We start from the raw sequence: 53,151 nt of genomic DNA, 5'->3' as shown, positions 1-53,151 counted from the left end.
GTTTCCAGAACGGCAGGTTGGCTTCGCGCTCGGCCTGTTCGCGGCTCAGGCCGATGTCTTGCAACTGAGCGTCGTTGAGCCTGAGTAGCGCGCGGCGGGTGGTCAGTCGGCGCATGAAACGCTGCCAGCGATCGGTCAGCGCCGCATGCGCCGGCACACCCGATAGGCGCTGCCCGTTAACGCCTTCCAGCTCGCTGCCTTTCAAGGTCAATCGCACATCGCTCAGCCCGTTCATGTCGCTCTCCTGCGCCTGGTGGGTCATGGGAGATCATGATGGCGGTCCGTGAAAAAGCATGACAGATGCAAAGAAAGGGAATTAAATCCATACAGATCACCCACAAGCCGAACTGAATGGTCGCAACAAAGGCCATCTGTATGGTTCAGCTGAATCCTTGCATACAGGTGCGCGACCATGACCCTCTACACCAACCTGGCTGACCTACTCGGCGATCGCATCGAGCAGGGCCTGTATCGCCCTGGTGATCGCCTGCCATCGGTGCGCGCTCTGAGTCAGGAACATGGGGTCAGCCTGAGTACCGTGCAGCAGGCCTACCGTCATCTGGAAGATCGCGGCCTGGCGCTGCCCAAACCGAAATCCGGCTACTTCGTGCCACAAGGGCGTAACAAGCCGGCGCTGCCTAAGGTCAGCCGCGCACCGCAGCGTCCGGTTGAGGTGTCGCAATGGGATCAGGTGCTCGAGCAGATCGCGCCACTCCCCCGGCCCGACTTCGTGCAGCTGGGGCGCGGCCGCCCGGATATCGACAGCCCGACCCTCAAGCCGCTGCTGCGCTCGCTGTCCCGTTTGAGCCGCAAGCAGGATCTGCAAACGCTCACCTACGGTAGCATCTACGGCGATCAGCGCCTGCGTGAACAGGTCGCGCGCCTGACACTGGACTCCGGCTGCCAGCTGTCCTACGAGGACATCGTCATCACCACCGGCTGCCACGAGGCGCTGTCCGCCGCGATTCGCGCGATCTGCGTGCCGGGCGATATCGTCGCGGTCGACTCGCCGAGCTTTCATGGCGTGATGCAGGCCCTCAAGGGCTTCGGCATGAAGGCCCTGGAATTGCCGACCGACCCGCTCACCGGTATCAGCATCGAGGCGCTGGAACTGGCCCTCGAGCAGTGGCCGATCAAGGCCATTCAGCTCACACCCAACTGCAACAACCCGCTGGGTTACATCATGCCGGAGGCCAACAAGCGCGCCCTGCTCGCCCTGGCTCAGCGTCACGATGTGGCGATCATCGAAGATGACGTGTACGGCGAACTTGCCTTCAACTACCCACGCCCGCGCACCATCAAATCCTACGATGACGACGGTCGCGTGCTGCTCTGCAGCTCGTTTTCCAAGACCCTGGCGCCCGGTTTTCGTGTTGGCTGGATCGCCCCTGGCCGCTACCTCAACCAGGTGCTGCACATGAAATACATGGGTACCGGCGCCACCGCGCAGCTGCCACAACTGGCACTGGCCGAATACATCGAGGGCGGCCATTACGAACCGCACCTGCGGCGTATGCGCGGCCAGTACGCGCGCAACCTGGAGCAGATGACCGACTGGGTGAGCCGTTACTTCCCGCCGTCGGTGCGAGTCAGCCGCCCGCAAGGCAGCTTCATGCTCTGGGTGGAGATGCCCGAAGGGTTCGACAGCCAGCGCCTGAACCGCGAACTGGCCGCCCACAAGATCCAGATCGCGCCGGGCAGTATCTTCTCCGCCGCCGGCAAATACCGTAATTGCCTGCGCATGAACTATGCCTCGCGCCCCAGCCCGACCATCGAAGCCGCAGTGCGCAAAGTGGGGGAAACCGTAGCGGCCATGCTCGACGCGTCGCCACCGCCGAGAGACTGAATTTTTATCAGCGCAGCGGCGTCCTATCAGCACATCCAGACAGCCCATGGAGGCTGCAACAGTGCCCTTGCGCGTGCTCTTTATCGCTCTGCTGATCCTCAGCGGCTGTACCAATCAGGTGCCCATCGTCCCCAGCCAGGCGCTGCCCGCCGCTGACTCCTCATTCGGCGCAGCGCTGCAGAAGCGTGCCGCCGAACATCAGGGCCATTCCGGCTTTCGCCTGCTGCCGGCCAGCAACGAGGCCTTCGCCGCCCGCGCCGAGCTGATCCGTGCGGCGCAACACAGCCTCGACCTGCAGTACTACATCGTGCATGACGGCCTGAGCACCCGCGCGCTGATCAAGGAATTGCTGCAGGCCGCCGACCGCGGCGTGCGCATCCGCATCCTGCTCGACGACACCACCAGCGACGGCGAGGATTACAAGATCGCCCTACTCGCCGCCCACCCGAACATTCAGATTCGTGTGTTCAACCCGCTGCACCTGGGGCGCATCAGCGGGGTGACGCGGGTGATCGGCCGCGGCCTGAATCTGTCGCAGCAACATCGGCGCATGCACAACAAGTTGTGGCTGGCCGACAGCGCCGCAGCCATCGTCGGCGGTCGCAACCTTGGCGACGAGTACTTCGACGCCGAGCCGAACATGAACTTCACCGATATCGACATGCTGTCCATTGGCCCGATCGCCAAGGATCTGGCAGAGAGTTTCGATCAGTACTGGAACAGCCGGCTGAGCAAACCCATCGAGGAATTCGTCTGGCGCGAACCGTCACAGAAGGATTTGGAGAAAGCCCGCAAGGGCCTGCGCGAATACCTGGACACCGCCCGCGTCGAGCAACCGGAGCTGTACGAACGCCTGCTCGCCTATCAGCACGACCCCAAGCTCAAGGTGTGGCTAGACGAGCTGATCTGGGCGCCCGCCGTCGCCTTGTGGGATGCACCGAGCAAGGTGCTGGCCAGCGGCGAGCCCGACCCGCAATTGCTGCTCACCACCCAGCTGGCGCCGCACCTGAAAGCCGCCAAGAGCGATTTGGTGATGGTCTCCGCCTACTTCGTACCTGCGCCTGCCGGCCTGCAATACCTGATTGGCCTGGCCGACAACGGCGTGGACATCCGCCTGTTGACCAACGCCCTGGAAGCCACCGATGTACCCGCGGTACACGGCGGCTACGCGCCCTACCGGCAAGAAATGCTCGAGCACGGCATGCGTCTGTTCGAACTGCGCAGCCAGCCTGGAGCGGATTCGCCACCGGCCTACAGCTTCAGCGGCAGCTCCAACTCCAGCCTGCACAGCAAGGCCATCGTGATCGACAAACAGAAATCCTTCGTCGGTTCGTTCAACGTTGACCCGCGCTCGGTGCTGTGGAATACCGAAGTCGGCGTGCTGGTCGACAGCCCGCAGCTCGCCGCCTACCTGCGCGAACTGGCGCTGCAGGGCATGAAGCCGTCGGTGAGTTACGAGGTGCGCCTGCAGCCCGATGGCAACGGCACGCGCATGGTCTGGGTCGGTGAGGACGACGGCAAAAAATTCGTCCTCACCGAGGAGCCTGGCAATCGCTGGCGGCGCTTCAACGCCTGGTTCGCCCGAGCGATTGGCCTGGAGAAAATGTTATAGCGCGACGCGCTCATCGAAGGCATGGGGTCGCCAGGCCAGCCAGATGAACGCCGCCGCACCGACCGCCATCAGCATCGGCAGCGCATGCCCGCTGACCCACTGGCTGACAGCGCCGGTGGCCAGCGGCCCGATCAGGCAGCCGATGCCCCACAACTGGGCCACATGCGAGTTGGCACGCACCAGTTGATCATCGCGAAAGCGCTCGCCGATTAGAATCAGCGACAAGGTGAACAGACCGCCCGCACTGGCGCCGAACAGCACCAGCACCGGCCAGATCACCGGCGTATGCAGCAGCAAGGGAATGCCCAGGCTGGAGACCAGCAGCACCACACCACACAGGCGGAACAGGGTGACCCGTGAAATGCGGTCGGCGAGCAGGCCGATGGGCAACTGCAGCACGGCATCGCCGACCACCACTACGCTGGCCATGAACAATGCCACTTCCTGGGTGAAGCCCTGGCGCAGGCCGTATATCGGCAGCAAGGTGAGCATCATCGCCTCGAACGCGGCGAACAGCATCACCGCCCAGGCGATCGCAGGCATGCGCTGGCAGAACACCAGCAGGCCGCGCCCGGAGGCGCTGTGCGCATCGACTACCGGCGCGCCGGTGCGGCCTATCAACAGCAGCGAGCCGCCTACCAGCAACGTCACGCCAAACCAGAATCCCAGGTCGGTGTCGGTGCCCAGCACGCTGAGCAGCAGCGGCCCGCACAGCTGGCTGAGCGCATAGCCGGTGCCGTACAGCGCAACCAGGCGGCCGCGCCACATCTCCACCGCCAACTGATTGATCCAGCTTTCACCGAGGATGAACACCACGGTCAGGGTTACGCCGAGCAGCAAACGCAGCACGATCCACACCGGGTAACTCTGCAGCAGCGCCAGGCCAGTGACCGACAGCGCACCGGCGAGCAGGCAGAACTGCATCAGTCTCGGCGTCGGGCAGCGCGATGCCAACCCGCCGGCCAGCGAAGCACCCAGCAGCACGCCGATGGCTGGCGTGGCCGCCATGATGCCGATGGCGAACGAGCCGTAGCCCCAACTCTCCAGCCGCAGCGACACCAACGGCATGGTGGTGCCCATGGCCAGGCCGATACTGATCACCGCCGCACACACGGCGAAGTAGGTTCCCCAACGCATCACTGACTCCCATCGAAACACAGCGGCCGGGCTCTGGGAGCCCGGCCGCTGGTTTGCTCAGGCCCGCCGGCTGGCGCGCCTCATCCTTGCTGGATCAGAGTTTGATCCAGGTAGCCTTCAGTTCGGTGTACTTGTCGAAGGCGTGCAGCGACTTGTCACGACCGTTGCCCGATTGCTTGAAGCCGCCGAACGGCGCGGTCATGTCGCCGCCGTCGTACTGGTTGACCCACACGCTGCCGGCGCGCAGGGCGCGGGCGGTCAGGTGCGCCTTGGAAATGTCCGCCGTCCACACCGCGGCCGCCAGGCCATACACAGTGTCGTTGGCGATCTGCACGGCCTGCTCGGCGCTGTCGAAACCGATCACCGAGAGCACCGGGCCGAAGATTTCCTCGCGGGCGATGGTCATGGCATTGGTCACGCCGTCGAAGATGGTCGGCTCCACATAGGTGCCGCCGCTTTCTTCCAGGGTGCGCTTGCCGCCGATCAGCAGCTTGGCGCCGTCCTTGTGGCCGGCTTCGATGTAGCGCAGCACGGTGTTCATCTGTTGGGTGTCGACCAGCGCACCGACGTTGGTATCCGGATCCAGCGGGTTGCCGGCCTTCCAGCCTTTCAGCGCCTCGACCACCATCGGCAGGAAGCGCTCCTTGATGGAGTTTTCCACCAGCAGGCGCGAGCCGGCGGTGCACACTTCGCCCTGGTTGAAGGCGATGGCGCTGGCAGCAGACTCGGCGGCGGCCTTGAGATCCGGCGCATCGGCGAAGACGATGTTGGGGCTCTTGCCGCCCGCCTCCAGCCAAACGCGCTTCATGTTCGACTCGCCGGCGTAGATCATTAGTTGCTTGGCGATCTTGGTCGACCCGGTGAACACGATGGTGTCGACGTCCATATGCAGCGCCAGAGCCTTGCCAACGGTGTGGCCATGGCCGGGCAGCACGTTGAATACGCCTGCCGGGATGCCCGCTTCGATGGCCAGGGCGGCAACGCGAATGGCGGTCAGCGGCGACTTCTCGGAAGGTTTGAGGATCACCGAGTTGCCGGTGGCAAGGGCCGGGCCGAGCTTCCAGCTCGACATCAGTAGCGGGAAGTTCCACGGCACGATGGCCGCGACCACGCCGACCGGCTCGCGGGTAACCAGGCCGAGCTGGTCATGGGGCGTTGGCGCCACTTCGTCGTAGACCTTGTCGATGGCCTCGGCGCTCCAGCGGATGGCATTGGCCGCAGCGGGAATGTCGATGCCCAGGGAGTCGCTGATCGGCTTGCCCATGTCGAGGGTTTCCAACAGCGCCAGCTCCTCGGCATTGGCCATCAACAACTCGGCGAAGCGAATCATCTTGGCCTTGCGTTTGGCCGGCGCGATGCGCGACCACACGCCGGAGTCGAAGGCGGCGCGCGCCGACTTCACCGCCAGCTCGGCATCCGCCAGGTCGCAACTGGCGACCTGGCCCAGCACCCGGCCATCGACCGGGCTGATGCATTCGAAGGTTTCACCGCTCTGGGCTGGCTGGTATTTACCCTGCACGAACGCGCGGGTCTCGATTTTCAGATCCTTTGCACGCTGCTCCCAGTCGGTACGGGTCAAACGGGTCATCTGATCATCCTCTCAGTCAATGAAGGCGCTAGCGCCTTGGGGCCGCTACAGGCCAGAAACTGCGAAACACACTAAACCAGCGCTCGCAGGATTTTCAATATTCTTGACACTTGGTGGGCAAACGCCTTGCTGCGTTCATTTTTTTAAACATAGACTCGCCGCGTATCGCCACGCGTCATCCCCACACGCCACCTCACGTGGCATGATCGCCAACGCCCTCTGAGTAACCACGGAAGCGAAGATGAATATCCAGCAGATCGTCGATTTCGCCCAAGGCGCAGGCAGCGCCGAAACCTACCGCCCGGCTGCCGAGAAGATTCTCAAGGGCGATCCGGTGCAACAGGTGCGCAACCATTACGCCAGCCCATGCAACCAGTTCAATGCGGGCGTCTGGGAGGGCGAAGTCGGCCAGTGGACGGTGAGCTACACCGAGCATGAATACTGCGAGATTCTGCAGGGCGTGTCGGTGCTGCGTGACAGCGAAGGCAACGCCAAGACCGTACGCGCCGGCGACCGCTTCGTCATCCCGGCGGGCTTCAGCGGCACATGGGAAGTGCTGGAGCCGTGCCGCAAGGTCTATGTGATCTTCGAGCAGGCCTGAGAACCTGTTCAAAGTCTGCTGCGCGTCGGCACTGCGGCGTTGAAAACAGGCTCGGCAAGCCGCTTGCGGCTAACGCGCTTTAGCGCGGCCCGTAGGGCGAGCGAAGCGAGTACTGCTCATTTACAGCTCGTAAAGTCGAGCGCGACTCCGACCGGTCCTCGCCTGTTTTCGTGGGGCCGCCTAGGCCTTGCATTGCTCTAGCTCGCGAGACTTTGAACAGGCTCTGAGGCAAGGCCCCAGGCCTGTCAGCATGACCGGCACGGGGCTAAACCTTAGCTGGCGACTTGCTCGGCCGGCGAGACGATGCTGCTCTTGCCGCGCGAACGACCGGAGCTCAGGTAATCGGCAATCGACTCCTGGGTGACTTCGCCAAGGAAGTCGTTTTCCGCGCTGAGCACCGGCAACCACGAACGATTGAACTCGTACATGCGCGACAGCAGGATGCGCAGGTGTTCGTCGTGGGCGGCAGTAGCGTTGAACGGCTGCACGAACGGCTGCACCGAACCGCCCTGGCCGCGCAGGTCACGGCGGCGAATAAAGCCCAGGGCTTTCTTGTCGGCGTCGGTCACCACCAGGTGGCGGCGATCATGCTCTTCCATCAGTTCCACCGCATCGGCAATCGCGGTTTCCGAAAGCACTGACGGCGCATTGTCGGCAGCGTCTTCGGCACGAATCAGCAGCAGGCGCTTGAGGGTGCTGTCCTGGCCGACGAAGCCACTGACGAAGTCGTCCGCCGGGTGCGCCAGCAGGGTATCCGGATGGTCGAACTGCAGCAGCGTGCCATCTTTGAAGATGGCGATCTTGTCACCCAGCTTGATGGCCTCATCGATGTCGTGGCTGACCATGATCACGGTCTTGTTCAGCGCGCGCTGCATCTGGAAGAACTCGTTCTGAATGGCGTCGCGGTTGACCGGGTCGACGGCGCCGAACGGCTCGTCCATCAGCAATACCGGTGCATCGGCCGCCAGGGCGCGGATCACGCCGATACGCTGCTGCTGGCCACCGGACAGTTCACGCGGGTAGCGCGACAGGTACTGCTTGGGCTCGAGCTGCACCATGCTCATCAGCTCCATCGCGCGCTCGTGGCAACGTTTCTTGTCCCAGCCAAGCAGCTTGGGCACCACGGTGATGTTTTCCTCGATGGTCATGTTGGGAAACAGACCGATCTGCTGGATCACGTAGCCGATATTGCGGCGCAGGGTCACTTCGTCGATGCCGGTGGTGTCTTCACCGTTGATCAGTACACGCCCGGAGGTCGGTTCGATCAGCCGGTTGATCATCTTCAGCGTGGTGCTCTTGCCGCAACCGGACGGGCCGAGGAACACGCAGATCTGGCCTTCGTCGACGGTCAGGCTGACTTCGTTCACCGCGACGACATCTTTGCCTTTCTGCTGGAATTTCTTGGTCAGTTTATCGAGTTGAATCATGTTCGAGTCCTCAGTGGGCGGCTTTCAGGCCACGGGGAGTGAGCGTTTTCTGCAGCCACTGCAAAAACAGGTCGGCGACGATGGCGAGCAGGCTCACCAGCACCGCACCAACGAAAAGGGTGGCCATGTCGCTGCGGCTGATGGCGGTGAGAATCAGCACGCCAAGGCCGCCGGCGCCGATGGTCGCGGCGATGGTCATCACCCCGATGTTCATCACCACGGCGGTGCGCACCCCGGCCAGGATCACCGGCACGGCAATCGGTAGGTCGACCATGCGCAGGCGCTGCCAGAAGCTCATGCCAATGCCCTTGCCGGCTTCGCGAATGCCCGGCTCGACGCTGGTCAGCGCCAGGTAGGTGTTGCGCAGAATCGGCAGCAGCGAATACAGGAACACAGCGGTGACGGCCGGCAGCGGCCCGAGGCCCTGGCCGAACTGCGAATAGAACGGCAGCAGCAGGCCGAACAGCGCAATGGCCGGCAGCGTCAGCACCACAGTGGCCAAGCCCTGCAGCGGCCCGGCGAGCCACGGGAAGCGGGTCATCAGAATGCCCAGCGGCACGCCGATAAGGATCGCCAGGCCGACGGCGATGCCAACGAGGGCGATATGCTCAACGGTCAGGCTGAACACCTGGGCCCAGTCGATGTGCTGGAAAGCAGTCATGAAATCCATATCAGTTGCCCTCCCCGATCAGTTTTTCCTGACGCAGGAAATCGGCAGCTACCGCCGCAGGCGTCTCGCGATCCACATCGACGCGTGCATTCAGGCGACGCATGGTGGCGTCGTCCAGGCGCTCGGCGAGCGGCTTGAGCAGCGCCTCGAGCTCCGGGTGCTGTTTGAGGTAGTCGGCATTGACCACCGGCGCGGCGGTGTAATCCGGGAAGTACTTGCGGTCGTCCTCGAGCAGACGCAGACCGAAGGAGTCCAGGCGGCCATCGGTGGTGTACACCAGGCCGACGAACACCTGACCATTGCGCAGCGCGGTGTAGACCAGGCCCGGATCCATCTGGCGGATCTCGTTGCGGGTGAAGGTCAGGCCGTATTCCTTGACCAGGCCGTCCAGACCGTCGGAGCGGTTGGCGAACTCGATATCCAGGGCCAGCAGGCGATTGCCTTTACCCGGCTTTTTCAGGGCCTCGGCCAGGTCGCTGATGGTGTGGATGTCGGGATTTTCCTCAGCGACCTTTTCCGGCAGAGCCAGCGCATAGGTGTTGTTGAAGCGCGAGGGCGCCAGCCAGATCGCGCCACTCTTGGCGTCGAGCTCCTTGACGCGCTGGTAGGCGGCTTCCTTGTCGAGGCGCTCGGTGACCTTGTTGTAAGCCACCAGCGAGGTGCCGGTGTACTCCCAGGTAATATCCAGCTGGCCGCTCTTCATCGCATTCCAGGCGATGGTACTGCCCAGGTTGCCGACGATGCGCGACTGATAGCCATGGGGCTTGAGGTATTGAGCGGTGAGTTCGGAGAGGATCACCTGTTCGGTAAACACCTTGGCACCAATACGGATTTCCGCAGCCTGGCTGGTCGCTGCCAGCAGCAGGCCGAGGCATAGAACGAGAGACTTCATCATTGTTTCCTTCAACGGGCCACCCCACGCTCGAACCAGAAGCGGCTGGCAGCAGCCACCAGGCCATCGAGTAGCAGCGCCAGCAACGCCGTGGCGGCCGCGCCGAGAATCAGCAGAGGTTGGTCTTCGAGGGCGATGGCGGGGAAGATCAGGCTGCCGAGGCTGTTGGCGCCGATCAGAAACACCAGCGGCGCCGTACCGACGTTCAGCGCCAGCGCAACCCGAATGCCGCCGACGATGATCGGCACGGCATTGGGCAGCTCGACTTTCCAGAGCGCCTGCCGCGGCGTCATGCCGATGCCGGTAGCGGCCTCCTTCAGCGAACCCGGCACATTGCGCAGCCCTTCGTAGGTGTTGCGCACGATGGGCAGCAGCGAGGCGAGAAACAGCGCAAGGATGGCCGGACCGTTGCCAATACCGACGATGGACAGGGCAATCGCCAGCACCGCCAGCGGCGGCACGGTGTTACCCACGTTGAACACCTGCATGAAGCGCTCGGCGCTGTGCTCGCGGCCAGGCCGGCTGAGCAGGATGCCGGCGGGAATGCCGACCGCCAGCGCTGCCAGCATCGACACGAAAACCAAGTACAGGTGCGCCTGCAGGTAATAGATAAGGTCTTCACGGTGCTGTGCGAGCACTGCCGGGGTGATCCAGTGGACCAGCAAGGCGAGTACCGCGACCAGCGCAATAGCGCCCAGCAGCACCTTGCCCAAGCTTTTCAGCATATTACGACTCCAATCAACGACGGCCTGTGGCGCGTCGACCTGGCCGGATGCGTTGCGCATCGACCGTCCAATGTCGGAGGTGGGAACACCGTGCTGCACCGGCACACATGCCACGGCACATGCGCCCTACAGCCCTCCGACCCATGGTTACTCGACCCTGATGCGCCGCTTCGGTTCCCCTTTTTTGCCATCGTTCTGCCATGGGATAGCTGTCACCCGCAGCCACACATCCAGTTACAAGCCAGGTATTATCGGGCCTCCAGGGTGTTCGTCGGGATGGCGAACACCAGCCTTCAAAGGAGACCTCGTGCTCGACCTCGTTGCCGCTTTTATCGTCCTCACCACCCTGCTCACCTACGTCAACTACCGCTTCATTCGCCTGCCGCCGACCATTGGTGTGATGGCCACCGCGCTGATCTTTTCGCTGATAGCTCAGGGCCTGAGCCTGCTCGGCTACCCACTGATCGAGATCGAAGCGCAGGAGATCATCCGTCGCATCGACTTCTCCGACATTCTGATGACCTGGTTCCTGCCGGCCCTGCTGTTCGCCGGCGCCCTGCACGTGGATCTGCATGACCTGCGCAGCTACAAGTGGCCGATCGGCCTGCTGGCCACCTTTGGTGTGCTGATCGCCACCAGCGTGATCGGCACATTGGCGTTCTACATCTTTGCCCTGTTCGGCTGGCACGTGGACTTCATCTACTGCCTGCTGTTCGGCGCACTGATCTCGCCGACCGACCCGATTGCGGTGATGGGGATTCTCAAATCGTCGGGCGCACCGAAGCCGCTGGCGACCACCATCGTCGGCGAATCGCTGTTCAATGACGGCACCGCGGTGGTGGTGTTCACCATCCTGCTCGGCATCCTGCAACTGGGCAGCACGCCGACGCTGGGTGCGGTGAGCTGGCTGTTCGTCCACGAAGCGGTCGGCGGCCTGCTGTTCGGCGCCGCGCTGGGCTATGGCGTGCTGTTGATGCTGCGCAGCATCGATCAGTATCAGGTCGAGGTGATGCTGACCCTGGCGCTGGTGTTCGGCGGTGCGGCACTGGCGGCGCGCCTGCATGTGTCCGGGCCGATCGCCATGGTGGTAGCCGGCCTGATCATCGGCAACCTGGGCCGCAAGCACGCCATGTCGGACGAGTCGCGCCGCTACGTGGATGGTTTCTGGGAGCTGATCGACGAGATTCTCAACGCCCTGCTGTTCGCCCTGATCGGCCTGGAGCTGCTGCTGTTGCCGTTCTCCTGGCTGCACATCATCGCTGCCTTCGTGCTCGGTGGCGCGGTGCTGGTGGCACGCCTGCTAACGGTGGCGCCAGCCATATTCGTGATGCGCCGCCGTGCTGACGGGCGCCGACAGGTTTCTCACGGGGCGATCCGCATCCTCACCTGGGGCGGGTTACGCGGTGGCGTGTCGGTAGCACTGGCGTTGTCACTGCCACTGGGCGATGAGCGCGACTTACTGCTGAGCCTGACCTATATCGTCGTGCTCACTTCGATTCTGCTGCAGGGGCTATCCATCGGCCCGCTGGTCAGCCGGCTGTATCGCAACGAGCCACAAGTCGCCACAGACGATCATCACTGAGAAACACGAAGCCGCTGGCGACAGCTTTATCGCCAGCGGCTCAGAGATGGGATTGCAGCACCAGCAGGTTGTTTTCTACCCGCCAGCCGACACGATTGAGAAAGCTCATGCCCAGCAGCGCTTCAGCTGGTGAGGCGCCTTCAAGCACCACCGCCTCGACACCGAGCACCTGCAACGGCCCGACTGATACCTTATCGAGCGTCACGCGCCAGCCCTTGGCCGTGCCACTGGCGGTATTAACCTGAATCGGCTGGCCACGAGTGCGGTAATCGATACCCAGACGACGGGCGTGGTTCTCGTTGAGGGCTATCGAGGTGGCGCCGGTGTCTACCAGAAACTGCTGGGCGCGGCCATTGATCGCACCTTCGGCCCAGTAATGGCCGCCGTTGCTGCGAGCGATGCTGAGGGTCTGTTTTTGCGGGGCGGCGACGCCTTCGGTGTTGTACTCGCGGCTCAAGCCGTAGCTGCGCTCAACGCCGTCGACGCGCAGCACTGCGCTGCGGCTGTCGACACTGACCACCTGCACACCACTGGGGCCACTCTGGCCGACGCGCACCAGCTTGCGCTGGCCATCGACCGACAGCACGGCCGCACCCGGGAACAGGCCGACCACCTGCACTTGCGGCGCTGCCAGCAGCGGTGTCATCAACAAGCCAGCCATGCCCATCATTATTCGACGCATCCGTGCCGCTCCCGGTTATTCGAAGGGGTAATGCTGGCCCCAATGTTCGAACACCTCGCGCAGCTCGCCCTTTTCGACGAGCTCGGCCATGCGCTGGTCGAACAGTTTGGCCAGTGCGCGCCCGCGCGGGCTGTCGGAAAAGCCGATGTACAGCGGCAGGCGCAGCAGGTCGGTCATCCGGTATTTGGCAGGGTTACTGGCGCCAGCCAGCACCTGTTCGACCTCGGGACGGGCATCAATGTAGTAATCCGCGTGCCCCTGGTCGAGCATCGACAGGATGCCGCTGCGGCGCTGCAATTCGTTGTAATGTTTGAGCCCCGGGATGTAGCGCTGATACTCGTAGCCACGCATCCACACCAGGCGCGAGCGGCGCAGTTCGGCCTGATCCGGTTCGGGTTTGGCAACCACGCTCAGCGAGCTGATCAGATCCGAGTCGTAATGCCAGGTCGGGTACACCACACCTTCGCTGATCTCGTTCTGGTAGGAGGCCACCCAGGCGTCGGCCTCGCCGCGCTGCACCAGGCCGATCGAGCGCGTGTACGGCACGATCTGCATCTCCAGCTTGACGCCGGCGGGCTCGAACACCTTGCGCAGCACGTCCCAGGACAAGCCGGTGCCGTCCGGATTGATGCGATCGATCCATACGTCGCTGGCCATGCGAATGCTGCCAGGCACGTCACTGCTCGCCTGGGCGCAGACGCTGATCGACAACAGCAAAGCCAACCACAAACCGCGAATCATCAGGCCTCCAGAATCAGGCGAAACCGAGAGAGGCTGACAGGCCATTGGCCCAGCCCCAGACGAGCACTTGCATGGACAGCCAGGCGAAAACGCCCGCTAACACGTCGTCGAGCATGATGCCGAAACCACCATGAACGTGGCGGTCGATCCAACGGATCGGCCAGGGCTTGAGAATGTCGAAGAAGCGAAACATCAGAAAACCCACCAGCACCCAGCCCCAACCTTCGGGCACCAGCCAGAGGGTGATCCACATGCCGACCATTTCGTCCCAGACGATGCCTTCGTGGTCGTGTACGCGCAGATCGTCGGCCACCTTGCCGCAAAGCCAAACGCCAAACAGCATGGTCACGCCGAGCAGCAGCCAGTAGCCCCAGTCCGGCAGCATCTGCCACAACGGAATGAACGGCACGGCCGCCAGCGAACCCCAGGTGCCCGGCGCCTTGGGCATTGTGCCGGTGCCGAAGCCAAAGGCGAGGAAATGCCAGGGGTTGCGCCACACGGATGGCGGCACGAACTCGGCGGGGACTTGCTTGGGATGATCAGTCACGGTTCGATCCGAAATGTTGGTAGCCACTGTACCGTGGCTTGATGGCTCGGCCCTCGGCGCCCAGCAGGTGCACGCCCTGTCCGGCCTCGACTCGACCGATCACGTGTACAGGCTGGCCCATCGCAAGCAGCGCGTCCAGTTTCTCGGCAGGCAGGGTAAAGGCAAGCACATAGTCGTCGCCACCTCCAAGTGCCAGCTGGCGTGCCGCTTCGTCGCCCATGCAGGCGAGCAAAGCGTCTGACAGTGGCAGGCGCTGCTGCTCCATGTGCAGCGCCACGGCCGAGGCGCGGGCGATATGCCCGCAGTCGGCGAGCAGACCGTCGGAGATATCCAGCGCCGCGGTGGCAACACCACGTAATACCTGGCCAAGCTGCAGCTGTGGCAGCGGAGACCAGTAGTGCGCCAGCAACTCCGCGCTCCCCGGCTGCTCAGAGCGCTCGCCGAGCACGAACGGCAACGCGCCGGCGCCGTTGCCAAGGGTGCCACCGACACACAGCAGATCACCGGGACGCGCACCGGCGCGGGTCAGCGCCTGGCCGGCGGGCACGCGGCCGAATACGGTAAGGGTCAGGCTCAATGGCCCGCGGGTAGTGTCGCCGCCGACCAGACGCACGCCGCATTGGCGCGCCATGCTTTCCAGCCCGGCCGTGAAATCAGCGAGCCAGTCAGGGGAAACCTCGGGAAGAGTCAGCGCCAGGGTGAACGCCAGCGGCGTTGCGCCCATGGCTGCCAGATCACTGACCGAAACGGCCAGGGCGCGCTGGCCAAGCAAACGACCCGGCGCATCGGCAGGGAAATGCACGCCAGCGACGAGGGTGTCGGTGGACACCGCCAGTTGCTCACCGGCCGGCACTTGCAGCAGGGCGCAGTCATCGCCGATTCCCAGCACCACACCATCGGCCGCCTGTGCACAGGCGGCTGCGGCGAAGTAGTGACGAATCAGCTCGAACTCGCCCAAGACACTCAGCGCTTGCTGTTAAAGTCGCGGACTTCGTCGGCGCGCAGGGTCGGCGCCAGCTTGTCGAGCACGCCGTTGACGAACTTGTGACCGTCGGTGGCGCCGAACACTTTGGCGAGCTCGATGCCTTCGTTGATCACTACGCGATACGGCACGTCGATGCGGTTACGCAGCTCATAAGTGGAAAGACGCAGGATGGACAGCTCGACCGGATCGATCTCTTCCAGTGGACGGTCGAGCAGCGGCTCGAACAGCGCGTCGATTTCGCTCTTCTGGCGCGGCACGCCATGGAGGATCTCGTGGAAGTAGGCGCCGTCGACCGCGCTGAAATCGTTGTCGACGCGAAACTGCGCTTCGATCTCGTTCAGCGCCTGGCCGGCGATGTGCCAGGAGTACAGCGCCTGCATGGCCAGGGTGCGCGCCTCACGGCGAGCCAGTACCTTGGGGCTTGGGCCTTTTTTCACTGGCTTCTTGTCGTTCTGGCTCACTTGGCCTCCAACTGCGCCAGCAGGCTGACCATTTCCAGAGCGGACAGGGCAGCTTCGGCGCCCTTGTTGCCGGCCTTGGTGCCGGAACGCTCGATGGCCTGCTCGATGGAGTCGACAGTCAATACGCCGAAGGCGACCGGCACGCCGAATTCCATGGAAACCTGAGCCAGGCCTTTGGTGCATTCGCCAGCCACGTATTCGAAGTGTGGGGTGCCGCCACGGATCACCGCGCCCAAGGCGATGATCGCGTTGTACTCGCCCTGCTGAGCGACTTTCTGGGCAACCAGCGGGATTTCGAAAGCACCCGGCGCGCGGATGATGGTGATGTCATCTTCGCTGACCCCATGGCGAACCAATGCGTCGACCGCGCCGCTGACCAGGCTTTCGACCACGAAGCTGTTGAAGCGGCCGACCACCAGGGCGAAGCGACCCTTGGGAGCGATGAAAGTACCTTCGATGGTCTTGAGTGTCATAGCGAGTTCTCGAGCTGTCTTTAAAGAGCCAGGGCATGCCATGGCAGGCCCCGAAAATATAGGCGATAGGCGTCAATCGGCCCATCGCGGTCGCCCCCATTATTTAGGGGGCAGGTATTCTACAACTTCCAGGTCGAAACCGGATATCGCGTTGAACTTCATTGGTGCGCTCATCAGGCGCATTTTGCGCACACCAAGGTCACGCAGTATCTGCGAGCCGGCACCAACGGTGCTGTAGGTGCTTGGCATCTTGCTGGTGGCGCCGTCCGCTTCGCGAATATGCGCCAGCACCTCGTCACCGCCCAGCGAATGGCCAAGCAGCAGCACCACGCCGTTACCGGCCTCGGCCACTTCGGTCATCGCAGCGCGCAGGCTCCAACGGCCTGGCTGACGAACCATCAGCAGGTCGCGCATTGGGTCCATGTTATGTACGCGCACCAGTGTCGGTTCTTCGGCGCAGATGGTGCCCATGGTCAGCGCCATGTGCACGTCACCTTCCACCGAATCGCGGTAGGTCACCAGGTTGAACTGGCCGACTTCGCTGTCCAGCGGCTGCTCGGTGATGCGCTGCACGGTGCGCTCGTGGAGCATGCGGTAATGGATCAGGTCGGCGATGGTGCCGATCTTGATACCGTGCTGCGCGGCAAACTCTTCCAGCTCCGGGCGACGGGCCATGGTGCCGTCGTCGTTCATGATCTCGCAGATCACCCCGCTCGGTTCAAAGCCGCCCATGCACGCCAGGTCGCAGGCCGCTTCGGTGTGGCCGGCACGAGCCAGCACGCCGCCGGGCTGGGCCATCAGCGGGAAGATGTGGCCAGGGCTGACGATATCTTCGGCCACCGCATTCTTGGCTGCCGCAGCCTGCACGGTACGCGCACGATCGGCGGCGGAAATGCCGGTGGTCACCCCTTCGGCGGCCTCAATGGACACGGTGAATTTGGTGCCAAAGCCGGAACCGTTGCGCGGCGCCATCAGCGGCAGCTTGAGGGTTTCGCAGCGCTCACGGGTCATCGGCATGCAGATCAGGCCACGGGCGAAACGCGCCATGAAGTTGATGTGCTCAGCGGTGACGCATTCGGAGGCGATGATCAAGTCGCCCTCGTTCTCGCGGTCTTCGTCATCCATGAGGATGACCATCTTGCCGGCGCGGATGTCTTCGACCAGCTCTTCGATACTGTTGAGTGCCATGGTGGCGGTGTCCTTAATTCTTCAGGTAGCCGTGTTCGGCGAGAAATCCTTCGGTCAGCCCCGAGCTGCTCGGCTCGGCGGCCTTGTCACCGAGCAGCAGGCGCTCCAGGTAACGGGCCAGCAGATCGACCTCGAGATTGACCCGACGCCCGACGCGGTAGTCGGCCATGATGGTTTCGGCCAGGGTGTGCGGCACGATGGTCAGCTCGAACTCGGCGCCGTCCACGGCATTCACCGTCAGGCTGGTGCCATCGACGGTAATCGAGCCCTTGTGGGCGATGTACTTGGCCAGCTCGCGCGGCGCGCGCACCTTGAACTGAATGGCGCGGGCGCTCTCTTCACGGGAGACAATCTCGCCAACGCCGTCGACGTGCCCGCTGACCAGGTGGCCACCCAGGCGCGTAGTCGGTGTCAGGGCCTTTTCCAGGTTGACCCGGCTGCCGCTCTTCAGATCGATGAAAGCAGTGCGCGCCAGGGTTTCGCGGCTGACGTCGGCCCAGAAGCCGTCACCTGGCAGCTCGACGGCGGTCAGGCACACGCCGTTGACCGCGATGCTGTCGCCGAGCACGACATCACTGAGGTCGAGCTTGGCGGTTTTGACGTAGACGCGCACGTCACCGCCCTTGGGCGTGATGGCGGCGATGCTGCCGATGGATGCAATGATTCCGGTGAACATAGGTGCTCCTCGTCAGACCGGCAGCTCTTTGAGCTTGCGCAGCGTGTCGGCACAAGTACGCGCCGCTTCGGCGCCCTTGACCACAAAATGCTCGCGGAAGAACGTCTGGTGCTCTTCGCCGGCATGGAAATGATGGGGCGTCAGCACTGCCGAGAACACCGGCACATCGGTGTCGAGCTGCACCTGCATCAGGCCTTCGATCACCGCCTGGGCGACGAACTCGTGACGGTAAATACCACCATCAACCACCAGCCCGGCCGCGACGATGCCAGCATAACGGCCGCTCTTGGCCAGACGCTTGGCGTGCAGAGGAATTTCGAAGGCGCCGCCAACTTCGAAGCAATCGATTTCGCTGGCGGCATAACCCTGGCGCTGCATTTCTTCGATAAAGGCGTGGCGCGACTGGTCGACGATTTCGCGGTGCCAGCAGGCCTGCACGAAGGCAACCCGGCGCACGCTGTTAGAGATGGACATGTTCGACTCCTGTTTATGGTTAAAACAGGGCAGCTTGGATCGATAGGGATGGTACGGACATGCAACAGCCGGAAGGCCGCCTGACCAGGCAATCCCGCTCTCTCTTCATCCGGACTATACCGTCGGCTCCGGAATCACACCGGATCTGCTCGTCCCCGGGCGGCTGGTGCCGTACCGGGCGCTCGCGGGCTAGCTGCGTTGCGCAGCATTACCGCCGGTGGGGAATTACACCCCGCCCTGAGAACGTGTGGCTGCGTGTCGCAGCCGACAGGCGTTTTACCACAGATGCTGCACGGGTGCACGGCGGCCATGCTTGAGCGGCTGTTCACGATTGTCATGACGGGCTTTATCTATTTGACTGCAACGCGGCGGTGGCGGCCTTTCGTAGGGTGTACGACGCTTCATCCGTCCACCGCTCTGCGAGCGCAATGGTGGACAAAAAGAGCGTTGTCCACCCTACGCTGGGAACGTCAGCTTTTGCCTTGTAGCAGCCCTTGCGCATGCCCAGAAAGATCATGAACAGCTCAAAGCGGTGCGTTCAGCTCGCGCGGTCAGGCACGGCGATGATGCGCCAGTCGTCACCAACAGCGCGCATGTCGACGATCTTCAAGGCCGGCGCTTCGGCCATCTTCGCCAGGGGCAGATCCAATAAAGGTCGGGCACTGGAGCCGAGGAACTTGGGGGCGACGAACAGCTGGTACTCATCGACCAGCCCCAGCCGAGCGAAGGCGCCGGCCAGCTTCGGCCCGGCCTCGACCAGCACTTCGTTGGCGCCACGCGAGGCTAGCTCAAGCAGCAGCTTGCGCAGGTCGACATGACCATTGCTGCCCGGCATGGCCAGCAACTCGTGGCCGTCATCGAGGTAGCGGCAACGCGATGTCGCCGCAGCGCAGGTCGCCACCAGCGCCGGGCCAGCCTGGAAAAACGGCGCGCTGAGCGGTACCCGCAGGCGCCCGTCGATCAGCACGCGCAACGGCGGCCGTGCCTGAGCCAAGGCAGTCAGTTCAGCGCCCAGGCCGAGCTCGTCGGGGCGCACGGTCAGGCGTGCACCATCGGCCAGCAGCGTATCGGCGCCGCTGAGCACTACGCTGGAGCGCGCCCGTAGCCGCTGCACCGCGGCACGCGCCGCCGGCCCGGTGATCCACTGGCTTTCGCCACTGGCCATGGCGGTGCGCCCATCGAGACTCATTGCCAGTTTGACGCGCACCAGCGGCAGGCCACTTTCCATACGTTTGATAAAACCGGCGTTCAGCGCACGCGCCTCGGCTTCCAGCAAACCGCCCTGCACGGAGATGCCGGCATTCATCAGGCGCAGCAGGCCGCGGCCGGCTACCTCGGGGTTGGGGTCCTGCATGGCCGCCACCACGCGAGTGATGCCAGCGGCAATCAGTGCATCGGCGCACGGCGGCGTGCGCCCATGATGGCTGCACGGCTCCAGCGTCACGTAGGCGGTAGCACCGCGCGCCTTGTCGCCGGCCTGGCGCAGCGCGTGCACTTCGGCATGGGGCTCGCCAGCCTTGGCATGCCAGCCTTCGCCGACGACCTTGCCGTCGCGCACGATCACGCAGCCGACTCGCGGGTTGGGATGGGTGGAATACAGCCCCTTGCGCGCGAGTTCGAGGGCGCGCGCCATGAAAGCGTGATCGCTACTGCTCATCTCAATCCTGATTCGGCTCGCGGGAAAGACGGTCGATTTCCTCGCGGAATTCGTTGAGGTCCTGGAAGCGCCGGTACACCGAGGCGAAGCGGATATAGGCCACTTCGTCGAGTTTCTGCAGCTCGGTCATCACCAGCTCGCCGAGCACCAGCGACTTGACCTCACGCTCGCCAGTGGCACGCAGCCGATGCTTGATATGGGCGATAGCTGCTTCCAACCGCTCGATACTCACCGGGCGCTTCTCCAGCGCCCGCTGCATGCCGGCACGCAGCTTGTCTTCATCGAAGGGCTGACGGCTGCCGTCCTGCTTGATCAGCCGCGGCATCACCAGCTCGGCGGTTTCGAAGGTGGTGAAGCGCTCACCGCAAGCCAGGCATTCCCGGCGACGGCGTACCTGATCACCCTCGGCGACCAGACGCGAATCGATGACTTTTGTGTCGTTGGCGGAGCAGAAGGGGCAATGCATGGCTGGAAACTGTCGCGGGCGAGAAAGTCCGCATGGTAGCGCATCAGCACCGCCCGGCGCCAAGCGCCCAGGCGGAGGCGCTTTCCTTTGCATTCACCGCACGCTATGGCGAGAATCCAGGCATTGCCCGCTTGCCAGGATCATCCGATGCCATTGCGCCCCCTTGCCCTGCTCTGCTTCACCTCCCTGCTTGCCGCCTGCGCTGGGGAAACACCGCCGCCCGCCGTAACCCCGCCAGCGCCAGTGGTCAAAACCGAAGAGCCGGCGCCAACCCCGGCTCACCTGCGTGAACTCACCGGCACCCTGCTCGATGTGCCGGCCGGCGCCGACGTCGAGCTGGCCTTGCTGACCATCAACGACCGCGGCCTGCCGAACAAGCTGCTCGGCAATATCCAGCTGCGTGGCACCGGCGCGCCACTGCCGTTTCGCCTGCAGTTCAACCCGGAAAACTTTGACCAGGGCATCCGCGTGGAGCTGCGCGGCCGTGTACATCAGTCCGGCAAGCTGATGCTGCATATGCCCAACCAACTGATTCGTGAGCCGCAAAGCCAGGCGCTTGGCGAGGTTCGCGTGACTCCGGCGCTGTGAACCCACCGCAGCACCTGCAGGCCGCTTTGAGCGAACTGCTCGGCGATGCGCGACTGAGCGCTACCGTGCTGCCGGATACAGACCTGCGCCTCTGGCTGATCGACCCGGCGAACATGGACCGCTGCTTCAGCCCGGAAGAAACCCGGCGCATTCTCGAAGAGCCACCGTATTGGTGCTTCTGCTGGGCCAGCGGCCTGGTGCTGGTGGACTGGCTGGCGCGTAACCCGCAATGGGTACGCGGCAAACGGGTGCTGGATCTGGGCAGCGGCTCGGGCGTGGCCGCCATCGCAGCGGCCCGTGCGGGCGCCGCGCAGGTGGTGGCCTGTGATCTGGACCCGCTGGCCCTCGCGGCCTGCCGGGCCAACGCAGAGCTCAATGGCGTACAACTCGATTATTCGAACGACCTGTATGCCGAGCGCTGTGACTACGACCTGGCGATAGTCGCTGACGTGTTATACGACCGCAGCAACCTGCCCCTGCTCGACCGCGTGCTCGAACATGCCAGCGAAGTGCTGGTGGCCGATTCACGCGTGCGCGACTTCAACCACCCGCGCTACCGGCGCATCGCCGGGTTGCAGGGCTGCACCTGGCCAGATCTCGCCGAGCCGGAAACCCTCCGGCACGTCAGCCTGTATCACGCTGCCACGGTGCACTTGTAGCCTTGCCCCGCCGCCCACACTTATAGTCACACCACTTTTCGCCCAGACAGAGACCGACCATGAGCGACACCCCCTACATCTTCGATATCAACGGCGCCGCCCAATTTGATCAGCTGGTGATCGAGAACTCGTTCACCACGCCGGTTCTGGTCGACTTCTGGGCCGAATGGTGTGCGCCCTGTAAAGCACTGATGCCAGTGCTGACGCAGATCACCGAGGGTTATCAGGGCGAACTGATGCTGGCCAAAGTGAACTGCGACGTCGAGCAGGAAATCGTCGCCCGCTTCGGCATCCGTAGTTTGCCGACCGTGGTGCTGTTCAAGGACGGCCAGCCGGTCGATGGCTTCCAGGGCGCCCAGCCGGAATCGGCGATCCGCGCGCTGCTGCAACCCCATGTCGCCGAACCGCAAGCGCCCCAGGCAGACCTGCTTGAGGCCGCCCAAACGGCATTCGCCGACGGACGCATCGGCGAGGCCGAAGCTGCGCTCAAAGAGCTGCTGACCGAAAATAACGAGAACGCCGCTGCGCTGATTCTCTATGCCCGCTGTGTGGCCGAACGTGGCGAACTGAGCGAAGCCGAGCAGGTGCTCGGCGCGGTGAAGGGTGAAGAGCACAAGCAAGCACTCGCCGGCGCCCGCGCGCAGATCACCTTTCTGCGTCAGGCAGCCGATCTGCCGGACGCCGCGACGCTGAAGAGCCGTCTGGCCCAGAATGCCGAAGATGACGAGGCCGCCTACCAACTGGCCATTCAGCAGCTCGCCCGTCAGCAGTACGAGCCGGCTCTGGACGCTTTGCTGAAGCTGTTCGTGCGCAATCGCAATTACGCCGACGGCCTGCCGCACAAGACCCTGCTGCAGGTATTCGACCTGCTCGGCAACGACAACCCGCTTGTCACCACCTACCGCCGCCGGGTGTATCAGGCGCTTTACTAAGAACCTGTTCACGACCTTCAAACAGGGCTTTGTCTATCTTGGCTGCAACGCTGCGGTAGCGGGCATCGGCGCAGTATCTGTGGGAGCGGGCCATGCCCGCGAAAAATCACGGGCATGGCCTAGGCGTCCCCGCCCGTTCCCACGGGTAAAACAACAATGTCTGCTTTCGCCTTGTAGTTGCCCGTACGCATGCCCAGATTGCCCAGGCAGCAGAACTACGCCTCTCCCACCCAACAATAGACCGGCGCATCGGCGCCGGCTTCCATGCGCACCTGCTCGCAGTGGCGCAGGCGCACCAGCAGGCGCTTGCCGGCCACTTCGCCGCCGGCCAGCGCGGCCAATTGCGCCATCAACTGCGGCCCTTCGATACGCCCGGCGCGGCGCAACAGTTCCAGCACCGTTTGCCACTGGCCATCCTGATCCGCCTGAGCCGGGGCTGGGGCGACCGCCGCTGGGCTCTGCGTTGTCACGCTCGGCACGGCTGCTGCCAACTGCGCCCAGTCCTGCGGATCCAGCTCCACCGTCAGGTCTACCGGCCAATCGCCGATCCGCCCGCGAATACGCACCATATCTGTCTCCACCTGATCGATGCGCCATGCTCCCACGGGCCGGCTGGCAAACCAAGCAGCCACTACCACGGCAGTTAAATTTGTTATAACGTATCACTAACTATCCCATGCCGGAGCTTTCCATGCGTCGCCTATTGCTCGCCCTGCCTTTCGCCCTCCTCCCGCTGGCCGTCGCTCATGCTCACGATGATCATGAACACGGCAGCCTCGGCAAACACGAACATGGCGTTGCCACGCTGAACGTGGCGCTGGAAGGCAGCACCCTAGAAATCGAACTGCAGAGCCCGGCAATGAACATCGTCGGCTTCGAGCATGCCGCCACCAGCGATGCCGACAAGAAAACCGTTGCCAGTGCCCGCGCACTGCTGGAAAAACCCCAGACCCTGTTCGGCCTGCCTGCCGCGGCCGGCTGCAGCCTGAGTGAAAACGAAGTGCGCAGCCCGCTGTTCGGCAATGCCGAAGCTGACCATGACCATGACCATGACCATGACCACGACGAGCATGCGGACGGCGACGAGCATCACCACGAGCACAGCGATATCGATGCCGACTACAGCTTCACCTGCAAGCAACCTGGCGAGCTGAAGACCCTCGACCTGTCGGCGTTCTACAAGCAGTTCCCCGCCACCCAGAAGATCAACGTGCAACTGATTGGCCCGAGCGGCCAGCAGGGTGTCGAGTCGACCCCGGCCAATCCGCGCCTGAGCTTCTAAACCGTAAAGCCGATTCACGCTTCAGCTGCAGTGGCAACAAAGTGACGAGAGCCACCCTTCGTAGGGTGGACGACGCTTCACCCGTCCACCGCTCTGCGATCGCAATGGTGGACAAAAAGGGCGTTGTCCACCCTACGCAGGGAGCCTCCGCTTCTGCCTTGTAGCTGCACATTCGCCGGCAAAGCCATTTTTAGCGTGTCGCAACATATCCGGTTCGGTATCCACACCTAGGACTGGCACACTTGCCTCTTTCCCTCCAGCGCCAGCAGTCCCCATGACCACAGCACTGATCGAACTCACCGACCTCGGCTTCGCCTGGCCCGGCCAGGACGAGCTTCTGGACATCCCCCATTTCCATCTGCAACGCGGCGAGACCCTGTTTCTCAAGGGCCCCAGCGGTAGTGGCAAGACCACCCTGCTCGGCTTGCTTGGTGGCGTGCAGAAACCCGGCCGCGGCAGCATTCGCCTGCTCGGCGAAGACCTCGCCTCGCTCTCGGCGGCGCGCAGGGACAGCTTTCGCGTCGACCATACCGGCTACATCTTCCAGCAGTTCAACCTGCTGCCGTTCCTCAGCGTGCGCGACAACGTCGAGCTGCCTTGCCGCTTCTCACGCTTGCGAGCCGAGCGCGCCGCACAGCGTTACGGCAGTGTCGATGGGGCCGCAGCGAAACTGCTGGAGCATCTGGGCCTGCGCCCCGAACTGCTCGAGCGCCGTGCCGACTCGCTGTCCATAGGTCAGCAGCAACGCGTCGCCGCCGCCCGCGCGCTGATCGGCCAGCCGGAGCTGGTGATCGCCGACGAACCGACCTCGGCACTGGACGCCGATGCCCGCCAGGCGTTTCTCGAGCTGCTGTTCAGCGAGTGCCGCGATGTCGGCGCCAGCCTGCTGTTCGTCAGCCACGACCAGAGCCTGGCCGCGCTGTTCGACCGCAGCCTATCGCTCGCCGAACTCAACCGCGCCAGCAAAGCAGAGGAGGTCTGAGGTGTTCCTGTTACGACTCGCCCTGGCCAGCCTGGCCAACCGCCGCTTCACCGCGCTGCTCACGGTATTCGCCATCGCCCTGTCGGTGTGCCTGCTGCTCGCCGTGGAACGGGTACGCACCGAAGCGCGCACCAGCTTCGCCAACACCATCAGCGGCACCGACCTGATCGTCGGTGCCCGTTCCGGTAGCGTCAACCTGCTGCTCTACTCGGTGTTCCGCATCGGCAACGCCACCAACAACATCCGCTGGGACAGCTTCGAGAAGCTCGCCGCGCACCGCCAGGTGGACTGGGCCATTCCGATTTCCCTGGGCGACTCGCACCGCGGCTATCGGGTGATGGGCACCAACGAAGGCTACTTCGACCATTACCACTACGGTCGCGGGCAATCGCTGCAGCTGGCTCAGGGCGAGCGCTTCCACGACTTGTTCGACGTGGTGCTCGGCGCCGAAGTAGCCGAGGCGCTGCACTACAAACTCGGCGACAAGATCGTGCTGTCTCACGGCGTTGCGGCCATCAGCCTGCAGCAGCACGACGACAAACCCTTCGTGGTCAGCGGCATTCTGGCGCGCACCGGCACGCCGGTGGATCGTACCCTGCACATTTCTCTGGAGGGCATGGAGGCGCTGCACGTCGACTGGCAGAACGGCGTGCCGGCTCGCGGCGCCGGCAAGGTGAGTGCCGAGCAGGCGCGCCACATGGACCTGCAACCCAAAGCGATCACCGCGGCGATGCTCGGTCTGAAAAGCAAGATCGCCACCTTCGCCGTGCAGCGTGAGGTCAACGAGTATCGCGGTGAGCCGCTGCTAGCGATTCTTCCCGGCGTTGCTCTGCAGGAGCTGTGGAGCCTTATGGGCACGGCGGAAAAGGCGCTGTTTGTGGTCTCGTTGTTCGTGGTGCTGACCGGACTGATCGGCATGCTGACGGCGATTCTCACCAGCCTCAACGAGCGGCGCCGGGAGATGGCCATCCTCCGTTCGGTCGGCGCGCGGCCCTGGCATGTCGCCAGTCTGCTGATTCTCGAAGCCTTCTCGCTGGCGGTGGCTGGCGTGGTGGCGGGTACGGCACTGCTGTATGCCGGCATCGCCGGCGCCCAGGGCTACGTGCAGGCCAACTACGGCCTGTATTTGCCGCTCAGCGCACCAACGACCTATGAGTGGACGCTGCTCGGCGCTATTCTGGCGGCCGCCCTGCTGATGGGCTGCGTACCGGCCTGGCGCGCGTATCGCCAATCTCTAGCCGATGGGCTCTCCATTCGGCTGTGACTACGCGAAGCCGGGCCTGATCAGCCCGGCTTCGTTTTCAATCAAAAGGTAGTGTCATGCGTCGCGCCCTACTTACCGCTCTGCTCCTTATCCTGGTTTCACCGCTCTGGGCTGCCGAACTGCGCACCCTGAACTGGCAGGAGCTGATCCCCAAGGATGCGCCGCCACAGGTGCCGCAGATGACGCCCATGCACGACATGTCGCAGCTTGGCGACGCGTTGTCCGAGGGCGGCGCCGTGTCGCTGCAGCAGTTTCCGTCTGCGCCGGTGGTCAAGGAAATGGATGGCCAGAACGTCAAGATCCCCGGCTATATCGTGCCGCTGGATGTCACCGAAGAAGGCCGCGTGACCGAGTTTCTGCTGGTGCCCTACTTCGGCGCCTGCATCCACGTGCCGCCGCCACCGTCCAACCAGATCATCCATGTCACGACCGAACTGGGCGTGTTGCTTGACGCGCTGTATCAGCCGTTCTGGATCGAAGGCCCACTCAAGGTCGAACACAGCAGCAGCGAGCTGGCAGAAGTTGGCTATCAGCTTGCAGCGGACAAGATTTACCCCTACGAACTGCCAGCCAACTGAGATCGCGACAAACCGTCGCACCCTTGCTTAGCCAGCTATTGAGCTGAGTCAACGGGCGCTGCGCTCAGCGCCCTACCCTGACGCCATCCGAGATGATTCGAATGACCGTTAGGAGCTCACCATGTACAAGTCGCTGTTCTCTGTCTCGCTGATCGCCCTGGCATTGGCTGCCCCTGCTGCACAGGCGCACCAGGCTGGAGACATTCTCGTGCGCGCCGGCGCCATCACCGTCAACCCGGACGCGGACAGCTCTTCGGTCAAGGTCGACCGCGGCGGTCTGGCCGGCACCGATCTGGGCGGCAAGGCGACCATGAGCAGCGATACCCAGCTGGGCCTGAACTTCGCCTACATGATGACCGACCACCTCGGTATCGAGCTGCTCGCCGCCACGCCGTTCGAGCATGACGTGAAGATCAAGGGCACCGTGCTGGACGCCGCGAACGGCAAGCTCGGCACCCTCAAGCACCTGCCGCCAACCCTGAGCCTGGTGTACTACCCGCTGGATGCCAAGTCGGCCTTCCAGCCCTATGTTGGCGGCGGCATCAACTACACCTGGATCTTCGACGAGCACGTGGGCAGCGGCGCCTCGGCAGCCGGCTTCGACAACTTCCGCGCCAAGAACTCCTGGGGCCTGGCCTGGCAGATAGGTGCCGACTACATGCTCACCGACAACCTGATGATCAACGCCCAGGCCCGCTATATCGACATCGACACCACCGCCTATGTGGACAACACCGCCCTGGGCGTGCGCGCCAAGGTTGACGTGGATGTCGATCCGTTCGTATACATGGTTGGCCTGGGTTACAAGTTCTAAAGGACAGTTAGTAGGAGCGGGCTGACAGCGATCTACTTTTTGTGGGAGCGGGCGGGGACGCCTAGTCCATGCCCGCGATTCGCGCGCACGGCGCGATCCCACAGGTTCAGCGCTAGGCTCACTAACCCCACCCCACAAACGAAAAAGCCGGCATTGCCGGCTTTTTGCTGTCCTGCGATTAGCGCCTCAACTGTTGAGCAATGCCGCCAATCCATCACGCAGCGAGGTCTGCGCCGGCAACCGGTACTCGCGGGCCAGGCGGCCATTGTCGGCAAGGGAATGGCGGATATCGCCGGCTCGCGCATCCAGATGCGTGACCGGCGGCAAGCCGCCGAGCAGCTCGCCGATCTGCGCCAGCAGCTGCTTGAGGCTTACCGACTCATTCCAGCCGACGTTCACCGCACCGGCAGGCGGCTGCCTGGCATCCAGCGCCTGCAATAGCAGCTCGACCAGATCGGCGACGTAGAAGAAATCCCGAGTCTGCTCACCGTCACCGAACACGCTGATCGGCAGGCCCTGCTGAGCACGCTGGGTGAAGATGCTGATCACCCCGGAATACGGCGACGACGGATCCTGGCGCGGGCCGAACACGTTGAAGAAGCGAAAGATCGCCGGCTCCAGCCCATGCTGCCGCGCGTAGAACTCAAGGTAGTGCTCGCTGGCCAGCTTGTCCGACGCGTAAGGCGTCAAGGGCGCCTTGGCGGTGTCTTCATCGATCGCTACACCTTCGCCATTGTTGCCATACACCGCAGCGCTGGACGCGAACACCACACGGCGTAAGCCGTGCTCGCGCATCGCTTCGCAGATGTTCAGGGTGCCGATGAAATTGCTCTGATGGGTACTCACCGGGTCGTCCACCGAGGCTTGTACCGAGGCCACGGCAGCCAGATGCACCACGGCGCTGCAGCCCGCCACCGCACGGCTGACCAGCGCGGCATCAGCCACGTCGCCTTCGATAAAGGTCAGGCGCGCATCGCCAACTGGCAGATTGCTAAGTTTACCCATGGACAGGTTGTCCAACACGCGCACGCTATGGCCGCGTGCCAGCAAAGCGTCGACCAGGTTGGAGCCGATGAAGCCGGCACCGCCGGTCACGAGAACAGGTTGATCAGACATGACGGTAATACTGCTCCAGCAGGCTCGGCAGGCCGGCACGCCAGGCGCGCGGCTTGACGCCGAAGGTGTGAAGGATCTTCTTGCACGCGAGTACGCCGTGCTGCGGCTCTTCCGAGGCATCGCCCCTCGCGGCATGGGCCTGCCCGCAGATTTCCTCTAGCAGGTTCTCACGCACGTGGCGGGCCTCGCTAAGCATCGCCTGGCCCAGCGCCAGCGCCGTGGTCGCCTCGTGCCCGCCGTAGTGGTAGGTACCCCACAACGGCGCGGCGCAGTCGAGCTGCTTGAGCACGGCGAGAATCACCCGCGCGGCATCATCCACCGGCGTCGGGTTGCCGCGCCGGTCATCGGCCAGGAACAGCGCCTTGTCACGCTCGGCACGCACCAGAAAACGCGCCAGCAGACCGTCCGGGCTGTCATCGAGTATCCAGCCGAAGCGCAGCAGCACATGGCGCGGGCACAGGGCGCGTACGCTCTGCTCCATACGCACCAGCACCTGGCCACGCATGCTCAGCGGCTGGGTTTCGTCTTTCTCGTTGTAGGCGGTAGCGCGGGCACCATCGAATACCCGGTAGCTCGACGGCTGCAGCAGGCGAATGTCATGGTGCTGGCAGAGTTCGGCCAGGCGCTCGACAGCGCGCTCCTGGGCAGCAAAACGCTCTTTGCTGACCTTGGAAGCCTGAAACCAGTCGAAATAATAAGCGAGGTTGATCACCGCATCAGGGCGGGTATCGTCGACCAACTGAGTCAGGCTGGCGGCATCCCAACCCTGAGCCGGCGGGCGCGGGGCAAGAAAACCGATATCTTCTTCGGCTCCCAGGCGAATCAACGCCCGACCCAGCGTACTGCCACCACCCAGCAACAACAGGCGCATGCGCATAACGAAACTAGAAGCTCCACAATCAGATTTGAGCCAGCACCCGACACCATGCCTGGGAAGCTAACTCTTGGCAGAGCCCGAACGGTTCAGCCCTATGGCCTGCATTTTGCTGTTTTTACCCCTCGGCGTCACCACCGGGATTCATCTTGACGCACTTGGTGCCCCAGAGGGCACGCAGCCTTGGGCAACCGGGCGCCGCCATGCGAGTCCGAATGCCAAGACGATTGAAACGAAGGAAATTAAACGTGAGAAAACTGCTGTTCCTGGCCTGCTGTGCGGGACTCGCCTACGGGCTATTCCGCCCTGAGCCACCACCGGATCTATTCGAAGAGTCGGACAAACTCCTTCATCTGATCGCCTTTGTCGGCCTGGCGCTGGTCACCCGCATCGCTTTTCCCAGCACGCCCGGCCTCCTGCTGTGGCCACTGCTGTACATCCAGGCACCACTGCTGGAATGGCTGCAACACGTGCTCCAGCCAACCCGCGAGTTCAGCGTGATGGATGTGCTGGCCAACCTCTGCGGCATCAGCATCGCCCTGATGCTGTGGGTCTGCCAGTGCATGCTGCGCAAGCGCTACTGCAGCCCGGCCTGAACCGCACCGGCAGAAACGAAAAGGCCCCGCAATGCGGGGCCTTTCTGTCAGCACTCGATCAGAACGGGATATCGTCGTCGAAGCTGTCGTAGTCCTGAGCGGGCTGCGGCTTCTGCTGTTGCGGTGCGGACTGGCGCGGAGCCTGTTGCTGCGGCTCGCGCTGCGGCGCCGGGCGCGACTGACGCGGGGCGGAATCACCACCACCCGCGCCGTCAGGACGGCCGCCGAGCAGCTGCATGGTGCCCTGCATGTCGACGATGATTTCGGTGGTGTAACGCTTTACACCATCCTTTTCCCACTCGCGAGTCTGCAGTTTGCCTTCGATGTACACCTGGGAGCCCTTGCGCAGGTACTCGCCGGCGATCTCCGCGACCTTGCCGAACAGCGACACACGGTGCCACTCGGTTTTCTCGACGCGCTGACCGGTCTGCTTGTCCGTCCACTGCTCGCTGGTAGCCAGGCTCAGGTTGGTCACGGCATTGCCGCTGGGCAGATAGCGCGTTTCCGGATCCTGTCCGCAGGTACCGACCAGAATGACTTTGTTAACCCCACGGGCCATAACGCTCTCCTACTTTCAGCACGTCACCGGCGCCGCTTCGATCAAGCGCTGCAGCGACGTGCGATCCAATTGTTGGGTATCCACTTTCACATAGATGGCGGCCTCTTCGACCACCACAACGGCATCCGCCACTCCCGGCGCTGCCTGAATTCGCTCCGCCAGACCTGTTTCCTGCAACGCAGCGCTCGAGAGCGGCAACCGCAGGCTGGTCACATACGGCGGTTCGCGCATAGTAACAGCAATGGCCAGCCAGAGAACCGTCAACAGCGCACAGCCGCCAAACACGCCGGCCAGCCCGTAGTGCTGATACAGCCAGCCGCCGAGGATGCCACCCAGGGCCGAGCCGAGGAACTGGCTGGTCGAATAAACCCCCATCGCCGTGCCCTTGCCACCGGCGGGCGCTACCTTGCTGATCAACGATGGTAGCGAGGCTTCCAGCAGGTTGAACGCGGTGAAGAACACCACAATGCCCAGCACCAGATTGCGCAGGCCGTGGCCGAATACCCAGAAGAACAGCTCGCAAGCGAGCAGCACGGCCACCGAGCCGATCAGCACACGGCGCATCTGACGTTTCTTCTCGCCGTAGATGATGAACGGCACCATCAGAAAGAAGCCGCCGAGCAGCGCGGTGAGGTACACCCACCAGTGTTGCTCCTTGGGTAGACCTCCCTGCTCCACCAAGGCAAGCGGCAAGGCGATGAAGCTGGCCATCAGAATGGCGTGCAGGGAGAAGATCGCGAAGTCCAGGCGCAGCAGATCCGGATGCTTGAGCGTCGGCCACAGCGCCTGCTTGGCGACGCCCGACTCACGGTGCTGCAGCGGGCCGGCACTCGACGGCACCAGGCCGGCGACGATGACGATACCCAGCAGCGCCATGGCGCCGGTGGCGAGGAACAGCCCGGACAGGCCGAACGCACGGGTCAGCAGCGGCCCGACCACCATAGCGATGGCGAACGACAGGCCGATGCTCATGCCGATCATCGCCATGGCCTTGGTACGGTGCTGCTCGCGGGTCAAGTCGGAGAGCAGCGCCATCACCGCAGCCGAGATCGCCCCAGCGCCCTGCAGCACGCGGCCAGCAATCACCCCCCAGATGGAATCGGCATTGGCGGCCAGCAAACTGCCGGCCGCGAAGATCAACAGGCCGAAGTAGATCACCGGTCGCCGGCCGATGCGGTCGGATATCACACCAAAGGGAATCTGCAGAAAAGCCTGGGTCAGGCCATAGGCGCCGATCGCCAGACCGATCAGGGCCGGGGTTGAACCGGCGAGCTCCTGCCCATAGGTAGCCAATATCGGCAACACCATGAACATGCCCAGCATGCGGAATGCGAACACCAGCGCCAGCCCACCGGCTGCCCGAGTTTCCGCGCCACTCATGCGTTCGCTGTGCGAATCGCCCATCGTCGATAACCTGTTGAAACAAGCCGGCGATTCTACCAGTCGAAACCCTACTGGCACAGCAGCGGCGCTTTGCCGCACGGCTGTTGCCCCCCATATACTCGGCGGTTTATCCGCCCGCCACGCGAGGCTGTTTTGGACAAGATCCTGATCCGGGGTGCCCGCACCCACAATCTCAAAAACATCGACCTGACCCTGCCACGCGACAAGCTGATCGTGATCACCGGCCTGTCCGGCTCGGGTAAGTCGTCCCTAGCCTTCGACACGCTGTATGCCGAAGGCCAGCGTCGTTACGTGGAGTCGTTGTCGGCCTATGCCCGGCAGTTCCTGTCGATGATGGAAAAGCCCGATGTCGACACCATCGAAGGTCTGTCGCCGGCCATCTCCATCGAGCAGAAGTCCACCTCGCACAACCCGCGCTCGACGGTCGGCACCATTACCGAGATCTACGACTACCTGCGCCTGCTCTACGCCCGCGCCGGTACGCCGCGCTGCCCGGATCACGACCTGCCGCTGGAAGCTCAGACCGTTAGCCAGATGGTCGACCAGGTACTGGCACTGCCCGAAGGCAGCAAGCTGATGCTGCTGGCCCCAGTGATCCGCGAGCGCAAGGGCGAGCACTTGGCGGTGTTCGACGAGCTGCGCGCCCAGGGTTTCGTGCGTGTGCGGGTCAACGGCAAACTTTACGAGCTCGATGAACTGCCCAAGCTCGACAAGCAGAAGAAGCACAGCATCGATGCCGTGGTCGACCGCTTCAAGGCGCGTGGCGATCTACAGCAGCGCCTGGCCGAATCCTTCGAGACCGCGCTCAAGCTGGCTGACGGTCTCGCATTGATCGCTCCGATGGAAGGGGAAGAAGGCGAAGAAATCATCTTCTCCGCACGTTTCGCCTGCCCGGTATGCGGCCACTCGATCAGCGAGTTGGAGCCCAAGCTGTTCTCCTTCAACAACCCGGCTGGCGCCTGCCCGACCTGCGACGGCCTGGGCGTGAAACAGTTCTTCGACACCAAGCGGCTGGTCAACGCCGAGCTGACTCTGGCCGAGGGCGCGATCCGCGGCTGGGACAGGCGCAACGTCTACTACTTCCAGATGCTCGGCTCGCTGGCCTCGCACTACGGCTTCAGCCTGGACAAACCTTTTGGCGAGCTCGACAGCGAGCACCAGAAAGTCATTCTTGGCGGCAGCGGCTCGCAGAACGTCGACTTCAAGTACCTCAACGACCGCGGTGATATCGTCAAGCGCTCGCACCCGTTCGAAGGCATCGTGCCGAACCTCGAGCGTCGCTACCGGGAAACCGAGTCGACCAGCGTGCGCGAAGAACTGGCCAAGTTCCTCAGCACCCAGCCCTGCCCGGATTGCCGTGGCACGCGCCTGCGCCGCGAGGCGCGTCACGTGTGGGTCGGTGAGAAAACCTTGCCGGCCGTTACCGGCATGCCGATCGGCTCGGCGAGCGAGTACTTCGGCGGCCTGACCCTGGAAGGTCGACGCGGCGAGATCGCCAGCAAAATTCTCAAGGAAATCTGCGAGCGCCTGCAGTTTCTGGTCAACGTTGGCCTGGATTACCTGACCCTGGACCGCAGCGCCGACACTCTCTCTGGCGGCGAAGCCCAGCGTATCCGTCTGGCCAGCCAGATCGGTGCCGGCCTGGTGGGCGTCATGTACATCCTCGACGAACCTTCCATCGGCCTGCACCAGCGCGATAACGAGCGTCTGCTCGGCACCCTGCGCCACCTGCGTGACATCGGCAACACAGTGATCGTGGTCGAGCACGATGAAGACGCCATCCGCATGGCCGATTACGTGGTCGATATCGGCCCAGGTGCGGGCGTGCATGGCGGGCGGATCGTCGCCGAAGGCACCGCCGAAGAAGTCATGGCGCACCCGGACTCGGTGACCGGCAAGTACCTGTCCGGTCGCACCAAGATCGTCGTGCCGGCCAAGCGCACACCCCGCGACAAGAAGCTGTCACTGAAGATCAAGGGCGCGCGCGGCAACAACCTGCAGAACGTCAATCTGGACATTCCGATTGGCCTGCTGACCTGCGTGACCGGGGTCTCGGGCTCGGGCAAGTCGACGCTGATCAACAACACCCTGTTCCCGCTCAGCGCTACCGCTCTCAATGGCGCCACCACACTGGAAGCTGCCGCCCACGACAGCATCGACGGTCTGCAGCACCTGGACAAAGTGGTGGATATCGACCAAAGCCCGATCGGCCGTACGCCACGTTCCAACCCGGCGACCTACACCGGGCTGTTCACGCCGATCCGCGAGCTGTTCGCCGGCGTACCGGAGTCGCGTTCGCGCGGCTACGGCCCCGGCCGCTTCTCGTTCAACGTCAAGGGCGGACGCTGCGAAGCGTGCCAGGGCGATGGTCTGATCAAGGTCGAGATGCACTTCCTGCCGGACATCTACGTGCCCTGCGACGTGTGCAAGAGCAAGCGCTACAACCGCGAAACGCTGGAGATCAAGTACAAGGGCAAGAGCATCCACGAGGTGCTGGAGATGACCATCGAGGACGCCCGCGCATTCTTCGATGCAGTGCCGGCCCTGGCGCGCAAGCTGCAGACACTGATGGACGTGGGCCTGTCGTACATCAAGCTCGGTCAGTCGGCGACCACCCTGTCCGGCGGTGAGGCGCAGCGGGTCAAGCTGTCGCGCGAGCTGAGCAAGCGCGACACCGGCAAGACCCTGTACATCCTCGATGAGCCGACCACAGGCCTGCACTTCGCGGATATCCAGCAATTGCTCGATGTGCTGCATCGCCTGCGCGACCACGGCAACACCGTGGTGGTGATCGAGCACAACCTGGACGTGATCAAGACAGCCGACTGGCTCGTCGATCTCGGCCCGGAAGGCGGCTCCAAAGGTGGCCAGATCATCGCCGTCGGTACGCCCGAGGAAGTGGCAGAGATGCCGCAGTCCCACACTGGGCACTTTCTCAAGCCGCTGCTGGAACGCGACCGCGCTTAACCCGCGGTCTGAAACGAAAAAGCCCCGCAGATGCGGGGCTTTTTTGTGCTGCGTTTTTACATCTGGCTTTGCAGGTACTTCTCGAGCCCCAGCTTGGCAATCAGCTGCAACTGGATTTCCAGCCAATAGGCGTGGTCTTCCTCGGTGTCCTTGAGCTGCAGCAGCAGAATGTCGCGGCTCTGATAATCCTGGTGACGCTCGCACAGCTCGATGCCTTTGCTCAGCGCAGCACGCACCTGATACTCAAGAGCCAAGTCCAGCTTCAGCGCTTCCGGCACGGTCTGCCCGAAGGTAAAGGCATCCGGCACCATATCCGGCACGCCTTCCAGGAAGATGATGCGCTTGAGCAACGCATCGGCGTGTTGGGTCTCTTCTTCCATTTCGTGGTTGATGCGCTCGTAGAGCTTGGTGAAGCCCCAGTCCTCATACAGCCGCGAGTGGATGAAGTACTGATCGCGCGCTGCAAGCTCGCCCTTGAGCAGATGCTTGAGGTAGTCGACGACTTCGGTATGGCCTTTCATGCCGGTATCCCTAGTTACATGCTTGAACAGAGCGTAATGCTCCGCCCCATAAGGTGTCTGGTCAAGCAAAAGCACAACGCCCCCTTGAAAGAAGGCGTTGTGCTTCAGTGACACAGTGGGTGCTTAACCCGCGGTTCAGGCCAGATCGAAACGGTCCAGGTTCATCACCTTGACCCAGGCGGCGACGAAATCCTTGACCAGTTTCTGCTTGCCATCAGCACTGGCGTAGACCTCAGCATAGGCACGCAATATCGAGTTGGAGCCAAACACAAGATCGCTGCGCGTACCGGTGTACTTCACTTGGCCGTCCTTGCGGTCGCGGCCTTCAAACACTTCGTTACTGCTGTCGATGGCTTTCCAGACGGTGCCCATGTCGAGCAGATTGACGAAGAAGTCGTTGGACAGCACGCCCACCTTGTCGGTGAACACCCCATGCAGGCTACCATCATGGTTGGCACCCAGTACGCGCAGACCACCCACCAATGCAGTCAGCTCCGGCGCGGTCAGGGTCAGCATCTGCGCCTTGTCGATCAGCATCACTTCTGACGGAACGCCCAGGTCGCCCTTGTTGTAGCTACGGAAGCCATCGGCCGCGGGCTCCAGTACGTCGAACGACTCAACATCGGTCTGATCCTGACGAGCATCCACACGGCCTGCCGCGAACGGCACATTAACCGCGATACCTGCCGCGCCGGCCGCCTGCTCGACGCCGACGTTACCGGCCAGAACGATTACATCGGCAAGCGATGCTTTACCAAACGCCTGCTGGATCTCCGCCAGTTTCGGCAGAACATGCATGGCGCGCTGGTTGACCGCCCAATCCTTCTGTGGGGCAAGCGCCAGGCGAGCACCATTGGCGCCACCACGCTTGTCGCCGCCCCGGAAGGTCGACGCCGACGCCCAGGCAACAGATACCAGATCACCCACCGACAGCCCGGCTGCAGCAATCTTGGCCTTCAGCTCAGCGATATCGGCTGCGCTCGGGCTGTGCACCGGCGCCGGCAGTGGATCTTGCCAGATGAGGTCTTCTTTCGGCACTTCAGGGCCGAGATAGCGAGCCTTCGGCCCCATGTCGCGGTGGGTCAGCTTGTACCAGGCGCGGGCAAAGGCATCAGCGAAGGCCTGCGGGTCCTCAAAAAAGCTCTTGGAAATCCTGCCGAACTCAGGGTCGAAGCGCAGAGTCAGGTCGGTGGTGAGCATGGTCGGCTTGTGGAATTTGCCCGGCACGTGCGCATCCGGAATGATTTCAGGTGCGTCCTTGGCCTGCCACTGCTTGGCACCGGCCGGCGAGCGCACTAGCTCCCACTCGAACTTGAACAGGTTCTCGAAGAAGTTGTTGCTCCACAGCGCCGGAGTCTTCGTCCAGGTCACTTCAAGACCGCTCGACACGGTGTCCTTGCCAGAGCCACTACCAAAGCTGCTGGCCCAACCAAGGCCTTGAGCCTCAATGGCCGAACCTTCGGGATCGGCCCCCTTGTGCGATTCCGGCGCAGCACCATGGCATTTGCCAAAGGTATGACCGCCAGCGATCAGTGCGACGATCTCTTCGTCGTTCATGGCCATGCGGTAGAAGGTCGAGCGGATATCCTTGGCTGCCGCCAGGTAATCACCACTGGCATTCGGGCCTTCGGGATTCACATAAATGAGGCCCATGTGGGTAGCACCAAACGGAGCGGTCAATTCACGCTCATCGTTGACCCGCTTAGGGTCCACATCCAGCCAGCCCACCTCTGCGCCCCAGTTGACGTCTTGATCCGGTTCCCAGACATCCTCGCGACCGCCCGCGAAACCGTAGGTGCGAAAGCCCATGGATTCCAGCGCAACGTTGCCGGCAAGAATGTACAGATCCGCCCAGGAAATGGACTGGCCGTATTTCTGCTTGATCGGCCACAGCAGGCGACGCGATTTGTCGATGTTGACGTTATCCGGCCAGGAGTTGAGCGGCGCGAAACGCTGCTGACCACGGCCACCGCCGCCACGACCGTCGGTGGTGCGATAGGTACCAGCGGAGTGCCAGGCCATACGCACGAACTGCGGGCCGTAGTGCCCGAAGTCGGCAGGCCACCAATCCTGGCTATCAGTCATCAGGCGCACGAGGTCAGCCTTCAGGGCCTTGTAGTCGAGCTTCTTGAACGCTTCTGCGTAGTTGAACTGCTCGCCAAGAGGGTTAGAGCGCTCGGAGTGCTGATTCAACAGGTCGACGCGCAGCTGGTTTGGCCACCAATCCTTGTTGGTAGTACCGCCCCCAGCTACGTGATTGAACGGACATTTACCTTGGTTCGACATGGTTCTTCCCCTCTCCTCATCCTGTCGGTTCCAGCGATTGCGGCCGACTATGCAAGCAGACTAACTGGAGTTTAGCGGGCAAACCAATTCATCAAGCGAAACGGCTCGATAGTTATTTTCTTTCGCTGACCACGTTGAGATTTTCCGCCTAAAACTACGACCAGCCGCAGTTGAAGGAAGCACTCTGGCAACCCCTACTGGTAAATCGCAGGCAATAAAAAACCGGGCACTAGGCCCGGTTTTTCGTACAACCTGCAACTTACTCGGCAGCTTCTACCGAACCAGCGACCGGACGGTCAACCAGCTCAACATAAGCCATCGGAGCGTTGTCGCCAGCGCGGAAACCGCACTTGAGGATACGCAGGTAACCGCCCTGACGGGTGGCGTAGCGCTTGCCCAGGTCGTTGAACAGCTTGCCAACGATAGCTTTCGAACGAGTACGGTCGAAAGCCAGACGGCGGTTAGCAACGCTGTCTTCTTTAGCCAGGGTGATCAGCGGCTCGGCAACGCGGCGCAGTTCCTTGGCTTTCGGCAGAGTAGTTTTGATCAGCTCATGCTCGAACAGCGATACCGCCATGTTCTGAAACATGGCCTTGCGGTGAGCGCTGGTGCGGCTGAGGTGACGGCCACTTTTACGATGACGCATGGTTCAATTCCTTACCAAACTATACGTTCGGTGATGATGACGATCAGGCAGTCGCCTTGTCGTCTTTCTTCAGACTTGCCGGCGGCCAGTTGTCGAGGCGCATACCGAGGGACAGACCACGGGAAGCCAGAACGTCCTTGATTTCAGTCAGGGATTTCTTGCCCAGGTTCGGCGTTTTGAGCAGCTCTACTTCAGTGCGCTGAATCAGATCACCGATGTAGTAGATGTTCTCTGCCTTGAGGCAGTTGGCCGAACGAACGGTCAGTTCCAGGTCATCAACCGGACGGAGCAGGATCGGATCGATCTCGTCTTCCTGTTCGATTACCACAGGCTCGCTGTCACCTTTGAGGTCGACGAATGCAGCCAGCTGCTGTTGCAGGATGGTTGCAGCACGACGGATAGCCTCTTCAGGATCCAGGGTACCGTTGGTTTCGAGGTCGATAACCAGTTTGTCCAGGTTGGTACGCTGCTCAACGCGAGCGTTTTCCACCACGTAGGACACGCGACGCACCGGGCTGAAGGAAGAGTCGAGCTGCAAGCGACCAATGCTGCGGCTCTCGTCTTCATCACTCTGGCGCGAATCAGCTGGCTCATAGCCGCGACCACGAGCTACTACGAGCTTCATGTTCAGCGCGCCATTGGAGGCCAGGTTGGCGATTACGTGGTCGCCGTTGACGATTTCAACATCATGATCCAGCTGAATGTCGGCAGCGGTTACGACGCCAGAGCCCTTCTTCGCCAGAGTCAGTGTAACTTCGTCTCGACCGTGCAGTTTGATGGCAAGACCTTTGAGGTTGAGCAGGATTTCAATGACATCCTCCTGAACACCTTCAATGGCGCTGTACTCATGGAGTACACCGTCAATCTCGGCCTCGACTACTGCACAGCCAGGCATGGAGGACAACAGGATGCGACGCAGCGCGTTGCCCAGCGTGTGGCCGAAACCACGCTCGAGAGGCTCGAGAGTGATCTTGGCGCGGGTCTGACTGACCACCTGCACATCGATATGGCGGGGGGTCAGGAACTCATTTACCGAAATCTGCATGGATGCACCTATTTTCTAGCCCTTACTTGGAGTAGAGCTCGACAATCAGGCTCTCGTTGATGTCAGCGGAGAGATCACCACGAACCGGAACGCTTTTGAACACGCCGGATTTCTTCTCGGTGTCTACATCTACCCACTCAACACGGCCACGCTGAGCACACAGCTCAAGAGCCTGAACGATGCGCAGCTGATTCTTCGACTTCTCGCGAACTGCAACAACGTCACCAGCTTTAACCTGATAGGACGGTACGTTGACAGTTTTGCCGTTTACGCTGATCGCTTTGTGCGAAACCAGCTGACGGGATTCGGCACGAGTAGCGCCGAAGCCCATACGATAAACGACGTTATCCAGACGGCACTCGAGCAGTTGCAGCAGGTTCTCACCAGTAGCGCCTTTCTTGCCGGCAGCTTCTTTGTAATAACCGCTGAATTGACGCTCAAGCACACCGTAGATACGACGAACTTTTTGCTTCTCACGCAGCTGGGTGCCGTAGTCGGACTGACGGCCACGGCGCTGACCGTGAATACCTGGGGCTGCTTCGATGTTGCACTTCGATTCCAGAGCGCGAACGCCGCTTTTCAGGAAAAGATCAGTGCCTTCACGACGAGACAGTTTGCATTTGGGACCAATGTAACGAGCCATTTCTCACTGTCTCCTGATTACACGCGACGCTTCTTCGAAGGACGGCACCCGTTATGCGGGATAGGCGTCACATCGGTGATGCTGGCGATCTTGTAACCGCAACCGTTAAGAGCACGGACTGCGGACTCACGACCCGGACCTGGGCCCTTGACGTTTACGTCGAGGTTTTTCAGGCCATATTCCAGCGCAGCTTGACCAGCACGTTCAGCAGCTACCTGAGCAGCGAACGGGGTGGACTTGCGGGAACCGCGGAAACCCGAGCCGCCGGAAGTAGCCCAGGACAGGGCGTTACCTTGACGATCGGTAATGGTCACGATGGTGTTGTTGAAAGAAGCGTGGATGTGGGCGATGCCATCAACCACCGTCTTCTTGACTTTCTTACGAGTACGAGCAGCAGGTTTTGCCATGACTAAATTCCTGTCGATTCGCGAACGCGATTACTTGCGGATCGGCTTACGCGGGCCCTTACGGGTGCGTGCGTTGGTCTTGGTGCGCTGACCGCGAACCGGCAGACCTTTACGATGACGCAGGCCGCGGTAGCAACCCAGATCCATCAAGCGTTTGATTTTCATGTTCACTTCGCGGCGCAGATCACCCTCGGTATTAACCTTGGCGACTTCACCACGCAGCTGCTCGATCTGCTCGTCAGAGAGATCTTTGATCTTCGCTGCCGGATTGACACCGGTAGCAGCACAGATTTTCTGCGCAGTAGTGCGACCAACACCAAAGATGTAGGTCAGCGAGATAACAGTGTGCTTGTTATCCGGAATGTTAACGCCTGCAATACGGGCCATTCAGTGGAACTCCAATTGACAGCTACCTACGCCCCGGGAGCCAAGAAATAGGGCGCGAGATATTATCGCTGTAGAAACAAATAATCAACCCGGCAGCGCACTAGCTGCCGGGCTTATAGCTTCGATCACACTCAGCCTTGGCGCTGTTTGTGACGCGGTTCAGCGCTGCAAATTACCCGTACCACACCTTCACGGCGAATAATTTTGCAGTTACGGCACAGCTTTTTCACCGATGCACGAACTTTCATCACCAACTCCTCGAACCTTATGGACACTTCAGCGGAGCATGCCGCTGCCGTAGCCCTTCAGGTTGGCTTTCTTCATCAGGGATTCGTACTGGTGCGAAACGAGGTGCGATTGTACTTGCGACATAAAGTCCATCACAACCACTACCACGATCAGCAACGAGGTCCCGCCAAGGTAGAACGGTACGTTGGCCGCCACCACCAGGAACTGGGGCAACAAGCATACGGCCGTCATGTACAGAGCACCGAACATGGTCAAGCGAGTCAGAACGCCATCGATATAGCGTGCAGACTGCTCACCGGGACGGATACCCGGAATAAAGGCACCGGACTTCTTCAGGTTTTCCGCTACGTCTTTCGGGTTGAACATCAGCGCTGTGTAGAAGAAGCAGAAGAAAACGATCCCTGCACTAAACAGCAAAATGTTCAACGGCTGACCAGGAGCGATAGCCTGTGAAATATCCTGCAGCCAGCCCATACCTTCGGACTGACCAAACCAGGCACCCAGCGAGGCCGGGAACAACAGAAGGCTGCTGGCGAAAATGGCCGGGATTACGCCCGCCATGTTCACCTTCAACGGCAGGTGGCTGGTCTGCGCAGCAAAAACCTTGCGGCCCTGCTGACGCTTGGCGTAGTGCACCGCGATACGACGCTGGCCACGCTCAATGAACACCACAAAACCGATAATCGCTACTGCCAGCAAACCGATGGCAATAAGAGCGAAGATGTTGATATCGCCCTGACGCGCAGACTCAAAAGACTGCCCGATTGCCGACGGCAGACCGGCTACGATGCCCGCAAAAATCAGCATCGAAATACCGTTGCCAACACCGCGCTCGGTGATTTGCTCGCCTAACCACATCATGAACATCGCACCCGCCACAAACGTGGTGACTGCAACGAAGTGGAAGCCGAAATCGACCGAAAACGCTACGCCCTGACTTGCCAGGCCAACGGACATGCCGATTGCCTGAACAAAAGCCAGAACCAAGGTGCCGTAGCGGGTGTATTGACTGATCTTGCGACGACCAGCCTCACCTTCCTTCTTCAACTGCTCCAGCTGCGGGCTCACGGCGGTCATCAGCTGCATGATGATCGATGCCGAGATGTACGGCATGATCCCCAGTGCAAAGATGCTCATCCGCTCCAGCGCGCCGCCGGAAAACATGTTGAACAAGCTAAGAATGGTCCCCTCATTCTGTCGAAACAGATCGGCCAGACGGTCGGGGTTTATACCGGGAACTGGGATATGCGCGCCGATTCGATAGACGATGATCGCCATGAACAGAAAACGCAGACGAGCCCAGAGTTCGGACAACCCGCCACCAGCCAGAGCAGAGAGAGCACCTTGCTTAGCCATTTATTCCTCGAACTTACCGCCAGCTGCTTCGATAGCCGCACGCGCACCTTTGGTGGCAGCGATACCTTTGAGGGTGACCGCACGAGTAATCTCACCGGACAGCATGACTTTCACACGCTGTACGTTTTGATTAATCAGATTGGCATCCTTCAGCGCTTGCAGAGTAACTACGTCGCCTTCGATCTTGTTCAGCTCGGAAGTACGCACTTCTGCGCGGTCCATAGCTTTCAGAGACACGAAACCGAACTTGGGCAGACGACGGTGCAGAGGCTGCTGGCCGCCTTCGAAACCCGGAGCAATGGTGCCACCGGAGCGGGAGGTCTGACCTTTGTGGCCGCGGCCACCGGTCTTGCCCAAACCACTACCGATACCACGGCCCGGACGGTGCTTCTCGCGACGGGAACCCGGCGCTGGACTCAAATCGTTCAGGTACATGGATCAACCCTCCACACGGAGAAGGTAATAAGCCTTGTTGATCATGCCGCGGTTTTCCGGAGTATCCAGAACTTCGACGGTATGATTGATGCGACGCAGGCCGAGACCTTTGACGCAGGCTTTATGATTGGCCAGACGGCCATTGGTGCTCTTGATCAGAGTCACTTTGACGGTGTTAGCCATGGTTAGAGAATCTCCTCGACACTCTTGCCACGCTTGGCCGCAACCGAATCCGGAGACTGCATAGCCTTCAGACCTTTGAAAGTGGCATGAACCACGTTCACAGGGTTGGTAGAGCCGTAGCACTTGGCCAGAACGTTCTGAACACCAGCGACCTCCAGGACGGCACGCATGGCGCCACCAGCGATGATGCCGGTACCTTCGGAAGCAGGCTGCATATAAACCTTCGAAGCGCCGTGGGCGGACTTCATGGCGTACTGCAGAGTGGTGCCGTTCAGATCAACTTGGATCATGTTGCGACGAGCAGCTTCCATAGCTTTCTGGATAGCAGCCGGCACTTCACGAGATTTGCCACGGCCGAAACCTACACGACCCTTACCATCACCAACCACGGTCAACGCGGTGAAGGTGAAGATACGGCCGCCTTTAACGGTCTTGGCAACGCGGTTCACTTGAACCAGCTTCTCGATATAGCCTTCGTCGCGTTTTTGGTCGTTATTTGCCATAACTTAGAACTCCAGCCCGCCTTCACGAGCAGCATCAGCCAGCGCCTTGACGCGGCCGTGGTACTTGAAGCCAGAACGGTCGAATGCAACCTGAGTCACACCAGCGGCTTTCGCGCGCTCGGCAACCAGCTCACCAACTTTCTTGGCCGCGTCGACGTTGCCAGTGGCGCTGTCACGCAGTGCTTTGTCCAAGGTAGAGGCGCTGGCCAGAACCTTGCTGCCGTCGGCCGAGATGACCTGGGCATAGATGTGCTGCGAAGAGCGGTACACGCACAGACGCACGGCTTCGAGCTCGTGCATTTTCAGGCGTGCTTTGCGAGCGCGACGCAGACGAGTAACTTTTTTGTCGGTCATTTCCTAGCCCCTTACTTCTTCTTGGCTTCTTTACGGCGGACGACTTCGTCAGCGTAACGAACACCTTTGCCCTTGTAAGGCTCAGGACGACGGAAATCACGGATCTCCGCAGCAACCTGACCAACCAGCTGCTTATCGACACCCTTGATCAGGATCTCGGTCTGGTTCGGGGTTTCGGCCACAACGCCTTCCGGCAGTTGATAGTCGATAGGGTGAGAGAAGCCCAACGCCAGGTTAAGCACCTGACCCTTGGCCTGCGCCTTGTAACCAACACCGACCAGCTGGAGCTTGCGCTCGAAGCCTTGGCTTACGCCGATGACCATGTTGTTAACCAGAGCGCGGGTAGTACCGGCCATCGCACGAGTCTGCTGGTCGCCGTTGCGAGCAGCGAAACGCAGCTCACCGGATTCCTGCAGCACTTCAACGGACGAGTGAACATTCAGTTCCAGAGTGCCCTTGGCACCCTTCACCGAAAGCTGCTGACCGGCGAGTTTGATCTCTACACCAGCAGGCAGCTTGACGGGGTTCTTAGCAACGCGAGACATGCTTATCCCCCCTTAGAACACAGTGCAAAGCACTTCGCCGCCGACACCGGCAGCGCGCGCAGCGCGGTCCGTCATCACACCTTTGTTGGTGGAGACGATGGAAACACCGAGACCGCCACGAACTTTCGGCAGATCATCGACGGACTTGTACTGACGAAGGCCAGGACGGCTGACGCGCTTGACTTCCTCGATGACCGGACGGCCTTCGAAGTACTTCAGCTCGATCGACAGCTGTGGCTTTGCTTCACCATTGATTTCATAACCGGCAATGTAACCTTCGTCTTTGAGAACTTTGGCTACAGCCACCTTCAACGTGGAAGACGGCATGCTTACGACGGACTTTTCAGCCATCTGGGCATTACGGATACGAGTTAGCATGTCCGCTAACGGGTCCTGCATACTCATGGGCTAGACGCTCCTGATACAAAAAGAATTAGCCTTTCAGCTAAGAATCACCAGAACTCACGGAAATCCGGGCTCAGGCGAGCCGGGCATTCTAGAGACTGATCAAAAATGAATCAAGCCCCAAAAGGGGCTTGATTCATATTGCTTGTACGCCGGAGCTAACCCCGGCGTTTGCCGCATCGGCTTACCAGCTGGCTTTAACCAGACCTGGTACGTCACCGCGCATGGCTGCTTCACGCAGTTTGATACGCGACAGACCGAACTTGCGGAAGACACCGTGCGGGCGGCCGGTAATACGGCAGCGATTGCGCAGGCGCGAAGCGCTGGCATCACGCGGTTGCTTCTGCAGGGCAACACTGGCTTCCCAGCGTGCTTCTGGAGTTGCGTTCTGATCTACGATGATGGCTTTCAGCTCAGCACGCTTTTTGGCGTACTTAGCAACCGTTTGCTGACGTTTCAGCTCACGGTTTTTCATGCTCGTCTTGGCCATGTTCCTACTCCAATCAGTTACGGAACGGGAATTTGAAAGCACGCAGCAGTGCGCGACCTTCATCATCCGTACGGGCAGTAGTGGTCAGAGTGATGTCCAGACCACGCAGCGCATCGATCTTGTCGTAATCGATTTCCGGGAAGATGATCTGCTCTTTCACGCCCATGCTGTAGTTGCCACGGCCATCGAAGGACTTGGCATTCAGGCCGCGGAAGTCACGTACGCGCGGCAGGGAGATGGACAGCAGACGATCCAGGAACTCGTACATACGCTCGCGACGCAGAGTGACCTTGACGCCGATCGGCCAGCCTTCACGAACCTTGAAACCAGCGATCGACTTACGGGCATAAGTCACGACGACTTTCTGACCGGTAATCTTCTCGAGGTCGGCAACTGCGTGTTCGATGATCTTCTTGTCACCGATCGCTTCGCCCAGGCCCATGTTCAGGGTGATCTTGGTGATGCGCGGAACTTCCATCACGTTACCAAGCTTCAGTTCTTCCTTCAGCTTGGGAGCGATTTCCTTCCGGTAAATCTCTTTCAGTCGTGCCATGGTGTTTTACCTATGATTCTCAAGCGCCAACCGGCTTCTGGGTGGACTTGAAGACACGAATTTTCTTGCCGTCTTCTACTTTGAAACCAACGCGGTCAGCCTTGTTGGTTTCGCCATTGAAGATGGCAACGTTGGAAGCGTGCAGTGGCGCTTCTTTTTCGACGATACCGCCTTGAACGCCCGACATCGGGTTCGGCTTGGTATGACGCTTCACCAGGTTGATCCCACCAACGACCAGACGGTCGTCAGCGAGAACCTTGAGCACCTTACCGCGCTTACCTTTGTCTTTACCGGCGATCACGATGATCTCGTCGTCACGACGAATCTTTTGCATGTCGGATCTCCTTAAAGCACTTCAGGGGCGAGCGAGACGATCTTCATGAACTTCTCAGTACGAAGTTCACGGGTCACTGGCCCGAAGATACGGGTACCGATCGGCTCTTGCTTGTTGTTCAGCAGAACAGCAGCGTTGCCGTCGAAGCGGATGATCGAACCGTCGGCACGGCGAACGCCGTGACGGGTACGAACGACCACTGCGGTCATGACCTGACCTTTCTTCACTTTACCGCGCGGAATTGCTTCTTTGACGGTGACCTTGATGATGTCGCCAATGCCAGCGTAGCGGCGATGCGAGCCACCCAGCACCTTGATGCACATGACGCGGCGTGCACCACTGTTGTCGGCCACATCGAGCATGGATTGAGTCTGAATCATATAATTTCTCCGACCCTTAGCCCTTAGACTTCCACTGCGCGTTCGAGAACTTCAACCAGCGCCCAAGACTTGGTCTTGGCCAGCGGACGCGTTTCGGTAATCGAAACTTTGTCGCCGATTTTGCACTGATTGGTTTCGTCGTGTGCGTGCAGCTTGGTCGAACGCTTGACATATTTACCGTAGATCGGGTGCTTAACGCGACGCTCGATCAGTACGGTGATGGTCTTGTCCATCTTGTCGCTGACAACACGGCCGGTCAGCGTACGGACTGTTTTTTCGGCTTCAGCCATGATCACTTACCTGCCTGCTGGTTGAGCACAGTTTTCACACGAGCGATGTCGCGCTTAACTTGCGAGAGCAGGTGAGACTGCCCCAACTGGCCAGTTGCTTTCTGCATACGCAGATTGAACTGGTCGCGCAGCAGGCCGAGCAGTTGCTCGTTCAGCTGCTGTGCTGATTTTTCACGAAGTTCATTCGCCTTCATCACATCACCGTCCGCTTAACAAAAGTGGTGGCGAGCGGCAGCTTTGCAGCAGCCAGGGCGAAAGCCTCACGCGCCAACTCTTCGGAAACGCCTTCGATCTCGTACAGGACTTTGCCTGGCTGGATCTGGGCTACCCAATATTCAACGCTACCCTTCCCTTTACCCATCCGCACTTCGAGAGGCTTCTTGGTAACAGGCTTGTCAGGGAACACGCGAATCCAGATTTTCCCGCCACGCTTAACGTGACGAGTCAGAGCACGACGAGCGGACTCAATCTGACGGGCGGTGAGACGACCGCGGGCAACAGACTTCAGCGCGAACTCGCCGAAGCTGACTTTGCTACCGCGCTGAGCCAGACCACGGTTGTGGCCGGTCATCTGCTTGCGGAACTTCGTACGCTTTGGTTGCAACATGTGGCGTACCCCTTACTTAGCAGCTTTTTTACGAGGCGCAGGTGCTTGCGGTTTCAGTTCTTCTTTGAGGCCACCGATGACCTCGCCTTTGAAGATCCAAACCTTGACACCGATCACACCGTAAGTGGTGTGCGCTTCGTACGTGGCATAGTCGATATCGGCACGCAGGGTGTGCAACGGCACACGACCTTCGCGATACCATTCGGTACGTGCGATTTCAGCACCACCGAGACGACCGCTCACCTGGATTTTGATGCCTTTGGCACCAATGCGCATGGCGTTCTGTACAGCGCGCTTCATAGCGCGACGGAACATCACACGACGCTCCAGCTGCTGAGCTACGCTTTGCGCAACCAGCATACCGTCGAGCTCCGGCTTGCGGATCTCTTCGATATTGATGTGCACAGGCACACCCATTTGCTTGGTCAGGTCCTGACGCAGCTTCTCAACATCTTCACCTTTCTTGCCGATCACGATGCCGGGACGAGCGGTGTGGATGGTGATGCGTGCGGTTTGGGCCGGGCGAGCGATGTCGACACGGCTTACGGACGCGCTTTTTAGTTTGTCGAGGAGGTATTCACGCACCTTCAGATCAGCGAACAGGTAGTCCGCATAAGTCCGACCGTCTGCGTACCAGACGGAGGTGTGTTCCTTGACGATTCCCAGGCGAATGCCAGTGGGATGTACTTTCTGACCCATCTGATCGACTCCGTTACTTGTCCGCAACCTTGACAGTGATATGGCAAGACCGCTTGACGATGCGATCAGCGCGGCCTTTGGCACGCGGCATGATTCGCTTCAGCGAACGCCCCTCGTTGACGAAAACGGTGCTGACCTTCAGGTCATCAACGTCTGCGCCTTCGTTGTGCTCGGCGTTGGCTACAGCCGACTCCAGCACTTTCTTCATGATTTCCGCGGCTTTCTTACTGCTAAAAGCCAGCAGGTTGAGCGCTTCGCCCACCTTCTTCCCGCGGATCTGGTCGGCGACCAAGCGGGCTTTCTGGGCGGAGATGCGAGCGCCCGACAACTTAGCGGCTACTTCCATTTCCTTACCCCTTAACGCTTGGCTTTCTTGTCAGCCACGTGCCCACGATAAGTGCGGGTACCGGCGAACTCGCCCAGTTTGTGGCCGACCATGTCTTCGTTCACGAGAACGGGGACGTGTTGACGACCGTTATGCACGGCGATGGTCAGACCGACCATCTGCGGCAGAATCATCGAACGGCGCGACCAGGTTTTCACCGGCTTGCGATCATTCTTTTCTGCTGCCACTTCGACCTTCTTCAGTAGGTGAAGATCGATGAAAGGACCTTTTTTCAGAGAACGTGGCACTGTCGTATCCCTCTAGTTACTTGCGACGACGGACGATCATGTTGTCGGTGCGTTTGTTACCACGAGTCTTCGCGCCCTTAGTCGGGAAGCCCCATGGAGACACCGGATGACGACCACCAGAGGTACGACCTTCACCACCACCGTGTGGGTGGTCGACCGGGTTCATGGCAACACCACGAACGGTCGGGCGAACGCCACGCCAGCGTTTGGCACCAGCTTTACCCAGCGAACGCAGGCTGTGCTCGGAGTTCGAGACTTCACCCAGGGTCGCGCGGCATTCGGCCAGCACTTTACGCATTTCACCGCTGCGCAGACGCAGGGTGACGTAGACGCCTTCACGAGCGATCAACTGAGCCGAAGCACCAGCGGAACGAGCGATTTGAGCACCTTTGCCCGGCTTGAGCTCGATACCGTGAACGGTCGAACCAACCGGAATGTTACGCAGCGGCAGGCTGTTACCAGCCTTGATCGGCGCCATCGAACCTGCAACCAGCTGATCGCCGGCGCTCACACCTTTCGGTGCGATGATGTAGCGACGCTCACCGTCTGCATATTTCAGCAGGGCGATGTGCGCAGTACGGTTCGGGTCATATTCAACGCGCTCGACAGTAGCTGGAATGCCATCTTTGTCGTTGCGACGGAAATCGACCAGACGATAATGCTGCTTGTGACCACCACCGATATGACGGGTAGTGATACGGCCGTTGTTGTTACGACCGCCAGTCTTCGACTTCTTCTCGAGCAGCGGAGCATGAGGAGCGCCTTTGTGCAGCTCCTGATTGACCACCTTGACCACAAAACGGCGGCCCGCGGAAGTCGGTTTGCATTTAACGATTGCCATGATGCACCCCTTCCTTACTCAGCACTGCTGGTGGCGAAATCGAGATCCTGGCCTGGCTGAAGCGAGATGATCGCTTTCTTCCAGTCGTTACGCTTGCCCAGACCGCGAGCGGTACGCTTGCTCTTACCCAGAACGTTCTGAGTAGTCACATGCTGAACCTTCACGCTGAACAGGCTTTCGACGGCCTTCTTGATTTCCAGCTTGGTTGCGTCAGTCGCAACTTTGAAAACGAACTGGCTTTTCTTGTCTGCCAGAGTCGTGGCCTTCTCGGAGATGTGCGGGCCAAGCAGCACTTTGAATACGCGTTCCTGGTTCATCCCAGCAGCTCCTCGAATTTCTTCACGGCAGAAACGGTAACCAGTACCTTTTCATACGCGATCAGACTGACCGGATCGGAACCCTGTACGTCACGAACGTCGACGTGCGGCAGGTTACGAGCAGCCAGGTACAGATTTTGGTCAACCGCATCAGACACGATCAGGACATCAGTCAGACCCATGTCATTCAGCTTGCCCAGCAGTTCTTTGGTTTTCGGAGCTTCAACAGCGAAGTCTTCTACCACTACCAGGCGGTCGCTACGGACCAGCTCAGCAAGAATCGAACGGATCGCAGCGCGATACATCTTCTTGTTCAGCTTCTGATCATGGTTTTGAGGACGAGCTGCGAAGGTCACACCACCGCCACGCCAGATCGGACCACGAGTAGTACCAGCACGAGCACGGCCAGTACCTTTCTGACGCCATGGGCGCTTACCGCCACCGGATACGTCGGAACGAGTCTTCTGTTGCTTGCTGCCCTGACGGCCGCCGGCCATGTAGGCCACAACTGCTTGGTGAACCAGGGTCTCGTTGTAATCACCACCGAAAGTCGCATCGGACACTTCGATCGCTTGAGCGCCATTTACATTTAATTGCATGTCAGCTTCCCCTTAACCGCGAGCCTTGGCAGCCGGACGTACAACCAGGTTGCCGCCAGTAGCGCCAGGAACGGCACCCTTGACCAGCAGCAGGTTGCGTTCAGCATCCACGCGCACTACTTCCAGGGACTGCACAGTCACGCGCTCAGCACCCATGTGACCGGACATTTTTTTGCCCTTGAAGACACGACCCGGAGTCTGGCACTGGCCAATCGAACCCGGAACGCGGTGGGACACGGAGTTACCGTGGGTGTTGTCTTGGCCGCGGAAGTTCCAACGCTTGATGGTACCGGCAAAGCCTTTACCTTTGGACTGACCGGTCACATCGACCAGTTGACCAGCTTGGAAGATTTCAGCGTTGATCAGATCGCCAGCCTGGTAGTCGCCTTCTTCAAGACGGAATTCCATGACAGTACGACCAGCCGCGACGTTCGCCTTAGCGAAGTGACCAGCTTGAGCAGCTGTAACACGCGAAGCACGACGCTCACCTACAGTGACTTGCACTGCACGATAGCCATCGGATTCTTCAGTTTTGAACTGGGTGACGCGATTCGGCTCGATCTCAATGACCGTAACCGGAATGGAGACACCTTCTTCGGTGAAAATACGGGTCATGCCCGCTTTTCGACCGACTACACCAATAGTCATGTTGTAACCTCATGAGTGTACGGGGCTTTCACCCGCTATGGCCGCCCATTTCAGAGCGTTACACGACTAAAACCGCCAGGTTTTAGCCGAGGCTGATCTGTACTTCCACGCCAGCCGCAAGATCAAGCTTCATAAGAGCATCAACGGTTTTATCCGTTGGCTGGACGATGTCCAGTACGCGCTTATGAGTGCGGATTTCGAACTGATCACGCGCGTCTTTGTTGACGTGTGGCGAAGTCAGAACAGTAAACCGCTCTTTGCGAGTTGGCAGAGGAATCGGACCACGCACCTGAGCACCAGTACGTTTCGCGGTTTCCACGATTTCCTGGGTTGATTGATCGATCAGGCGATGGTCAAAAGCCTTCAACCGTATACGGATTTGTTGGTTTTGCATTTTGACCTCAGATTCCAAGCTGCGAGTCCCCCTTAACAGGCGCAGTACGCCCGTTAAAAGGAGGCGTGATTCTATAGACGCCCCCACAGGGTGTCAACCCGGTTAGAAAATAACCAACAAAGCAGGCGCCCATAAAAAAGCCCCCGCAGAGCGGGGGCTTTTTCTACATCAGATCATTGATTACTCAACGATCTTGGCAACCACGCCAGCACCAACGGTACGACCACCTTCGCGAATTGCGAAGCGCAGGCCGTCTTCCATGGCGATCGGCTTGATCAGGGTGACAACCATTTTAATGTTGTCGCCCGGCATTACCATCTCAACGCCTTCCGGCAGTTCGCACGAACCGGTTACGTCAGTGGTGCGGAAGTAGAACTGTGGACGGTAGCCTTTGAAGAACGGGGTGTGACGACCACCTTCTTCTTTGGACAGAACGTACACTTCAGCTTCGAACTTGGTGTGCGGCTTGATGGTGCCCGGCTTGGCCAGAACCTGACCACGCTCTACGTCGTCACGCTTGGTGCCGCGCAGCAGAACGCCACAGTTCTCACCAGCACGACCTTCGTCGAGCAGCTTGCGGAACATCTCAACACCGGTACAGGTGGTCTTGGTGGTGTCACGCAGACCAACGATCTCGATTTCTTCCTGGATCTTGACGATACCGCGCTCTACACGACCGGTAACTACAGTACCGCGGCCGGAGATCGAGAATACGTCTTCGATCGGCATCAGGAACGGACGGTCGATCGCACGAACCGGCTCTGGGATGTAGCTGTCCAGAGTTTCAACCAGGGTCTTAACAGCAGTGGTGCCCATGCCGTTGTCGTCCTGGCCGTTCAGAGCCATCAGAGCAGAACCGATGATGATCGGAGTGTCGTCGCCCGGGAAGTCGTAAGTGCTCAGCAGATCGCGCACTTCCATCTCAACCAGTTCCAGCAGCTCAGCGTCGTCAACCATGTCAGCCTTGTTCAGGAAGACAACGATGAACGGAACGCCTACCTGACGGGACAGCAGGATGTGCTCACGAGTTTGCGGCATCGGACCATCAGCGGCCGAGCAAACCAGGATAGCGCCGTCCATCTGAGCAGCACCGGTGATCATGTTTTTTACGTAGTCGGCGTGACCTGGGCAGTCAACGTGCGCGTAGTGACGCACGGCCGAATCGTATTCAACGTGAGCGGTATTGATGGTGATACCACGAGCCTTCTCTTCCGGCGCGCTGTCGATCTTGTCGAAGTCGACCTTGGCCGAACCGAATACTTCGGAGCAGACACGAGTCAGAGCAGCGGTCAGAGTGGTTTTACCATGGTCAACGTGACCAATGGTGCCAACGTTGACGTGCGGTTTGTTACGTTC

Annotated in this window: 68 protein-coding genes and 1 riboswitch (1 of these 69 only partly in view); of the genes, 14 read left to right on the top strand and 54 right to left on the bottom strand. The window is 61.0% G+C overall.

The genetic code is table 11. The features are described 5' to 3' along the window. On the bottom strand, positions 1 to 235 hold the 5' portion of the coding sequence (locus BUC40_RS19460; protein WP_073268104.1) for a DUF1127 domain-containing protein. The gene continues 5 nt to the left of window position 1, outside the view; only the first 235 of its 240 coding nucleotides appear in the window; it begins with the start codon at positions 233 to 235; the stop codon falls past the left edge of the window. A 177-nt stretch (positions 236 to 412) separates the two neighbouring features. Between BUC40_RS19460 and BUC40_RS19455 the strand changes: the two genes are divergently transcribed. Together BUC40_RS19455 and BUC40_RS19450 are read left to right on the top strand one after the other, a co-directional pair. Next, positions 413 to 1,846, top strand: coding sequence for an aminotransferase-like domain-containing protein (locus BUC40_RS19455; RefSeq protein WP_073267926.1), 1,434 nt, complete (start codon positions 413 to 415; stop codon positions 1,844 to 1,846). Positions 1,847 to 1,892: 46 nt separating this feature from the next. Next, complete coding sequence (locus tag BUC40_RS19450) at positions 1,893 to 3,458, top strand: phospholipase D family protein (protein ID WP_073267924.1); 1,566 nt, start codon at positions 1,893 to 1,895, stop codon at positions 3,456 to 3,458. Here BUC40_RS19450 and BUC40_RS19445 read toward each other — a convergent pair. Then, complete coding sequence (locus BUC40_RS19445; protein ID WP_073267922.1) at positions 3,453 to 4,595, bottom strand: MFS transporter; 1,143 nt, start codon at positions 4,593 to 4,595, stop codon at positions 3,453 to 3,455. The two genes, BUC40_RS19450 and BUC40_RS19445, sit on opposite strands and share 6 nt — an antisense overlap. A gap of 94 nt (positions 4,596 to 4,689) precedes the next feature. Beyond that, positions 4,690 to 6,183, bottom strand: coding sequence for an aldehyde dehydrogenase (locus BUC40_RS19440; protein ID WP_073267920.1), 1,494 nt, complete (start codon positions 6,181 to 6,183; stop codon positions 4,690 to 4,692). 241 nt (positions 6,184 to 6,424) lie between these two features. On the opposite strand from BUC40_RS19440, the gene BUC40_RS19435 reads away from it, so the two are divergent. After that, entirely contained in the window at positions 6,425 to 6,784 is a 360-nt protein-coding gene (locus BUC40_RS19435) for a cupin domain-containing protein (protein WP_073267918.1), read from the top strand. 272 nt (positions 6,785 to 7,056) lie between these two features. Here BUC40_RS19435 and BUC40_RS19430 read toward each other — a convergent pair whose 3' ends face one another. From BUC40_RS19430 to BUC40_RS19415, 4 genes are read right to left on the bottom strand one after another with little or no spacing between them, the layout of a single operon-like run. Then, positions 7,057 to 8,211: an ABC transporter ATP-binding protein gene (locus BUC40_RS19430; protein ID WP_073267916.1), complete on the bottom strand. Its 1,155-nt coding sequence runs from the start codon at positions 8,209 to 8,211 to the stop codon at positions 7,057 to 7,059. 10 nt (positions 8,212 to 8,221) lie between these two features. Then, positions 8,222 to 8,881 carry an ABC transporter permease gene (locus BUC40_RS19425; protein WP_073267914.1) on the bottom strand — a complete coding sequence of 220 codons (660 nt, stop codon included), beginning with the start codon at positions 8,879 to 8,881 and terminating at the stop codon, positions 8,222 to 8,224. A gap of 1 nt (position 8,882) precedes the next feature. Next, positions 8,883 to 9,773, bottom strand: coding sequence for a glycine betaine ABC transporter substrate-binding protein (locus BUC40_RS19420; protein ID WP_073267912.1), 891 nt, complete (start codon positions 9,771 to 9,773; stop codon positions 8,883 to 8,885). Positions 9,774 to 9,784: 11 nt separating this feature from the next. Then, complete coding sequence (locus BUC40_RS19415; RefSeq protein ID WP_073267910.1) at positions 9,785 to 10,498, bottom strand: ABC transporter permease; 714 nt, start codon at positions 10,496 to 10,498, stop codon at positions 9,785 to 9,787. Between the two features lie 307 nt (positions 10,499 to 10,805). Here BUC40_RS19415 and BUC40_RS19410 point away from each other — a divergent pair, with 307 nt between their 5' ends. Further along, the gene (locus tag BUC40_RS19410; RefSeq protein ID WP_073267908.1) at positions 10,806 to 12,080 is read left to right on the top strand and encodes a cation:proton antiporter; all 1,275 of its coding nucleotides are present in this window, start codon (positions 10,806 to 10,808) and stop codon (positions 12,078 to 12,080) included. A 40-nt stretch (positions 12,081 to 12,120) separates the two neighbouring features. Here the strand turns inward: BUC40_RS19410 and BUC40_RS19405 are convergent, their stop codons facing one another. From BUC40_RS19405 to nrdR, 11 genes are all read right to left on the bottom strand, one after another. Next, positions 12,121 to 12,762: a retropepsin-like aspartic protease family protein gene (locus tag BUC40_RS19405; RefSeq protein ID WP_073267906.1), complete on the bottom strand. Its 642-nt coding sequence runs from the start codon at positions 12,760 to 12,762 to the stop codon at positions 12,121 to 12,123. 15 nt (positions 12,763 to 12,777) lie between these two features. Further along, on the bottom strand, positions 12,778 to 13,503 hold the full coding sequence (locus BUC40_RS19400; RefSeq protein WP_208605790.1) for a substrate-binding periplasmic protein: 726 nt from the start codon (positions 13,501 to 13,503) through the stop codon (positions 12,778 to 12,780). A gap of 13 nt (positions 13,504 to 13,516) precedes the next feature. Continuing rightward, positions 13,517 to 14,050, bottom strand: a complete 534-nt coding sequence (locus BUC40_RS19395) for a phosphatidylglycerophosphatase A family protein (protein ID WP_073267904.1) — start codon at positions 14,048 to 14,050, stop codon at positions 13,517 to 13,519. Then, entirely contained in the window at positions 14,043 to 15,008 is a 966-nt protein-coding gene (thiL, locus tag BUC40_RS19390) for a thiamine-phosphate kinase (RefSeq protein WP_073267902.1), read from the bottom strand. The genes BUC40_RS19395 and thiL overlap by 8 nt, the downstream gene beginning before the upstream one ends. A gap of 5 nt (positions 15,009 to 15,013) precedes the next feature. Further along, positions 15,014 to 15,496 (bottom strand): transcription antitermination factor NusB, encoded by a 483-nt coding sequence (nusB, locus tag BUC40_RS19385; RefSeq protein WP_073267900.1) that lies wholly within the window; start codon positions 15,494 to 15,496, stop codon positions 15,014 to 15,016. Beyond that, positions 15,493 to 15,969 carry a 6,7-dimethyl-8-ribityllumazine synthase gene (gene ribH / locus BUC40_RS19380; protein ID WP_073267898.1) on the bottom strand — a complete coding sequence of 159 codons (477 nt, stop codon included), beginning with the start codon at positions 15,967 to 15,969 and terminating at the stop codon, positions 15,493 to 15,495. The genes nusB and ribH overlap by 4 nt, the downstream gene beginning before the upstream one ends. 99 nt (positions 15,970 to 16,068) lie before the next feature. Continuing rightward, positions 16,069 to 17,157 carry a bifunctional 3,4-dihydroxy-2-butanone-4-phosphate synthase/GTP cyclohydrolase II gene (gene ribBA / locus BUC40_RS19375; protein WP_073267897.1) on the bottom strand — a complete coding sequence of 363 codons (1,089 nt, stop codon included), beginning with the start codon at positions 17,155 to 17,157 and terminating at the stop codon, positions 16,069 to 16,071. A gap of 13 nt (positions 17,158 to 17,170) precedes the next feature. Beyond that, on the bottom strand, positions 17,171 to 17,833 hold the full coding sequence (locus tag BUC40_RS19370; protein ID WP_073267895.1) for a riboflavin synthase: 663 nt from the start codon (positions 17,831 to 17,833) through the stop codon (positions 17,171 to 17,173). Positions 17,834 to 17,845: 12 nt separating this feature from the next. Then, complete coding sequence (locus BUC40_RS19365) at positions 17,846 to 18,307, bottom strand: 6,7-dimethyl-8-ribityllumazine synthase (RefSeq protein ID WP_073267893.1); 462 nt, start codon at positions 18,305 to 18,307, stop codon at positions 17,846 to 17,848. A gap of 92 nt (positions 18,308 to 18,399) precedes the next feature. Beyond that, positions 18,400 to 18,556, bottom strand: a riboswitch (FMN riboswitch). 289 nt (positions 18,557 to 18,845) lie between these two features. Continuing rightward, on the bottom strand, positions 18,846 to 19,964 hold the full coding sequence (ribD, locus tag BUC40_RS19360) for a bifunctional diaminohydroxyphosphoribosylaminopyrimidine deaminase/5-amino-6-(5-phosphoribosylamino)uracil reductase RibD (RefSeq protein ID WP_073267891.1): 1,119 nt from the start codon (positions 19,962 to 19,964) through the stop codon (positions 18,846 to 18,848). Position 19,965: 1 nt separating this feature from the next. Next, positions 19,966 to 20,430 carry a transcriptional regulator NrdR gene (nrdR, locus tag BUC40_RS19355; protein ID WP_070887146.1) on the bottom strand — a complete coding sequence of 155 codons (465 nt, stop codon included), beginning with the start codon at positions 20,428 to 20,430 and terminating at the stop codon, positions 19,966 to 19,968. A gap of 147 nt (positions 20,431 to 20,577) precedes the next feature. Here nrdR and BUC40_RS19350 point away from each other — a divergent pair, with 147 nt between their 5' ends. The 3 genes from BUC40_RS19350 to trxA are packed head-to-tail and all read left to right on the top strand — an operon-like array spanning position 20,578 to position 22,609. After that, a complete protein-coding gene (locus BUC40_RS19350; protein WP_073267889.1) occupies positions 20,578 to 21,018 on the top strand; it encodes a YbaY family lipoprotein in 441 nt (146 codons plus the stop codon). Then, positions 21,015 to 21,677 (top strand): class I SAM-dependent methyltransferase, encoded by a 663-nt coding sequence (locus BUC40_RS19345; RefSeq protein WP_073267887.1) that lies wholly within the window; start codon positions 21,015 to 21,017, stop codon positions 21,675 to 21,677. Before BUC40_RS19350 ends, BUC40_RS19345 begins: the two co-directional genes overlap by 4 nt. Before the next feature lie 59 nt (positions 21,678 to 21,736). Continuing rightward, complete coding sequence (gene trxA / locus BUC40_RS19340; RefSeq protein WP_073267885.1) at positions 21,737 to 22,609, top strand: thioredoxin; 873 nt, start codon at positions 21,737 to 21,739, stop codon at positions 22,607 to 22,609. A 215-nt stretch (positions 22,610 to 22,824) separates the two neighbouring features. On the opposite strand, the gene BUC40_RS19335 is transcribed toward trxA, so the two are convergent. Next, complete coding sequence (locus BUC40_RS19335; protein WP_073267883.1) at positions 22,825 to 23,178, bottom strand: hypothetical protein; 354 nt, start codon at positions 23,176 to 23,178, stop codon at positions 22,825 to 22,827. A 122-nt stretch (positions 23,179 to 23,300) separates the two neighbouring features. Between BUC40_RS19335 and BUC40_RS19330 the strand changes: the two genes are divergently transcribed. From BUC40_RS19330 to BUC40_RS19310, 5 genes are all read left to right on the top strand, one after another. Beyond that, the gene (locus BUC40_RS19330) at positions 23,301 to 23,891 is read left to right on the top strand and encodes a DUF2796 domain-containing protein (RefSeq protein ID WP_073267881.1); all 591 of its coding nucleotides are present in this window, start codon (positions 23,301 to 23,303) and stop codon (positions 23,889 to 23,891) included. A gap of 274 nt (positions 23,892 to 24,165) precedes the next feature. Then, on the top strand, positions 24,166 to 24,873 hold the full coding sequence (locus BUC40_RS19325) for an ABC transporter ATP-binding protein (RefSeq protein WP_073267879.1): 708 nt from the start codon (positions 24,166 to 24,168) through the stop codon (positions 24,871 to 24,873). A 1-nt stretch (position 24,874) separates the two neighbouring features. Beyond that, on the top strand, positions 24,875 to 26,137 hold the full coding sequence (locus BUC40_RS19320) for an ABC transporter permease (RefSeq protein WP_073267877.1): 1,263 nt from the start codon (positions 24,875 to 24,877) through the stop codon (positions 26,135 to 26,137). A gap of 56 nt (positions 26,138 to 26,193) precedes the next feature. Continuing rightward, positions 26,194 to 26,715: a DUF3299 domain-containing protein gene (locus BUC40_RS19315; protein ID WP_073267875.1), complete on the top strand. Its 522-nt coding sequence runs from the start codon at positions 26,194 to 26,196 to the stop codon at positions 26,713 to 26,715. Between the two features lie 121 nt (positions 26,716 to 26,836). Further along, positions 26,837 to 27,529, top strand: coding sequence for an OmpW/AlkL family protein (locus BUC40_RS19310; RefSeq protein ID WP_073267874.1), 693 nt, complete (start codon positions 26,837 to 26,839; stop codon positions 27,527 to 27,529). Positions 27,530 to 27,715: 186 nt separating this feature from the next. Here the strand turns inward: BUC40_RS19310 and BUC40_RS19305 are convergent, their stop codons facing one another. Together BUC40_RS19305 and BUC40_RS19300 are read right to left on the bottom strand one after the other, a co-directional pair. Then, positions 27,716 to 28,645: an NAD-dependent epimerase/dehydratase family protein gene (locus BUC40_RS19305; RefSeq protein WP_073267873.1), complete on the bottom strand. Its 930-nt coding sequence runs from the start codon at positions 28,643 to 28,645 to the stop codon at positions 27,716 to 27,718. Continuing rightward, the gene (locus tag BUC40_RS19300) at positions 28,638 to 29,522 is read right to left on the bottom strand and encodes a sugar nucleotide-binding protein (protein WP_073267871.1); all 885 of its coding nucleotides are present in this window, start codon (positions 29,520 to 29,522) and stop codon (positions 28,638 to 28,640) included. The genes BUC40_RS19305 and BUC40_RS19300 overlap by 8 nt, the downstream gene beginning before the upstream one ends. Positions 29,523 to 29,767: 245 nt before the next feature. Here BUC40_RS19300 and BUC40_RS19295 point away from each other — a divergent pair, with 245 nt between their 5' ends. Further along, a complete protein-coding gene (locus BUC40_RS19295; protein ID WP_083593637.1) occupies positions 29,768 to 30,115 on the top strand; it encodes a VanZ family protein in 348 nt (115 codons plus the stop codon). A 58-nt stretch (positions 30,116 to 30,173) separates the two neighbouring features. Here BUC40_RS19295 and BUC40_RS19290 read toward each other — a convergent pair whose 3' ends face one another. Together BUC40_RS19290 and BUC40_RS19285 are read right to left on the bottom strand one after the other, a co-directional pair. Then, positions 30,174 to 30,674 (bottom strand): single-stranded DNA-binding protein, encoded by a 501-nt coding sequence (locus tag BUC40_RS19290; protein ID WP_073267867.1) that lies wholly within the window; start codon positions 30,672 to 30,674, stop codon positions 30,174 to 30,176. 15 nt (positions 30,675 to 30,689) lie between these two features. Next, positions 30,690 to 32,078: an MFS transporter gene (locus tag BUC40_RS19285; RefSeq protein ID WP_073267865.1), complete on the bottom strand. Its 1,389-nt coding sequence runs from the start codon at positions 32,076 to 32,078 to the stop codon at positions 30,690 to 30,692. 132 nt (positions 32,079 to 32,210) lie between these two features. Between BUC40_RS19285 and uvrA the strand changes: the two genes are divergently transcribed. Next, complete coding sequence (uvrA, locus tag BUC40_RS19280; protein ID WP_073267863.1) at positions 32,211 to 35,045, top strand: excinuclease ABC subunit UvrA; 2,835 nt, start codon at positions 32,211 to 32,213, stop codon at positions 35,043 to 35,045. 56 nt (positions 35,046 to 35,101) lie between these two features. Here the strand turns inward: uvrA and bfr are convergent, their stop codons facing one another. The 31 genes from bfr to tuf form a co-directional block, all read right to left on the bottom strand. Next, complete coding sequence (gene bfr, locus BUC40_RS19275; protein ID WP_073267861.1) at positions 35,102 to 35,566, bottom strand: bacterioferritin; 465 nt, start codon at positions 35,564 to 35,566, stop codon at positions 35,102 to 35,104. A gap of 135 nt (positions 35,567 to 35,701) precedes the next feature. Further along, a complete protein-coding gene (gene katG, locus BUC40_RS19270; protein WP_073267859.1) occupies positions 35,702 to 37,852 on the bottom strand; it encodes a catalase/peroxidase HPI in 2,151 nt (716 codons plus the stop codon). Between the two features lie 259 nt (positions 37,853 to 38,111). Next, a complete protein-coding gene (rplQ, locus tag BUC40_RS19265; protein ID WP_073267857.1) occupies positions 38,112 to 38,498 on the bottom strand; it encodes a 50S ribosomal protein L17 in 387 nt (128 codons plus the stop codon). Positions 38,499 to 38,541: 43 nt separating this feature from the next. Further along, the gene (locus tag BUC40_RS19260; protein WP_073267855.1) at positions 38,542 to 39,543 is read right to left on the bottom strand and encodes a DNA-directed RNA polymerase subunit alpha; all 1,002 of its coding nucleotides are present in this window, start codon (positions 39,541 to 39,543) and stop codon (positions 38,542 to 38,544) included. A gap of 22 nt (positions 39,544 to 39,565) precedes the next feature. Beyond that, on the bottom strand, positions 39,566 to 40,186 hold the full coding sequence (rpsD, locus tag BUC40_RS19255) for a 30S ribosomal protein S4 (protein WP_073267853.1): 621 nt from the start codon (positions 40,184 to 40,186) through the stop codon (positions 39,566 to 39,568). 17 nt (positions 40,187 to 40,203) lie between these two features. Next, positions 40,204 to 40,593: a 30S ribosomal protein S11 gene (gene rpsK, locus BUC40_RS19250; RefSeq protein WP_013789773.1), complete on the bottom strand. Its 390-nt coding sequence runs from the start codon at positions 40,591 to 40,593 to the stop codon at positions 40,204 to 40,206. 30 nt (positions 40,594 to 40,623) lie between these two features. Further along, entirely contained in the window at positions 40,624 to 40,980 is a 357-nt protein-coding gene (rpsM, locus tag BUC40_RS19245; protein WP_073267851.1) for a 30S ribosomal protein S13, read from the bottom strand. Between the two features lie 131 nt (positions 40,981 to 41,111). Further along, the gene (gene rpmJ / locus BUC40_RS19240; protein ID WP_002555468.1) at positions 41,112 to 41,228 is read right to left on the bottom strand and encodes a 50S ribosomal protein L36; all 117 of its coding nucleotides are present in this window, start codon (positions 41,226 to 41,228) and stop codon (positions 41,112 to 41,114) included. A 28-nt stretch (positions 41,229 to 41,256) separates the two neighbouring features. Further along, a complete protein-coding gene (secY, locus tag BUC40_RS19235; RefSeq protein WP_073267849.1) occupies positions 41,257 to 42,585 on the bottom strand; it encodes a preprotein translocase subunit SecY in 1,329 nt (442 codons plus the stop codon). Next, positions 42,586 to 43,020 (bottom strand): 50S ribosomal protein L15, encoded by a 435-nt coding sequence (gene rplO, locus BUC40_RS19230; protein WP_013789770.1) that lies wholly within the window; start codon positions 43,018 to 43,020, stop codon positions 42,586 to 42,588. A 3-nt stretch (positions 43,021 to 43,023) separates the two neighbouring features. Beyond that, on the bottom strand, positions 43,024 to 43,203 hold the full coding sequence (rpmD, locus tag BUC40_RS19225) for a 50S ribosomal protein L30 (RefSeq protein WP_013789769.1): 180 nt from the start codon (positions 43,201 to 43,203) through the stop codon (positions 43,024 to 43,026). A 2-nt stretch (positions 43,204 to 43,205) separates the two neighbouring features. Continuing rightward, positions 43,206 to 43,706 carry a 30S ribosomal protein S5 gene (gene rpsE, locus BUC40_RS19220; RefSeq protein WP_013789768.1) on the bottom strand — a complete coding sequence of 167 codons (501 nt, stop codon included), beginning with the start codon at positions 43,704 to 43,706 and terminating at the stop codon, positions 43,206 to 43,208. Positions 43,707 to 43,709: 3 nt separating this feature from the next. Continuing rightward, entirely contained in the window at positions 43,710 to 44,060 is a 351-nt protein-coding gene (rplR, locus tag BUC40_RS19215) for a 50S ribosomal protein L18 (RefSeq protein WP_042552934.1), read from the bottom strand. An 11-nt stretch (positions 44,061 to 44,071) separates the two neighbouring features. Next, positions 44,072 to 44,605: a 50S ribosomal protein L6 gene (rplF, locus tag BUC40_RS19210; protein ID WP_042552935.1), complete on the bottom strand. Its 534-nt coding sequence runs from the start codon at positions 44,603 to 44,605 to the stop codon at positions 44,072 to 44,074. Between the two features lie 12 nt (positions 44,606 to 44,617). Beyond that, positions 44,618 to 45,010 (bottom strand): 30S ribosomal protein S8, encoded by a 393-nt coding sequence (rpsH, locus tag BUC40_RS19205; protein WP_073267846.1) that lies wholly within the window; start codon positions 45,008 to 45,010, stop codon positions 44,618 to 44,620. Between the two features lie 184 nt (positions 45,011 to 45,194). Next, positions 45,195 to 45,500 carry a 30S ribosomal protein S14 gene (gene rpsN / locus BUC40_RS19200; protein ID WP_073267844.1) on the bottom strand — a complete coding sequence of 102 codons (306 nt, stop codon included), beginning with the start codon at positions 45,498 to 45,500 and terminating at the stop codon, positions 45,195 to 45,197. Positions 45,501 to 45,513: 13 nt separating this feature from the next. Beyond that, a complete protein-coding gene (gene rplE / locus BUC40_RS19195; RefSeq protein ID WP_073267842.1) occupies positions 45,514 to 46,053 on the bottom strand; it encodes a 50S ribosomal protein L5 in 540 nt (179 codons plus the stop codon). 19 nt (positions 46,054 to 46,072) lie between these two features. Further along, positions 46,073 to 46,387 (bottom strand): 50S ribosomal protein L24, encoded by a 315-nt coding sequence (gene rplX, locus BUC40_RS19190; RefSeq protein ID WP_042552938.1) that lies wholly within the window; start codon positions 46,385 to 46,387, stop codon positions 46,073 to 46,075. Between the two features lie 11 nt (positions 46,388 to 46,398). Further along, on the bottom strand, positions 46,399 to 46,767 hold the full coding sequence (rplN, locus tag BUC40_RS19185; protein WP_002555479.1) for a 50S ribosomal protein L14: 369 nt from the start codon (positions 46,765 to 46,767) through the stop codon (positions 46,399 to 46,401). A gap of 23 nt (positions 46,768 to 46,790) precedes the next feature. Further along, positions 46,791 to 47,057 (bottom strand): 30S ribosomal protein S17, encoded by a 267-nt coding sequence (gene rpsQ / locus BUC40_RS19180; protein ID WP_023534981.1) that lies wholly within the window; start codon positions 47,055 to 47,057, stop codon positions 46,791 to 46,793. 2 nt (positions 47,058 to 47,059) lie between these two features. Further along, positions 47,060 to 47,251 (bottom strand): 50S ribosomal protein L29, encoded by a 192-nt coding sequence (gene rpmC, locus BUC40_RS19175; RefSeq protein ID WP_002555481.1) that lies wholly within the window; start codon positions 47,249 to 47,251, stop codon positions 47,060 to 47,062. Then, entirely contained in the window at positions 47,251 to 47,664 is a 414-nt protein-coding gene (gene rplP, locus BUC40_RS19170; RefSeq protein WP_042552939.1) for a 50S ribosomal protein L16, read from the bottom strand. The genes rpmC and rplP overlap by 1 nt, the downstream gene beginning before the upstream one ends. A gap of 12 nt (positions 47,665 to 47,676) precedes the next feature. Beyond that, positions 47,677 to 48,363 carry a 30S ribosomal protein S3 gene (rpsC, locus tag BUC40_RS19165; protein WP_070882613.1) on the bottom strand — a complete coding sequence of 229 codons (687 nt, stop codon included), beginning with the start codon at positions 48,361 to 48,363 and terminating at the stop codon, positions 47,677 to 47,679. Between the two features lie 13 nt (positions 48,364 to 48,376). Beyond that, entirely contained in the window at positions 48,377 to 48,709 is a 333-nt protein-coding gene (gene rplV / locus BUC40_RS19160; RefSeq protein ID WP_003103908.1) for a 50S ribosomal protein L22, read from the bottom strand. 11 nt (positions 48,710 to 48,720) lie between these two features. Further along, positions 48,721 to 48,996, bottom strand: coding sequence for a 30S ribosomal protein S19 (rpsS, locus tag BUC40_RS19155; RefSeq protein WP_013789761.1), 276 nt, complete (start codon positions 48,994 to 48,996; stop codon positions 48,721 to 48,723). A gap of 16 nt (positions 48,997 to 49,012) precedes the next feature. Next, on the bottom strand, positions 49,013 to 49,837 hold the full coding sequence (gene rplB, locus BUC40_RS19150; protein WP_073267839.1) for a 50S ribosomal protein L2: 825 nt from the start codon (positions 49,835 to 49,837) through the stop codon (positions 49,013 to 49,015). A gap of 14 nt (positions 49,838 to 49,851) precedes the next feature. After that, a complete protein-coding gene (rplW, locus tag BUC40_RS19145) occupies positions 49,852 to 50,154 on the bottom strand; it encodes a 50S ribosomal protein L23 (protein ID WP_013789759.1) in 303 nt (100 codons plus the stop codon). Next, positions 50,151 to 50,753 (bottom strand): 50S ribosomal protein L4, encoded by a 603-nt coding sequence (gene rplD, locus BUC40_RS19140; RefSeq protein WP_042552942.1) that lies wholly within the window; start codon positions 50,751 to 50,753, stop codon positions 50,151 to 50,153. The genes rplW and rplD overlap by 4 nt, the downstream gene beginning before the upstream one ends. Before the next feature lie 12 nt (positions 50,754 to 50,765). Further along, on the bottom strand, positions 50,766 to 51,401 hold the full coding sequence (gene rplC / locus BUC40_RS19135; protein WP_073267837.1) for a 50S ribosomal protein L3: 636 nt from the start codon (positions 51,399 to 51,401) through the stop codon (positions 50,766 to 50,768). 82 nt (positions 51,402 to 51,483) lie between these two features. After that, positions 51,484 to 51,795: a 30S ribosomal protein S10 gene (gene rpsJ, locus BUC40_RS19130; RefSeq protein ID WP_010486970.1), complete on the bottom strand. Its 312-nt coding sequence runs from the start codon at positions 51,793 to 51,795 to the stop codon at positions 51,484 to 51,486. A gap of 180 nt (positions 51,796 to 51,975) precedes the next feature. After that, on the bottom strand, positions 51,976 to 53,151 hold a 1,176-nt coding region (tuf, locus tag BUC40_RS19125; protein WP_073267835.1), incomplete at its 5' end, for an elongation factor Tu.

Source organism: Phytopseudomonas punonensis (genome assembly GCF_900142655.1).
Lineage (GTDB): Bacteria > Pseudomonadota > Gammaproteobacteria > Pseudomonadales > Pseudomonadaceae > Aquipseudomonas > Aquipseudomonas punonensis.
This window is presented reverse-complemented; position numbering and strand designations above follow the sequence as displayed.

What these genes read in the sequence shown, in the direction of transcription:
- ribH (WP_073267898.1), bottom strand. Translation starts at nt 15,969, where the DNA reads ATGACACTCAAGACCATCGAAGGTACTTTCATCGCTCCCAAGGGTCGC.
- rpsM (WP_073267851.1), bottom strand. Translation starts at nt 40,980, where the DNA reads ATGGCCCGTATTGCAGGCGTTAACATTCCGGATAACAAGCACACTGTT.
- rplQ (WP_073267857.1), bottom strand. Translation starts at nt 38,498, where the DNA reads ATGCGTCATCGTAAAAGTGGCCGTCACCTCAGCCGCACCAGCGCTCAC.
- rpsJ (WP_010486970.1), bottom strand. Translation starts at nt 51,795, where the DNA reads ATGCAAAACCAACAAATCCGTATACGGTTGAAGGCTTTTGACCATCGC.
- BUC40_RS19305 (WP_073267873.1), bottom strand. Translation starts at nt 28,645, where the DNA reads ATGTCTGATCAACCTGTTCTCGTGACCGGCGGTGCCGGCTTCATCGGC.
- BUC40_RS19285 (WP_073267865.1), bottom strand. Translation starts at nt 32,078, where the DNA reads ATGGGCGATTCGCACAGCGAACGCATGAGTGGCGCGGAAACTCGGGCA.
- rplV (WP_003103908.1), bottom strand. Translation starts at nt 48,709, where the DNA reads ATGGAAGTAGCCGCTAAGTTGTCGGGCGCTCGCATCTCCGCCCAGAAA.
- BUC40_RS19310 (WP_073267874.1), top strand. Translation starts at nt 26,837, where the DNA reads ATGTACAAGTCGCTGTTCTCTGTCTCGCTGATCGCCCTGGCATTGGCT.
- rplE (WP_073267842.1), bottom strand. Translation starts at nt 46,053, where the DNA reads ATGGCACGACTGAAAGAGATTTACCGGAAGGAAATCGCTCCCAAGCTG.
- BUC40_RS19325 (WP_073267879.1), top strand. Translation starts at nt 24,166, where the DNA reads ATGACCACAGCACTGATCGAACTCACCGACCTCGGCTTCGCCTGGCCC.
- BUC40_RS19290 (WP_073267867.1), bottom strand. Translation starts at nt 30,674, where the DNA reads ATGGCCCGTGGGGTTAACAAAGTCATTCTGGTCGGTACCTGCGGACAG.
- BUC40_RS19365 (WP_073267893.1), bottom strand. Translation starts at nt 18,307, where the DNA reads ATGTCCATCTCTAACAGCGTGCGCCGGGTTGCCTTCGTGCAGGCCTGC.
- rpmD (WP_013789769.1), bottom strand. Translation starts at nt 43,203, where the DNA reads ATGGCTAACACCGTCAAAGTGACTCTGATCAAGAGCACCAATGGCCGT.
- rplO (WP_013789770.1), bottom strand. Translation starts at nt 43,020, where the DNA reads ATGTACCTGAACGATTTGAGTCCAGCGCCGGGTTCCCGTCGCGAGAAG.
- BUC40_RS19260 (WP_073267855.1), bottom strand. Translation starts at nt 39,543, where the DNA reads ATGCAGATTTCGGTAAATGAGTTCCTGACCCCCCGCCATATCGATGTG.
- ribD (WP_073267891.1), bottom strand. Translation starts at nt 19,964, where the DNA reads ATGAGCAGTAGCGATCACGCTTTCATGGCGCGCGCCCTCGAACTCGCG.
- rplX (WP_042552938.1), bottom strand. Translation starts at nt 46,387, where the DNA reads ATGCAAAAGATTCGTCGTGACGACGAGATCATCGTGATCGCCGGTAAA.
- rplC (WP_073267837.1), bottom strand. Translation starts at nt 51,401, where the DNA reads ATGACTATTGGTGTAGTCGGTCGAAAAGCGGGCATGACCCGTATTTTC.
- BUC40_RS19370 (WP_073267895.1), bottom strand. Translation starts at nt 17,833, where the DNA reads ATGTTCACCGGAATCATTGCATCCATCGGCAGCATCGCCGCCATCACG.
- rpsQ (WP_023534981.1), bottom strand. Translation starts at nt 47,057, where the DNA reads ATGGCTGAAGCCGAAAAAACAGTCCGTACGCTGACCGGCCGTGTTGTC.
- rpsC (WP_070882613.1), bottom strand. Translation starts at nt 48,363, where the DNA reads ATGGGTCAGAAAGTACATCCCACTGGCATTCGCCTGGGAATCGTCAAG.
- ribBA (WP_073267897.1), bottom strand. Translation starts at nt 17,157, where the DNA reads ATGGCACTCAACAGTATCGAAGAGCTGGTCGAAGACATCCGCGCCGGC.
- rplD (WP_042552942.1), bottom strand. Translation starts at nt 50,753, where the DNA reads ATGCAATTAAATGTAAATGGCGCTCAAGCGATCGAAGTGTCCGATGCG.
- rpsD (WP_073267853.1), bottom strand. Translation starts at nt 40,186, where the DNA reads ATGGCTCGTTACATTGGTCCCAAATGCAAACTGTCTCGTCGTGAAGGC.
- katG (WP_073267859.1), bottom strand. Translation starts at nt 37,852, where the DNA reads ATGTCGAACCAAGGTAAATGTCCGTTCAATCACGTAGCTGGGGGCGGT.
- BUC40_RS19300 (WP_073267871.1), bottom strand. Translation starts at nt 29,522, where the DNA reads ATGCGCATGCGCCTGTTGTTGCTGGGTGGTGGCAGTACGCTGGGTCGG.
- BUC40_RS19350 (WP_073267889.1), top strand. Translation starts at nt 20,578, where the DNA reads ATGCCATTGCGCCCCCTTGCCCTGCTCTGCTTCACCTCCCTGCTTGCC.
- bfr (WP_073267861.1), bottom strand. Translation starts at nt 35,566, where the DNA reads ATGAAAGGCCATACCGAAGTCGTCGACTACCTCAAGCATCTGCTCAAG.
- rpsE (WP_013789768.1), bottom strand. Translation starts at nt 43,706, where the DNA reads ATGGCAAATAACGACCAAAAACGCGACGAAGGCTATATCGAGAAGCTG.
- rplF (WP_042552935.1), bottom strand. Translation starts at nt 44,605, where the DNA reads ATGTCTCGCGTTGCTAAGAACCCCGTCAAGCTGCCTGCTGGTGTAGAG.
- rpmC (WP_002555481.1), bottom strand. Translation starts at nt 47,251, where the DNA reads ATGAAGGCGAATGAACTTCGTGAAAAATCAGCACAGCAGCTGAACGAG.
- BUC40_RS19335 (WP_073267883.1), bottom strand. Translation starts at nt 23,178, where the DNA reads ATGGTGCGTATTCGCGGGCGGATCGGCGATTGGCCGGTAGACCTGACG.
- BUC40_RS19430 (WP_073267916.1), bottom strand. Translation starts at nt 8,211, where the DNA reads ATGATTCAACTCGATAAACTGACCAAGAAATTCCAGCAGAAAGGCAAA.
- BUC40_RS19425 (WP_073267914.1), bottom strand. Translation starts at nt 8,881, where the DNA reads ATGGATTTCATGACTGCTTTCCAGCACATCGACTGGGCCCAGGTGTTC.
- BUC40_RS19405 (WP_073267906.1), bottom strand. Translation starts at nt 12,762, where the DNA reads ATGCGTCGAATAATGATGGGCATGGCTGGCTTGTTGATGACACCGCTG.
- BUC40_RS19315 (WP_073267875.1), top strand. Translation starts at nt 26,194, where the DNA reads ATGCGTCGCGCCCTACTTACCGCTCTGCTCCTTATCCTGGTTTCACCG.
- rpsN (WP_073267844.1), bottom strand. Translation starts at nt 45,500, where the DNA reads ATGGCCAAGACGAGCATGAAAAACCGTGAGCTGAAACGTCAGCAAACG.
- BUC40_RS19415 (WP_073267910.1), bottom strand. Translation starts at nt 10,498, where the DNA reads ATGCTGAAAAGCTTGGGCAAGGTGCTGCTGGGCGCTATTGCGCTGGTC.
- nrdR (WP_070887146.1), bottom strand. Translation starts at nt 20,430, where the DNA reads ATGCATTGCCCCTTCTGCTCCGCCAACGACACAAAAGTCATCGATTCG.
- rplB (WP_073267839.1), bottom strand. Translation starts at nt 49,837, where the DNA reads ATGGCAATCGTTAAATGCAAACCGACTTCCGCGGGCCGCCGTTTTGTG.
- BUC40_RS19455 (WP_073267926.1), top strand. Translation starts at nt 413, where the DNA reads ATGACCCTCTACACCAACCTGGCTGACCTACTCGGCGATCGCATCGAG.
- rplW (WP_013789759.1), bottom strand. Translation starts at nt 50,154, where the DNA reads ATGAACCAGGAACGCGTATTCAAAGTGCTGCTTGGCCCGCACATCTCC.
- rpsH (WP_073267846.1), bottom strand. Translation starts at nt 45,010, where the DNA reads ATGAGTATGCAGGACCCGTTAGCGGACATGCTAACTCGTATCCGTAAT.
- BUC40_RS19330 (WP_073267881.1), top strand. Translation starts at nt 23,301, where the DNA reads ATGCGTCGCCTATTGCTCGCCCTGCCTTTCGCCCTCCTCCCGCTGGCC.
- rpmJ (WP_002555468.1), bottom strand. Translation starts at nt 41,228, where the DNA reads ATGAAAGTTCGTGCATCGGTGAAAAAGCTGTGCCGTAACTGCAAAATT.
- BUC40_RS19435 (WP_073267918.1), top strand. Translation starts at nt 6,425, where the DNA reads ATGAATATCCAGCAGATCGTCGATTTCGCCCAAGGCGCAGGCAGCGCC.
- BUC40_RS19440 (WP_073267920.1), bottom strand. Translation starts at nt 6,183, where the DNA reads ATGACCCGTTTGACCCGTACCGACTGGGAGCAGCGTGCAAAGGATCTG.
- BUC40_RS19400 (WP_208605790.1), bottom strand. Translation starts at nt 13,503, where the DNA reads ATGATTCGCGGTTTGTGGTTGGCTTTGCTGTTGTCGATCAGCGTCTGC.
- rplR (WP_042552934.1), bottom strand. Translation starts at nt 44,060, where the DNA reads ATGACCGACAAAAAAGTTACTCGTCTGCGTCGCGCTCGCAAAGCACGC.
- rplP (WP_042552939.1), bottom strand. Translation starts at nt 47,664, where the DNA reads ATGTTGCAACCAAAGCGTACGAAGTTCCGCAAGCAGATGACCGGCCAC.
- BUC40_RS19450 (WP_073267924.1), top strand. Translation starts at nt 1,893, where the DNA reads ATGGAGGCTGCAACAGTGCCCTTGCGCGTGCTCTTTATCGCTCTGCTG.
- trxA (WP_073267885.1), top strand. Translation starts at nt 21,737, where the DNA reads ATGAGCGACACCCCCTACATCTTCGATATCAACGGCGCCGCCCAATTT.
- BUC40_RS19420 (WP_073267912.1), bottom strand. Translation starts at nt 9,773, where the DNA reads ATGAAGTCTCTCGTTCTATGCCTCGGCCTGCTGCTGGCAGCGACCAGC.
- BUC40_RS19445 (WP_073267922.1), bottom strand. Translation starts at nt 4,595, where the DNA reads ATGCGTTGGGGAACCTACTTCGCCGTGTGTGCGGCGGTGATCAGTATC.
- secY (WP_073267849.1), bottom strand. Translation starts at nt 42,585, where the DNA reads ATGGCTAAGCAAGGTGCTCTCTCTGCTCTGGCTGGTGGCGGGTTGTCC.
- rplN (WP_002555479.1), bottom strand. Translation starts at nt 46,767, where the DNA reads ATGATTCAGACTCAATCCATGCTCGATGTGGCCGACAACAGTGGTGCA.
- rpsK (WP_013789773.1), bottom strand. Translation starts at nt 40,593, where the DNA reads ATGGCAAAACCTGCTGCTCGTACTCGTAAGAAAGTCAAGAAGACGGTG.